43 protein-coding genes and 6 pseudogenes (2 of these 49 only partly in view) are annotated in these 57,671 nt (G+C 52.5%); 26 read left to right on the top strand and 23 right to left on the bottom strand.

Translation table 11 applies throughout. The features are described 5' to 3' along the window. Positions 1 to 323, top strand: partial view of a hypothetical protein gene (locus RGW60_RS07630; protein WP_322170324.1) — the 3' portion only. 52 nt of this gene lie to the left of the window's left edge; the window shows 323 of its 375 coding nt (coding positions 53-375); the start codon falls outside the window, past its left edge; the stop codon is at positions 321 to 323. Between the two features lie 276 nt (positions 324 to 599). Continuing rightward, positions 600 to 1,019 (top strand): hypothetical protein, encoded by a 420-nt coding sequence (locus RGW60_RS07635; protein WP_322170321.1) that lies wholly within the window; start codon positions 600 to 602, stop codon positions 1,017 to 1,019. A gap of 889 nt (positions 1,020 to 1,908) precedes the next feature. Here the strand turns inward: RGW60_RS07635 and RGW60_RS07640 are convergent. Both RGW60_RS07640 and RGW60_RS07645 read right to left on the bottom strand, forming a co-directional pair. Continuing rightward, positions 1,909 to 2,898 (bottom strand): hypothetical protein, encoded by a 990-nt coding sequence (locus RGW60_RS07640; protein ID WP_322170318.1) that lies wholly within the window; start codon positions 2,896 to 2,898, stop codon positions 1,909 to 1,911. An 85-nt stretch (positions 2,899 to 2,983) separates the two neighbouring features. After that, a complete protein-coding gene (locus RGW60_RS07645) occupies positions 2,984 to 3,199 on the bottom strand; it encodes a transposase (RefSeq protein WP_322203547.1) in 216 nt (71 codons plus the stop codon). A 743-nt stretch (positions 3,200 to 3,942) separates the two neighbouring features. Between RGW60_RS07645 and RGW60_RS07650 the strand changes: the two genes are divergently transcribed. Then, the gene (locus tag RGW60_RS07650; RefSeq protein ID WP_322170316.1) at positions 3,943 to 4,218 is read left to right on the top strand and encodes a hypothetical protein; all 276 of its coding nucleotides are present in this window, start codon (positions 3,943 to 3,945) and stop codon (positions 4,216 to 4,218) included. Between the two features lie 130 nt (positions 4,219 to 4,348). Here RGW60_RS07650 and RGW60_RS07655 read toward each other — a convergent pair whose 3' ends face one another. Continuing rightward, positions 4,349 to 4,654: a helix-turn-helix transcriptional regulator gene (locus tag RGW60_RS07655; protein ID WP_322170314.1), complete on the bottom strand. Its 306-nt coding sequence runs from the start codon at positions 4,652 to 4,654 to the stop codon at positions 4,349 to 4,351. Positions 4,655 to 4,776: 122 nt separating this feature from the next. Between RGW60_RS07655 and RGW60_RS07660 the strand changes: the two genes are divergently transcribed. Continuing rightward, positions 4,777 to 5,265, top strand: coding sequence for a hypothetical protein (locus tag RGW60_RS07660; RefSeq protein WP_322170311.1), 489 nt, complete (start codon positions 4,777 to 4,779; stop codon positions 5,263 to 5,265). A 320-nt stretch (positions 5,266 to 5,585) separates the two neighbouring features. Here the strand turns inward: RGW60_RS07660 and RGW60_RS07665 are convergent, their stop codons facing one another. Beyond that, on the bottom strand, positions 5,586 to 6,047 hold the full coding sequence (locus tag RGW60_RS07665; RefSeq protein ID WP_322170308.1) for a helix-turn-helix domain-containing protein: 462 nt from the start codon (positions 6,045 to 6,047) through the stop codon (positions 5,586 to 5,588). Positions 6,048 to 6,346: 299 nt separating this feature from the next. Between RGW60_RS07665 and RGW60_RS07670 the strand changes: the two genes are divergently transcribed. From RGW60_RS07670 to RGW60_RS07685, 4 genes are all read left to right on the top strand, one after another. After that, positions 6,347 to 7,078, top strand: a complete 732-nt coding sequence (locus tag RGW60_RS07670; RefSeq protein ID WP_322170306.1) for a metallophosphoesterase — start codon at positions 6,347 to 6,349, stop codon at positions 7,076 to 7,078. A 974-nt stretch (positions 7,079 to 8,052) separates the two neighbouring features. Beyond that, positions 8,053 to 8,457 (top strand): DUF6957 family protein, encoded by a 405-nt coding sequence (locus RGW60_RS07675; RefSeq protein WP_322170304.1) that lies wholly within the window; start codon positions 8,053 to 8,055, stop codon positions 8,455 to 8,457. Continuing rightward, positions 8,454 to 8,933, top strand: coding sequence for a DUF6957 family protein (locus RGW60_RS07680; RefSeq protein WP_322170301.1), 480 nt, complete (start codon positions 8,454 to 8,456; stop codon positions 8,931 to 8,933). Before RGW60_RS07675 ends, RGW60_RS07680 begins: the two co-directional genes overlap by 4 nt. Beyond that, a complete protein-coding gene (locus RGW60_RS07685) occupies positions 8,926 to 9,330 on the top strand; it encodes a hypothetical protein (RefSeq protein ID WP_322170299.1) in 405 nt (134 codons plus the stop codon). The genes RGW60_RS07680 and RGW60_RS07685 overlap by 8 nt, the downstream gene beginning before the upstream one ends. A 284-nt stretch (positions 9,331 to 9,614) precedes the next feature. On the opposite strand, the gene RGW60_RS07690 is transcribed toward RGW60_RS07685, so the two are convergent. Then, positions 9,615 to 10,274, bottom strand: coding sequence for a hypothetical protein (locus tag RGW60_RS07690; protein WP_322207006.1), 660 nt, complete (start codon positions 10,272 to 10,274; stop codon positions 9,615 to 9,617). Positions 10,275 to 10,602: 328 nt separating this feature from the next. Between RGW60_RS07690 and pyp the strand changes: the two genes are divergently transcribed. From pyp to RGW60_RS07735, 9 genes and pseudogenes are all read left to right on the top strand, one after another. Then, positions 10,603 to 10,980 (top strand): photoactive yellow protein, encoded by a 378-nt coding sequence (gene pyp / locus RGW60_RS07700; RefSeq protein WP_322170296.1) that lies wholly within the window; start codon positions 10,603 to 10,605, stop codon positions 10,978 to 10,980. A gap of 264 nt (positions 10,981 to 11,244) precedes the next feature. Continuing rightward, the gene (locus RGW60_RS07705; RefSeq protein ID WP_322203551.1) at positions 11,245 to 12,309 is read left to right on the top strand and encodes an AMP-binding protein; all 1,065 of its coding nucleotides are present in this window, start codon (positions 11,245 to 11,247) and stop codon (positions 12,307 to 12,309) included. Between the two features lie 690 nt (positions 12,310 to 12,999). Then, positions 13,000 to 13,599 (top strand): PAS domain-containing protein, encoded by a 600-nt coding sequence (locus RGW60_RS23745; RefSeq protein WP_416194844.1) that lies wholly within the window; start codon positions 13,000 to 13,002, stop codon positions 13,597 to 13,599. A gap of 147 nt (positions 13,600 to 13,746) precedes the next feature. Continuing rightward, on the top strand, positions 13,747 to 14,460 hold the full coding sequence (locus tag RGW60_RS23750; protein WP_407074082.1) for a methyl-accepting chemotaxis protein: 714 nt from the start codon (positions 13,747 to 13,749) through the stop codon (positions 14,458 to 14,460). Positions 14,461 to 14,612: 152 nt separating this feature from the next. Then, on the top strand, positions 14,613 to 16,235 hold the full coding sequence (locus tag RGW60_RS07715) for a methyl-accepting chemotaxis protein (protein WP_322183870.1): 1,623 nt from the start codon (positions 14,613 to 14,615) through the stop codon (positions 16,233 to 16,235). Between the two features lie 213 nt (positions 16,236 to 16,448). Continuing rightward, entirely contained in the window at positions 16,449 to 19,916 is a 3,468-nt protein-coding gene (locus RGW60_RS07720) for a PAS domain S-box protein (protein WP_322203553.1), read from the top strand. After that, a complete protein-coding gene (locus RGW60_RS07725; RefSeq protein WP_322183874.1) occupies positions 19,913 to 20,971 on the top strand; it encodes an HD domain-containing phosphohydrolase in 1,059 nt (352 codons plus the stop codon). The genes RGW60_RS07720 and RGW60_RS07725 overlap by 4 nt, the downstream gene beginning before the upstream one ends. 341 nt (positions 20,972 to 21,312) lie before the next feature. Then, a pseudogene (locus RGW60_RS07730) lies at positions 21,313 to 21,602 on the top strand (IS21 family transposase); the annotation flags it as partial. A gap of 15 nt (positions 21,603 to 21,617) precedes the next feature. After that, positions 21,618 to 22,052: pseudogene (locus tag RGW60_RS07735) on the top strand (ATP-binding protein); the annotation flags it as partial. 321 nt (positions 22,053 to 22,373) lie between these two features. Here RGW60_RS07735 and RGW60_RS07740 read toward each other — a convergent pair. The 5 genes and pseudogenes from RGW60_RS07740 to RGW60_RS23765 all read right to left on the bottom strand — a co-directional run bounded on the left by RGW60_RS07740 (position 22,374) and on the right by RGW60_RS23765 (position 28,400). Then, positions 22,374 to 24,947, bottom strand: a complete 2,574-nt coding sequence (locus RGW60_RS07740; protein WP_322203555.1) for an EAL domain-containing protein — start codon at positions 24,945 to 24,947, stop codon at positions 22,374 to 22,376. Positions 24,948 to 25,322: 375 nt separating this feature from the next. After that, entirely contained in the window at positions 25,323 to 26,102 is a 780-nt protein-coding gene (locus tag RGW60_RS07745; protein WP_322170271.1) for an EAL domain-containing protein, read from the bottom strand. Positions 26,103 to 26,222: 120 nt separating this feature from the next. Then, complete coding sequence (locus RGW60_RS23755) at positions 26,223 to 26,927, bottom strand: methyl-accepting chemotaxis protein (RefSeq protein ID WP_416194845.1); 705 nt, start codon at positions 26,925 to 26,927, stop codon at positions 26,223 to 26,225. A gap of 153 nt (positions 26,928 to 27,080) precedes the next feature. Beyond that, positions 27,081 to 27,821: pseudogene (locus RGW60_RS23760) on the bottom strand (HAMP domain-containing protein); the annotation flags it as partial. A gap of 456 nt (positions 27,822 to 28,277) precedes the next feature. Further along, positions 28,278 to 28,400 carry an antitoxin Xre/MbcA/ParS toxin-binding domain-containing protein gene (locus tag RGW60_RS23765; RefSeq protein WP_322170265.1) on the bottom strand — a complete coding sequence of 41 codons (123 nt, stop codon included), beginning with the start codon at positions 28,398 to 28,400 and terminating at the stop codon, positions 28,278 to 28,280. Positions 28,401 to 28,807: 407 nt separating this feature from the next. Between RGW60_RS23765 and RGW60_RS07760 the strand changes: the two genes are divergently transcribed. Beyond that, on the top strand, positions 28,808 to 29,383 hold the full coding sequence (locus RGW60_RS07760) for a hypothetical protein (protein ID WP_322170262.1): 576 nt from the start codon (positions 28,808 to 28,810) through the stop codon (positions 29,381 to 29,383). Between the two features lie 375 nt (positions 29,384 to 29,758). Then, a pseudogene (locus tag RGW60_RS07765) lies at positions 29,759 to 29,968 on the top strand (IS66 family transposase); the annotation flags it as partial. A gap of 591 nt (positions 29,969 to 30,559) precedes the next feature. Here RGW60_RS07765 and RGW60_RS07770 read toward each other — a convergent pair. The 7 genes from RGW60_RS07770 to RGW60_RS07800 all read right to left on the bottom strand — a co-directional run bounded on the left by RGW60_RS07770 (position 30,560) and on the right by RGW60_RS07800 (position 42,924). Continuing rightward, positions 30,560 to 32,599: a hypothetical protein gene (locus RGW60_RS07770; RefSeq protein ID WP_322170259.1), complete on the bottom strand. Its 2,040-nt coding sequence runs from the start codon at positions 32,597 to 32,599 to the stop codon at positions 30,560 to 30,562. Positions 32,600 to 32,609: 10 nt separating this feature from the next. Further along, positions 32,610 to 36,170, bottom strand: coding sequence for a DEAD/DEAH box helicase family protein (locus RGW60_RS07775; RefSeq protein ID WP_322203558.1), 3,561 nt, complete (start codon positions 36,168 to 36,170; stop codon positions 32,610 to 32,612). Between the two features lie 9 nt (positions 36,171 to 36,179). Then, positions 36,180 to 37,340, bottom strand: a complete 1,161-nt coding sequence (locus RGW60_RS07780; protein WP_322203560.1) for a hypothetical protein — start codon at positions 37,338 to 37,340, stop codon at positions 36,180 to 36,182. A gap of 87 nt (positions 37,341 to 37,427) precedes the next feature. Next, positions 37,428 to 38,957 (bottom strand): hypothetical protein, encoded by a 1,530-nt coding sequence (locus RGW60_RS07785; RefSeq protein ID WP_322203562.1) that lies wholly within the window; start codon positions 38,955 to 38,957, stop codon positions 37,428 to 37,430. An 8-nt stretch (positions 38,958 to 38,965) separates the two neighbouring features. Continuing rightward, the gene (locus tag RGW60_RS07790; protein WP_322203564.1) at positions 38,966 to 39,238 is read right to left on the bottom strand and encodes a hypothetical protein; all 273 of its coding nucleotides are present in this window, start codon (positions 39,236 to 39,238) and stop codon (positions 38,966 to 38,968) included. Continuing rightward, positions 39,178 to 41,757, bottom strand: a complete 2,580-nt coding sequence (locus tag RGW60_RS07795; RefSeq protein WP_322203566.1) for a hypothetical protein — start codon at positions 41,755 to 41,757, stop codon at positions 39,178 to 39,180. The genes RGW60_RS07790 and RGW60_RS07795 overlap by 61 nt, the downstream gene beginning before the upstream one ends. Before the next feature lie 156 nt (positions 41,758 to 41,913). Further along, a complete protein-coding gene (locus RGW60_RS07800) occupies positions 41,914 to 42,924 on the bottom strand; it encodes a site-specific integrase (RefSeq protein WP_322170245.1) in 1,011 nt (336 codons plus the stop codon). 190 nt (positions 42,925 to 43,114) lie between these two features. On the opposite strand from RGW60_RS07800, the gene RGW60_RS07805 reads away from it, so the two are divergent. From RGW60_RS07805 to RGW60_RS07830, 6 genes and pseudogenes are all read left to right on the top strand, one after another. After that, complete coding sequence (locus RGW60_RS07805) at positions 43,115 to 44,167, top strand: DNA-binding protein (protein ID WP_322170242.1); 1,053 nt, start codon at positions 43,115 to 43,117, stop codon at positions 44,165 to 44,167. Positions 44,168 to 44,423: 256 nt separating this feature from the next. Next, positions 44,424 to 45,081, top strand: a pseudogene (locus tag RGW60_RS07810) (HAD-IB family phosphatase). A gap of 795 nt (positions 45,082 to 45,876) precedes the next feature. After that, the gene (locus RGW60_RS07815; RefSeq protein ID WP_322170239.1) at positions 45,877 to 47,517 is read left to right on the top strand and encodes an Nramp family divalent metal transporter; all 1,641 of its coding nucleotides are present in this window, start codon (positions 45,877 to 45,879) and stop codon (positions 47,515 to 47,517) included. A 291-nt stretch (positions 47,518 to 47,808) separates the two neighbouring features. Continuing rightward, positions 47,809 to 48,498: an SOS response-associated peptidase family protein gene (locus RGW60_RS07820; protein WP_322170236.1), complete on the top strand. Its 690-nt coding sequence runs from the start codon at positions 47,809 to 47,811 to the stop codon at positions 48,496 to 48,498. A 152-nt stretch (positions 48,499 to 48,650) separates the two neighbouring features. Continuing rightward, positions 48,651 to 48,812, top strand: coding sequence for a YkvA family protein (locus RGW60_RS23770; protein WP_407074096.1), 162 nt, complete (start codon positions 48,651 to 48,653; stop codon positions 48,810 to 48,812). A 102-nt stretch (positions 48,813 to 48,914) separates the two neighbouring features. Next, complete coding sequence (locus tag RGW60_RS07830; RefSeq protein WP_322170234.1) at positions 48,915 to 49,109, top strand: hypothetical protein; 195 nt, start codon at positions 48,915 to 48,917, stop codon at positions 49,107 to 49,109. A 34-nt stretch (positions 49,110 to 49,143) separates the two neighbouring features. Here the strand turns inward: RGW60_RS07830 and tnpC are convergent, their stop codons facing one another. Together tnpC and RGW60_RS07840 are read right to left on the bottom strand one after the other, a co-directional pair. Then, positions 49,144 to 49,500, bottom strand: coding sequence for a Tn3 family transposase post-transcriptional regulator TnpC (gene tnpC / locus RGW60_RS07835; RefSeq protein ID WP_407074095.1), 357 nt, complete (start codon positions 49,498 to 49,500; stop codon positions 49,144 to 49,146). Next, positions 49,500 to 52,517: a Tn3 family transposase gene (locus tag RGW60_RS07840; protein WP_322183882.1), complete on the bottom strand. Its 3,018-nt coding sequence runs from the start codon at positions 52,515 to 52,517 to the stop codon at positions 49,500 to 49,502. The genes tnpC and RGW60_RS07840 overlap by 1 nt, the downstream gene beginning before the upstream one ends. A 390-nt stretch (positions 52,518 to 52,907) precedes the next feature. Here RGW60_RS07840 and RGW60_RS07845 point away from each other — a divergent pair. Beyond that, positions 52,908 to 53,419 (top strand): annotated as a pseudogene (locus RGW60_RS07845) (AAA family ATPase). 69 nt (positions 53,420 to 53,488) lie between these two features. Here the strand turns inward: RGW60_RS07845 and RGW60_RS07850 are convergent. The 4 genes from RGW60_RS07850 to RGW60_RS07865 form a co-directional block, all read right to left on the bottom strand. Then, positions 53,489 to 54,214 (bottom strand): DUF2971 domain-containing protein, encoded by a 726-nt coding sequence (locus RGW60_RS07850; RefSeq protein WP_322183884.1) that lies wholly within the window; start codon positions 54,212 to 54,214, stop codon positions 53,489 to 53,491. Next, positions 54,214 to 54,960, bottom strand: a complete 747-nt coding sequence (locus RGW60_RS07855) for a hypothetical protein (protein ID WP_322203570.1) — start codon at positions 54,958 to 54,960, stop codon at positions 54,214 to 54,216. Before RGW60_RS07855 ends, RGW60_RS07850 begins: the two co-directional genes overlap by 1 nt. Before the next feature lie 240 nt (positions 54,961 to 55,200). Further along, positions 55,201 to 56,466, bottom strand: a complete 1,266-nt coding sequence (locus RGW60_RS07860) for an ImmA/IrrE family metallo-endopeptidase (protein ID WP_322170228.1) — start codon at positions 56,464 to 56,466, stop codon at positions 55,201 to 55,203. Positions 56,467 to 56,633: 167 nt separating this feature from the next. Next, on the bottom strand, positions 56,634 to 57,671 hold the 3' portion of the coding sequence (locus RGW60_RS07865; RefSeq protein ID WP_322183886.1) for a hypothetical protein. 159 nt of this gene lie beyond the right edge of the window; only the last 1,038 of its 1,197 coding nucleotides appear in the window; its start codon lies off the right edge, out of view; its stop codon occupies positions 56,634 to 56,636.

The following is a 57,671-nucleotide window of genomic DNA, read 5'->3' on the forward strand; positions in this document are numbered from 1 at the left end:
CTATCGTGCATTTGAAGAACGAGGAGGATTTCTTCGACAACCGAATCTTCAAGTTCGTGGAAGTGCTCAACGGTGTCGGTGCTTTGGAGGCTGGCTTCTATAAGCGGATCAAATACGGTACCGACGATGATCTCAGGATCAAGCCGATTCGGGACGGCTTCAGCCGTGGCCTGGCCGACCTCATGCTCGCAGATTATGCAGAAATGGTCTGGATCGGATCGGATGGCGAAGTCCACGTCGACTCGCGCATCGTCAGAAAAATGGTGAGAGACGAAGTCAGCGATCTGATGATCTTTGAGGCGAAAATGAGCTTCCGGGTTTGATCGTAAACGCCTGGAATTAACAACGTGGCTCTGGTGGTGGCGAGCTATCTGGGCTTTGCTCAAGCTGGCCACCGACCGACCGACCGATCGACCGACCGCCTGGCTTGACTGTATGTGAGTGACCCAGTCCTCCCCAGACAGCTAGACCATGATCATAAGGCTGGTGCGGGGTGACCGAAGCCCCATCTTGACCAAGACACGTCCTGGATCCGCCGGCAGTGGTAGCCTAAGGCTTCAATTGAGTTGGCGTAGGGTAGGGTAGGGTAGGGTAGGTCAGTGAAAGCAGAGATCAAAAACAAGCTCGCGATCGGCAAGCGGAACGAATTTGCCATCTGGGGATACTTGCTCGGGGAAGTATTTGACGTGTTCCCATCGCTGGTTGACGACAAGGGCATCGATGGGATCGTCGGGCATGAAGGTCGCTATTTCGAAGTCCAAATCAAGAGTGGGGAAAACTGGAATAATCAGCGAGGGCTTAGTCGTGCTGCCGTCAGCGTGAATCCTGATCGTATTTTCTTGATCTATAACACTCTCGAGGACGAGGTTCGATATTTCACAGGCCGGCAGATTCTAGATGAGGCTGAATGGCAAAAGTCCATTGACTACAGCATTTCCCAAATCAAGCTTCCCAAGCGGATGCTGGAAAAGTATCAGGCCCATGACTGGGCCGGATTCTTCGCGTACCTGAGGTCTTAGCATCGGGGATGATCTGCTCTCAGGTAGCTACATCTTCAAAAACTGGCTCATGTCCAGAAAGGCCTTTGGGCGATCGCTTCATAAGCCGGGTAAATCAGCGAACTGGTTCGGTACATCTGCTCTCTGACCGAGCTGCATTTTCCATACAGGAGGTCGTTTTGGTTGACGCTGTGATGATTGAGCGAATTCTCTGTGTGGTCGACAGGTGCCTGAGAGGCCAGTTTCCTGACGACTACCATAAGCGGTGCATGTACGCGTCTTTCGGGATTCACAGGCTTCTCAAGGCGTTGGGGCACAGTCCTGCCGTCGTGGGCGGAAACTTCGGAGCCTTTCTTGTATCGCGAGACGAACGTAGCGCCTCGATCCAAGGGTACGCATCCGACGCTGGAGAGCATTCCCACTATTGGGTTGAGCTCAACGGCTTCATCATTGACCTTGGCCCTTACTACTTGCCTGTGGAGTCGAGCTTTCCTGCTTCGGAGGTTCCAGCAGTGTTCTGGGATACCGGTTATGAACTGCCTAGAGGGTTGGTATATCGCGCAGTAGCTCGTTATGAATCGACAGAAACGGCTCATCTTGAGCCGCATATTGTTGAGAAAATGGAGCCCTTTCTTGCCGCATGCCACGCCCGGATGTCCAAGCCACTGGTTAAGCCCAAGATTGGGAAGTGGCTTGTTACCACGCCTTCGTCCATTCAAAGGGCAGCGGGTAAGGGCGACCAGTGGGCGAGGGCCGCAATTCGCTATGAGTCTATGCCTCCCGGGCGCCTTCCCTTTTGAGTCATATCTTCCTTGTGAATCAAAAGCCCCGAGCCTCTTCGATCCCGGACAACTTGCGTTATCAGGTAGGCTTTCAGCGCGATGTCAGCCTTGGGAGATCAGATATGCCGTCAGAAGGGGATCGGGTCATCGAACACCGGGTCGTATGATGCTCTGGGCATTTGAGGGGCGGGTAATGGCGACACCACGAAGAGGTTGACGATGTCTTCTCTGTCCATGAAAAGAATCTGGCTCCGCTTGGATTGATCGAGCTTGTTACCGATCCAGTTGCGAGCCGCTTTGGTGATTTCACCCCCGGCAACGATGAAGGCGTGATCGACGAGGACTCGTCTACTGAGCTCCGAGTCGAAGATCTCATGGCCCAGCATCATGAGTACTTGGTTGTGTATTTCAGCGACGTTGGCCTGGCTGCCCTTGGTCACACTTGAAGAGTCCAGCTTCCCTTTTTTTACCTGAATTCCGAAGTACAGGACATGTTGGGTAGGCAGGACGAATTTCATCCAGATGTCTTTCCCGTATTCCAGGGCTTTGTCCTTGTGCCCGGCTGAGGTTATCCGGGCAAAGCCAAGCTGACGGAAGAGGGGAAGCAGGACGTGCTCGATAAGGTCGTCTTCGGAGCATTGGTCGAGGTACTCGATTAGCCGGTTCTTCTTCTCCGTTTCTGCCGCCGTGAGAGGCCGGTGGGGGCTTGCCGATTCGCTCGCTACCGTGCCGCTTCCGACATGTCGGACATAGCATTGGTCATCGTCACCGTAGAAGGCTTCAAACCCTTCACGCTTGATCGCGCCGTTGAGTGCCTTGAGAGCCAGCAGGCGGGGTGGCTTCTCGTTGTGGGCATCCTCGGCGTCCATCAGCAGGCGGATTACACGCAACATGGCATCCGGCGGCATCTGGGCGTTTGTTGAAGGGAAGTCGAGGAGTTTTTCCAGGGCGTTGGCCACCCAGAATCGACGAGTTCCGCCATCATGGACGAGGTCGGTGTCCGCATCCTTGAAGAAGCGTGTCAGGTTGGGGCCGCTGAGGTACTGAAAATAGCTTTCAGTGTTGTCGCCGCAGATCATCACTGCGATCTGCTCCAAAGTTTTGGTCTTCCATTTCATCCTTCGTCCCACCCGTTGACCAATCAAACGACTTTGCGAACAATGTGGCCAGCCGGCGTATCCCTCGGGCCGGGCTAACCGGCTTCTAGAGCCATACTGCGCATCCTCTGAGGATCATACGTGAAAGGTACGGAGGTCGGATGGGTGTATAGGGCAACTGATCCACCCACCGACGCAGTGCGGTCAGGCCGATATTCATGTTGGCGCAGACATCTTGGACAGACTTATTCTCGTCCAACACCAAGGCGGCAGCCTTGAGCTTGACCTCGGTGGAGCAGGAAACCCGCATGGCTTTAGTCAATTTACACCTCTGATTTGGGCGCCATCATAGCGCCCGATGAAGGTGTCCAGAATCATTAGGCCAGTTCAGGATCCTTCCTGCAAAAGTGACCGCGGGAGATTTGCATCCGAACAAGCGTGCTTCCTTGGGGGCGGTCATCGGAGGCAATCACCGGTTCAGGTATGACGATAAAGGTAACAGTACTACTCGTTTCGCAGATACGCCCCGCGAGGTTTTACCCTACCTGAGCGGCGAAGCACCTGACCACTGGGCCAAAAGCTCTCTCCCGGATATCAGGCTCTCGTAAGCGCTCCATCGCAACCGGGAGGCCGTCTTGCTCACGCTATCGTCCAAAGACGAAGGCACATCTGTAGTGAATTTTGTGCTCGTTATTTTCAAGTATAGAGCCTGAAGGGTGCCATCAAGACCGTAAGCGAGTGGGGGAACTTAAGAATGAGGGGCGCATCAGCCTCTATCGTCAGCATAAGTCTTTTTGTTCGAACATGAGGCGAAGTTCGTCAGCGTTTTACTCAGTTTTTTCATGCCCAAGCACAGCCTTCTCAGATCCCATCGGGTTCAAAACTGTTTTGCATCTATGCCCAGACAACCCCACATCTATTTCTAACTGTAGGGGGGGCGGAGTCAGCAACTTTCGGAGCGTCAGTGAATTTTAAAGGCCTAGTTTGGTTAGGCGCCTAACCCGCTCGATGCCATGATAAAACCTCCAGCTACCACCACCAGCGAAATACAACAGGATGGACGTAATGCATCAACTTAAACGACTGCTAGAACAGGCAAAGCTGCGTGTAGAATCGCCATTGGCACGTAAAATAGCCGCGTGGGTACTTCTGCCGTTGGTCATGGTCGGGATTGCCAATTCTTCGCGGCAAGTTTGCCTTGCCACTCTCGATTTATTGCGTGAGCAAGGATGGAAAGCTTGGCCTTTTGCGTTCGGATGTTTAACTGTGGTTGTTGTTACTCGTTTTGCCCGAAGAGTAATACGAAATTTGAAGCAGCAGTATCCACTGATCCGTCTTTAACTGCCGTGCGGCAAGATCTCGGCGATGCTTCGCCGAGGTCGTCACGCAACGCGAAGCCAATTACCAGAGGCTGTTTGTTGCTTTGGTATTACCCAACATCACCCCCAAAGCAGTCCGGTCTCGTCTGAAGTCAGCCATCAATTAATTTCTTGGCCGCAGCCAACACTTCCCCCCGCTGCCCCTTCTTCAATTTATGAAATAAGGCAACCAGCTCAGCCTCATCATCCTGCTCGCAGTAAAAGAAAGCCACTGGGTAACCACAGGCCTCAGCGATCTGTTTGACCGTCCCCACGCCAGGCTCGTGAACACCTTTCTCATATTGGTTCATCCTTGCGCTGGCAGAAGCCTCTTCGATCCCTGCGAGAATCCCCAGCCTTTCCTGAAAGAGACCCACCGCCTTCCTGGCCTGATTAAGACGCTTACCAAAAATCGTCATTTCTCTTTTGCCCAAAAGCTAAGAGATTCTTAGATTTGAATTTACGTCGTGCTAAGACTTACTTAGGATTTCGCCGTAATGGCGTTTTGATGTCAAAAAATTAATGGCCAAGGATGCGTGTGATGTCAGAAGTAACAGTTGTCAGCGGAAAGCTGGAAGTGGTTGGGCCATCTCAGGACAAACCAGACGGTAGTGAATACACCTACCTTCGCATTGCCCAGAACGACGGAAGCACGAAACTTGTGAAAAAGGTAGGGGTAGGGCAGCTCGTTCAGTCCTACGTGCGGCCAGGCATCGAAGGTGAATTTTACTTCGTGAAGCTGGGGCGACTTGGCTACATTTTGTTTGCAATCAAAAAGTCTGACGGCCAGAAAATCTATGAAGAAAATGGATTCAAGACGTGGATCAGCAAGATGCGATTGAGCGCCGGCGTGCTTGCGTTGCTTTTCATTCCGCTCAGCTTCGTTGGACTGTTGATGGGCGGATGGATGGGATTGGTCGTACCGATCGGCTTTATCTACGTGATGTGGAAGCTGGCGTTCTCATTTCCGAAAGTGTTGAAAGAAAGCTTTCTGAAAGGGCAGTTGAATCAGCTTGGATTTGCTAACTGAATATCCGAAACAAAGACTCGCTTTGACAGCGCCAGCCCGGATCGGGAGCTCTGGCTGAAGTGCTGACTCAATTCTTATCGTTCCTAACTATTTCACAGGCGCGGCGGTGCTGATTTACCCAAAACGCAGCTACTGCCGCCAAAACGAAAGCGCTTGTCGACCTTCTGCTAGAACACATGCCGATGCGCTATAAGGTTTAACACGTATACGCGAGTGAAGGGGCCGCGCCGAAAACGTTGCCAACAGAACTCGCTTCCTGTCTGCCAAATATCATCAAAAGGCTCAGCCAATGGCACCTATAAAGTTGATTCCATTTGGTGTCAGTTGTCTTCTTTCTTCTGCAAGCGCCGGGTAACTGTCGACTTAGCCACACCAAGGATCCGGGCGACCTGCGCCTGAGAATTCCCTTCCTCCAAAAGCTTGACGATTTTTTGCTTCAAATCAGCTGACTCAACTACTCGCGGATGATCCGTCTTGCTCGGCTGCGCCGGGATTTCTGAATCCAACAAGCCAAACGATTCGAGGTCATCGTGAGCACGCTGGAGAACAGAACGCGGCGACTCCCTATTCTCAGACGCATACACAAGCGCTAAGAAAGAGAGAGGCTCCAGATTCAGTGCTTGGGCGAGCTCTTTGCTTTTCTCAAGAGAAACAGATCTTTGTGCTGACTCTAATCTGCTCACGTGGGATGGGTCGGTCTGCTTGGAGATGTCCAGTTGAGATAATCGCTGGTGGGCCCGCAGGAATTGCAGCGCTGCTGCAAAGGCGTTGCGAAGCGACATTTTAGACGTTCCTGTAAAACAAAACGGTATGCCGCGATTGCATCGTTGCGCACAAATGCTTATAGTCATTCGACGACAACGATTGCGTCGTCGAGCGAGTTGCTCGGTAGCCCGCGACGGCGAACATCGATGGATTGGCCGAATCCATGAGGCTCGCCATTGGTTGCCCGTTAAGGAATTAGATATCTATCAATATATATGTAAATCGAGAAATCGCCGGGTTTAGTCGATCTATTTCGGCTCTCCGGTTCCCCTTACAAAACTGTCCTATATCCCGCTAAATCGAGTTGCGTGACGTAATGAAAATCCAGATCTACTCAGACCTTCATCTTGAATTTTGCGAGTTTCAACCGCCCAACGTAAATGCAGATGCTGTCATTTTGGCGGGTGACATCGACGTCCTTGCCCGAGGCGTGACCTGGGCCAACGAGACGTTTTCGTGCCCCGTGATTTATGTTTGCGGTAACCATGAATATTACAAAGGTCACATCGACAAAACGCTGAAAAAAATGAAAGACGCAGCCGCGCCCCATGTCCACGTACTCGAAAACGAAGTATTTGTTTGGCAGCAAATTCGTTTTCTTGGAACAACAGCCTGGACTGATTTTTCATCGACCGGCGATGCAGTCGCAGCCAGCAATTTGGCGTGGGAGTGGATGAATGATTTCAGATTGATTCGGGCAGATTCTACCTTTCGACGCTTGCACCCGGATGACCTTGTCACCCGAAACAAAAAGTCTCGCGCCTGGCTAACTCAAGAACTGGAAAAACCATTTTCTGGCCCGACTGTTGTCGTGACTCACCACTCTCCAACGCCTGCGGTTGTCGGCGACAAGCATGATGGACATTTGACTGCCGCGTACACAAACCACTGGCCTGAGTTAATTGAAAAGGCGGATGTGTGGGTGTTCGGACACACGCATCAAGCTGTTGATATTGAGCTTGTGGGCTGCCGGATCATCTCGAATCCACGAGGTTACCCAGGAGAGAGCACTGGGTTTAAAGAGGGCTTGGAGGTGCATATTCAATGACCTTTATTTTGCAGGATCGGAATGACCCAAGGTATAGCCGGTACCGGATCAAAACTTTTGGAGCGACCATGGCTGACTTCAGGTTTTCGCGTCTGCCTACCGTCGTTCAAAGAGCTCGGGAGGCAATTCCTGATTATGACGTTGTTGGATTTTTGGCTTGTGCACTTGAGCGGCCGCCGAGGATGACTGGGCTGATGTTTTGTGATCATTGCAATCGATTTCCCGAAGGACTGCCTGTGCATACACCTCCGATTGAAAAAAGATCGCACCGCGACGGATACATGGTCGTCCAAGTGGAGGGAGGAGGGCTATATGTGGTCGCACATTGGTGGTTTGAGAATGGTGCTCTCGGGCCGTTTCACTCAGTCCAATGAATATGAAGACAAGAAAAGAGGCTCTTGCCTCTCGGATACTCACCCAGGCCGACGCGCCAGTAGTACCACGCGTAGTCGCAGCAGCCATGAGGATCAATTTCGGCGAGCCTATTACGGCATACCTTTGCCATGCCCGACTTCACGGATATTGCGCGGTAGGCCTGGTTTTTGGAGATCGCTTTGGAAGGTTTGCCGACGGCAACGCTATCCATACTTCAAGCGTCTTGAGCAGAACCATGATCAGCGGCTATAGCGTCATTGAAACATTCAATAGTCGTTACGTCATTTGCACTTGGGCCACCGAGGAATTTGGGCCACGGTTCTTGGGGGCTACGCACTGACGTACCCCTTGGAGACGGAAGAGTCGATCTCACTCCATGAGCTTCTTGATCCATTTTGCTACTTAGATCCCGCTGTCGATTGCTCAAATAATTGACAACGATCAGGCGGGTGCCAACGACTCAGCGAATGGATCGGATGAGGTTGGATCGCAGTGTCGGGCACTTGCTGCTCAAAGCCTTGCAGCTAAACAAGCAAGCAGAAATGAGTTACAGCCGAGCGGGCGAATAACCTAAACGTATTAATTTTGAGAGTTACTTAATGTCTGACTCACTGAATGCCGTTGCCGGATTTCTTCATGGCAACGGCGAGCCACTTCTTGGCTTTGAGGGGGATGATGCCCAGGCTGAAGCCGAAGCGATTTTGAATTGTTCAGGCCGCCAGTATTGTGTGGTGCGTGAGTGGATAATCGCGCACGTTGAAGTGCCTGACGACTATCGTGCTTCGCTCTCTGCCGATGGTTTGGAACCGAATGTCATCTATGCTTTTAATGTTGTACTTCATAGTGCTGGCAAGCGGCGCGGGGGCGATTGGGTGCGCAGTACTTTTCAGCGTTCTAATAGCGAAGTGCACTTGTTTAAAACCAAGAATACGACCTACGTTTTGCTCGGCCCGGGGGTCAGGAAAAACGTCAGCGCCAAGACTATCCTGGCGATCCTCGAATGAACCCAGCCGCCGACGATAAGAAACAACTGCAATCTAAAATGCCGGTTTCGGATGATGAGTTACTGGGGGAGCTGCTCTTTGGGCCTGCATTGATGCGGCACGGTTCAGAGCTCAACGATGCAGAGCTCGCGCGCATTACATCTGAGACTTTTCCCGCACGGTCTTTTTGTATTGTAAGAATCTGGATGCTCATCGATGTTGAATTCACTCCACGCCTCGTCCGTCTGCTTGAAAAAGATGATTTGAGCCCAACAGTGCTTTATGCCAATTCGACTACCTACGCGGCCGATGCGCAGAGCGATACATCACATGGGGTTCTCTCGGGTTTTCAGAGAAAATACCAAGATTGTTTTTTCGAGACAGAAGACATGATTTATGTACTCGCGGGACGTGGGGCGCGGAAAAGCGCCGGCGTTCCCACTGTTTTTGCCTTGGCAGAAAAATGCGGTCGTGACTTCCGGAGGAACCATGACTAGCGATCTTCTGCCGATTCTGCGCGAACGCTATCCCTCGCTGCTGGGCGATCCAAATCTCTGTGAAATTGGATGTTTCCCAGGCTGGCTGACGCTTTTGGATGACCTGTGCGCAAAACTCAAAATTTATCTAGATGCGCATTCCGAAGTTCCAGCAATTACCGTAGTGCGGATCAAAGAAAAATGGGGCGAGCTGCGATTCATTTACCATGGCGGTGACGAGGTCTGCCGAGAAATGGTGAGGAGGGCGGTAGAGGCGTCGTTGACTGTCTGCGAGGTATGCAGTGCCACAGGAGAGTTGATTGGCGATCGTTGGTTTGGGGTTCGCTGTGCTGTCCATATCTCATGTTCACCTGTCCCTACCGCAGCGGAAACCAAGGAGGGCAGAGATGACGAATGATCGCACAGACGTGAGTGCGAACAGTCAATGTTGAACAGCGACATGCCGTGACGCAGGAGATGGAAGTGTTGACCCCATTGTCGATCTACCGCTAGAGGTTATGGTTGCTGCTAGTCTTAGTATCGGTGTGTTCGCATTCGACTTGACCAGCACACCGGAGTTAAGACCGGCAGAAAGCGACCCATAGCTGCCGATCAGATGAGGCAGAATTCGGGTCATTAGCAGACATCCTTTGCGAATGGCAATTCGATCACACCTACCACCTTACCAAACCCGTCGATCTTCTACAGACCGTAACATTCAAGTGTCGAGATTTTTCCTGGCGCACGTTTCGGATAGATGATGTCAAGCCAGCGAATAGCGGTGTCTGGGTCAAGCTGAACCTCCCTCATGTAAGGTAGTCGCGGGAAATCTACTGCGGCGGCGGCCAATGCTTCCTTCGCATATTGGAATTGACCTGCTACTCGGTACCGCTCTACCAGCGCGAGGGCCATACAAGCTTCGACCTGCAGTGGCACCTTGATTCCTGTGGGCTTGAAGCATTGACCGTAGTAGCCGTTCAGGTGCTTTAGGTGTTCAGAAGGTGGCCACTCTGTATCGGAACCCGCTATGGCCTGAGCAATCAGCGACTCCAGGCTAGGCTGGTTGAGAAGCTCGACATCACCCTTCTTCAGTGACGACTCACCTTGTTCGCAACCGAGGTAGTAATGCTTCAGGTAGATGAATGCCAAGAGAGCAATCTTCGGAGATTTTTTCAGTCCATGCTTGATTCTAATGCCAGCCTCTAATACCGGGCGCAAATTCTTCAATGGTTGATTGGGAAAGTCCGCCAAGGCTTGGCTAAGGAGTGTCACCAACCCTTCGAGGAATCGTGAGCAAGTTTCCGCCGCCAGGCCTGTGGGGGCATAGATCCACATAGAGGGATGCCATGTGATACCCAGCACGCTTGGATTCTGCACTGAACGCGGCGGCGGCGTCTTTCACAAGTGTGACGTGACAACCCATTTCCATGCCGTAGCGTCCAGTGGACTCAATGCAGGTAAGCGACCTAGCATTTCCCTCTCGCTGAGGCGACTCAGCCCCCCAATAATCTGATGATTGAAACCGCGCCGAGCACGACCAGTCTTGGCCGGGGACGCTAATCCTGAGCACATTCACAAATGACCAACTGCTTAAAACCGGAGTTGTACAACCCCTGTACATAAGATATTGTTTGTACAGATTTGTACGATTTTGAACAATGTCGCTGCAGTTAAGCAGCAGGAGTTACCCATGCAATTGATAAGCTTTGGATCTAATGACATCGAGAATACTCTCGCCAAGATGTCGGCTGGACAGCTCGACAAGGTTGCATTTGGCGCTATTCAGCTCGACGCATCCGGTAAAATCTTGCAGTACAACGCTGCGGAAGGGGACATTACCGGCCGCAAGCCGGGCGAAGTAATAGGTAAAAACTTTTTCCGTGATGTAGCACCTTGCACCAATCGACCCGAGTTCCAAGGCCGCTTTGCCGACGGCGTCAAGAATGGCAACCTCAATACGATGTTCGAATATGTCTTCGACTATCAAATGAAGCCCACCAAAGTAAAAGTGCACATGAAGAAGGCCTTAACCGGCGAAACCTATTGGGTTTTCGTCAAGCGTCTCTGACCCTTCTTTTACGTTAATCAGCCAGCAGGGATCATCTTGAACCGACTTGAACTGGATAAAGCCAGCATCCTGGCTGTCATAATCTCGCTACTGGCTGACGAGCTCAAAGCCCTGCGTCACCTATCTTCACACCAGACGGGTAGCGAGCGCTGGAGCGCGTCGACCCTGATAGGTGAAATGCAGGAAACATCCCCGCTCGACCAAGACGAGATAGCAATCGGCGCCGACTCACTGGAGCTCCTGAGTCTAGCGACGTGTGTCGCAATGTTCTTCAACATCTATGAGAGTGGTCTTGAAGACTATCTGCTGCGCTTTAAGACCCTAGGGGAGTGGGCAGATTTGGTTGCAACTGCCCGCCGTCGAGGAACTGAGAACGTTACGTTTGCTACGTCCGGAAGCACGGGTACACCTAAGCAATGCTTGCAGCAGTGGGATGCCCTAGTCACGGAGACATCTTTTTTTGCTGAGTACTTTGGCTCCAGCTCTAACCTGCCGACGCAACGAATCATCGCACTCAGTCCATGCCACCATATTTATGGCTTTATTTTCAGCATACTGTTGCCGCTACAGCTGCAATTACCAGCCGTAATACGCGCGCCGAAAGCACTCGCGATGATCCACCAGCGCAAACTGCGGGCAGGCGACTTGATGATTGGTTTTCCGTTTATCTGGCGACAACTAAGTCGTCAGGGCACCAGCTTTCCGGCGGGGACTAAAGCCATCACCTCTACTGGCCCATGCGACCCTACGATAATTCGCGAGTTGCAAAATCAAGGCATTGATTGCATGGTCGAGGTATATGGCTCAAGTGAGACAGCTGGAATTGGTGTTCGAAGCAATCCCGACTCACCCTTCCAATTACTTCCTCGATGGCAACGCGGTAATAATGCCACCACCTTGGCAGAGTGTGAAACTGGCACTGAATATGAATTGGACGATGAACTGAAGTGGCTGGGTCAGACACATTTTCTGCCTGAAGGTCGCCGCGATGAGTGTGTACAGGTGGGTGGGATCAATGTGTTTCCGTCCCGCATTACCGAGCGTTTGCAGAGTCTCCCCGAGGTTGCGGCTGCGGCTGTTCGGCTTATGTCTGCGCTCGAAGGTGAACGCCTGAAAGCCTTCATCGTGCCTGTCGAAGGTTATGTTGACCATGAGGCTCTAGAGGCGTTCCTACATGCCTGGTGCATACGTAATCTCATGGCAGTTGAACGCCCTAAAGCGTTCACTTTTGGCCTGACGCTGCCACATAACCTAATGGGTAAACAAAGCGACTGGCCGATAAAGGCGGGTATTTCGGCTGAAGCTTTACTCATGGAAATGATAGAGTGAAAAGCTATTTTTGAATTATTAACAGAACTTGTAGAGGCAACTGAAGACAGTTTACCTTTAGACAAGTGGCCGCTTTGTGCAGTCTTGATTTATGTTGATAAAAATCTGAATACTTTTAAAAGCGGTCTGAGCAACATGCCGACTGCAATGGTCACTCTAGTCCGGCCAAGAAAACCGGTTGGCCTATTACCTGAAGTTGAAGCTCATTGTATTTAGGCTCGTACTTGTTAGTGACCTACGGATTGCGCGGCGCCGACTTCTTCGGCATGAAGGCTTTCTGTTTTCTTTCGCAATACTATTTCAAAATTCACTCGGATGAATGGTATCTATATACATATATACTCCTAAGAGCATTGCGCAGAGTTTTATTCCTATGACATTATCCGAATCAGAAAATAGAGGTATTTAGGATATGATTCTAGTTCGGCAGTGTTCTTAATAGACAAGGGAGTAATATTGGCGTCAGTTTAAGGGCGCCAATTCTAGACTTATTTAAGGTCGGAAACTCACTTATCCAAATGGAGACATAGTTAATTGGTCTTATATCGTGGTGCCACCCGTTGTGAACTCTAATATTTACAGGACTATTTATGCGCCAAAACCTCCCTGTGACGGGACGTAATCTGGAACTGTCCCGGGACGACCGATCCTGAAGGCCATATCTCATACGTTAACCATGACTTCATCAATATCAGTGGTTTCACCGAAGCGGAGCTATTGGGACAATCACATAACATCGTAAGACACCCGGACATGCCCCCTGCCGCTTTTACGCACATGTGGGCTACGCTGAAAGCAGGTCGCTCATGGATGGGTTTAGTGAAAAACCGTTGCAAAAACGGTGACCATTACTGGGTCAGCGCCTTTGTCACACCTATCAGCAAGAATGGTAAAGTTGTTGAATGCCAGTCCATAAGAACCAAGCCAAAACCTGCGCAGATTCTGGCTGCGAAAAAGTTATACGCGCATTTGAGAGAGGGTAAATCACTACCAGGAAAGTGGTCGCCGGGTCTTGGGATTAAATTGGCTTTGCTTGTTTGGATGGGCAATCTGGTCAGCGTGGCAGTGGCAAATTTTATGATGCCTATGACTTTCAGCGGCACGATGCTTGCGATGCTCTTAGCTGGCGGCTTGAGCTCAGTCGCTATCGTGGCCTTGTTGTCTCCTCTGAATCGCCTCACTCTAAGGGCCCTGGCTATTGCAGATAATCCCCTTAGCCAGTTGCTCTACACAGGACGTAGCGATGAGTTCGGCCAAATAGACTTCGCCTTACAGATGATGGAGTCTTAAACAGGATCTATTATTGGACGCATTGGCGATGCGTCCAATCGACTGGGGGAGCACGCCAACCGGCTTCTTAGTGAGATCGAGATAAGCAACTTATTGACCGCCGAGCAACACGCAGAGACAGACCAAATTGCGACGGCTGTTAATCAGATGGCTGCTAGTATTCAGGAAGTGGCCGCCAACGCTCAACATGCTGCCGATAGAGCGGGAAGGGCTTACAGCGAAACCTCGTCGGGACAACGCTTGGTTGCTCATACCAGTCAGTCTATTACCGAACTGGAAGGTGAGATTCAGCAGGCCGCACAAGTTATTCATGAGCTTGAGGGTCAAAGCAATGAAATCTCGAAGGTGTTGGACGTAATTCGCAGTATTGCCGATCAGACCAACTTACTAGCCCTGAATGCTGCGATTGAGGCTGCTCGCGCCGGAGAGCAGGGGCGAGGGTTTGCCGTGGTGGCGGATGAAGTACGCAACCTTGCGGCCCGTACTCAGCAGTCAACGACAGATATCCAAGGCATGATCAGCGCTTTGCAAGAAAGGGCCCGCGCTGCCGTGACTGTGATGGAGCAGAGCAGCCAGCAAGCACACTCCAGTGTCAGTCATGCCCAAGACGCCGCCACCGCACTTAACGGTATCGGGAAGCGAGTAAATGAAATCACCGATATGAATGCGCAGATAGCGGCAGCTGTCGAGCAGCAAGGCGGGGTTAGTGAGGACATTAACCGCAGTATCAACAGCATTCGAGATACCGCTAATGCTAACGTCCAGACAGTACTGAGCAATTTCGAAAGCGCAGCAGCTGTTGCACAGTTATCTTCGACAATGAGCGAACTGGCCAAACAGTTTTGGGAGAAACGTCATTGATTCTATTCAGTCAATATCGCTGCGGTCGTCGATAACGTTAGCTCGAGGAGGGAAGGTCTAAATCCGCAGGTGCTAATCTAATCAATACATACTGACCAACTATGGCACATTGAGCGCCATTCACCGCAGTGTAATGTTTCGAGAATTATGATATGAAAATACGTAACGTAAGACTAGCCGCGAGAGCCCTTCTCAGTTTCGGCGTTATTTGTTCTATCTTGATCGCACTGGCCGTAACTGTTCTCTCTAAGCTTAACGACGTGCACAAGTCTGCGTCCCAGCTGCAGACCGATTGGCTTCCCAGTGTTTTACAGGCTGGAAAAATAGAAACGGCAGCACTGCTTTACCGCGTGGATAGTAGGCGCTACGTGATGGACGATGACAGATTGAGCGAAGGCTCTCTGCAAAAAATTGATCTCACGAAGCGCGCATTAACCCAAACGGCTGAAGCGTATACACATTTGGTTTCTAGTGTTGCCGAACAAGAATTATTCAATCAAGTGAAGGTAAATGTAGTCGCGTATCAAGCCAAGGTCGACGAACTTGTACAACTAAGCAAAATAGCGTCATATCCAGAGATGGCAGCTTTTGTCAAAAATACTACCAAACCTCAAGCTGTCGCATTGCAAGCCTCTATTGAGGAATTGATTGCTCTCAATGAGAAAGGTGCTGAGCAGTCAGGCAAAATTGCTGACGACAGCTTCAAAAGTGGATTGATGATTACCATTGTCCTGAGCGTCCTCGCTATTTTTTTCACCATCGTAGTTGCGGTCGTGTTTACTCGAAGTATCAGCCAACCGATCTTGGCACTGCTGCTCAGCACTCGCAAAATAGCTAACGGCGACTTGCGCACTCCCGTGGAGGTTGATGGTGCCGACGAGATAACTGACCTACAAAACGCAACCGCAGCGATGCGTTTAAGTCTCAAGAATACGATCCAACATATCTCTGAATCCTCCAGCCAATTGGCTTCAGCCGCCGAACAGATGAGCGCGATTACCAACGAGTCGAACGTTGGAATACAACGCCAAAGCCTGGAAACCGACCAGGCTGCTACAGCGGTCAATGAGATGACTGCTGCCGTCGAGGAAGTCGCACGCAACGCTGTCTCGGCCTCCAAATCCACCCAAGCCTCCGAACGTTCTGCCCATACTGGCCAGGAGCGTGTCGGCCGGACGATTGCTTCGCTTCAAAAGCTAAGTAGCACCGTTGGGCAGACCGGCGTGGAAGTCGAAGGTTTGGCAAATCAAACACAGAACATCGCTAAGGTTCTTGATGTGATTCGCTCAATTGCCGAGCAGACTAACCTCTTGGCTTTGAACGCTGCCATCGAAGCGGCACGTGCGGGAGAGCAGGGACGTGGATTCGCAGTGGTCGCCGATGAAGTCAGGGCGCTGGCGCACCGTACCCAGTCATCGACCCAAGAAATAGAGCAGATGATCCAAAGTATCCAGAAAGATTCCTCTACGGCCGTACAGTCAATGAAGCAAAGCAGCGAAGAAGCTGAGTCGACCCTGCTGATCGCCCGTGAGGCGGGGGTTGCGATTGAGCAAATAGCGGTCGCTATCTCCGAAATCAATGATCGAAATCTGATGATTGCTGCTGCTTCTGAGCAGCAAGCGCAGGTCGCTCGATCCGTAGATGAGAACCTTATCAGTATTCGAGACTTATCCATACAAAGCTCGTCTGCCGCCAGTCAAACATCAGCGGCCAGCTATGAACTTTCCTTACTTGCCGTTGACCTGAATCGATTGGTGGCAAGTTTTTCGGTGTAGACCTGGTTACGAGGGCCTACCACTGATTGTTCTGATTCGAACTTGGGCACCGCGATGTCTATTTCCAGATTGACCAACGCGGCATGCAGGCTTTTGAAATCACGAGAAACTCGGCATTGAAGCCGTGATTTTGCACTCCGTCTGAACGAAAAATCAAGAGAGCCGACTGGCTCACGATAATTTAAGACTGTTATTACCATGACGGATTTCAGCATGAAGAAGGGTAATCAGCCACCATTGTTGGGCGTCTATACATTAGGCACGTTTTTACTGAGTTTGGCGCCCCTCGCTGAGGAATTAAACGCTCAAGGCTCCACGCTCATAACCTGCACTGATGTTGAGTGCCTACCCTTATTGAGAAATAGCGATTGCCTGCTGTCCGAGCTGACTTGGCTTGAATCACTTGAAGATTTGCAACACACATTGCTATTGGACAAAACGCGTAACTGTAATGAGTGGATCGTGATCACCGATGATCACAGCACCGTAGTGCAACAACGCTATTGGATTGGCATGGGCGCCCACCATTTAATACATCAGCGTAGTTCGCTTGAGCAATTGATCGGCCGCCTCAACCTCAATCAGCCAGAAAAATCTGCACTGCCAAAGATATTACTTCTATCTGATGATGTGCATGCTGATCTGCTCGTCGATGCATTAAATGAAGAGGGTCTAGAGATCATTTTAAATCGCGAGGTAGATCATGCGCTGCAAACCCTAGGGCAGGTGCGACCGGACGTTCTTATTATTGATCTGACCGATGCATGCTCCCATGTGTTGGAGATAGCGGAGATCGCAAAACAATGGCCGGAAACTGATGACTTACCGGTAATTGCGTTGTTCAGTGAGGACTGCATATTCCAACTTCGTCAGGCCAAAGCGCTCGTTCTACTCGACTGGCATGCTAAGCAGATTGCCCCCGGACTGCTAGCCGACATTGCCAAACAACGCGCAGGGGCAGCGCAAAATCGTAGGAGGAGTCATCAAACATGTGTTAAGGACGCCGAGAGGGCCCGAGCGCGCTTGAAAAACTTTCGCCACGCGATCGACCAACACTCGACTGTCAGTTTGGCTGACACCCAAGGGCGCATTCTTCATGTAAGCCATAGTTTTTGTGAAATAAGCGGTTATAGCCGCGCAGAACTTATTGGGAAAACTCATCGCATTGTAAAGTCGGGTATACACCCTCACGAGTTTTACCAGGATATGTGGATGACTATTCGCTGCGGTAAAATCTGGCATGGCGAAGTCTGTAACCGACGTAAGGACGGGCAACTGTATTGGGTTGAGACCACCATCGTACCGTTCCTCAACGAGCAGGGGAAACCCATACAGTACATTTCCATACGCACTGACATGACTCAGCACAAAGCGAATGAGACGGCCCTCCGAGTCAGCCATGAATGTCTTCAGCGCAGCCAGATTGCGGGTCGAGTCGGCACATGGGAGTTTGACATGAGGTCGCGCGCCTTCCAGCTATCCTCTTCGATGATAGGTCTGTTTGGGCGCACAGAGGAATTTGCAGAAGTCAGCTACGAAACATTTTTGAGCCTTATTCATACGGATGATCTTCCGCATGTACTCAACAGTATTAATCGCATGCTTTCGAATATCGACACATACGAAGTCGAGCATCGAGCGATTTGGCCTGATGGGTCGTGGCACTGGTTACTTCAGCGTGGAGAGGCGGAGTTCGATGTCAATGGGCGAGCAATTCGGCTTTTTGGCGTCACTCAGGATATACATGCATTAAAAATCGTAGAGCAGACCCTTCAGGAGAGCGAATTGCGCTTTCGCAGCGCCTTCGACTCCTCTGGCATAGGCATGGCATTGATCGGTTTGGATGGCCGCTGGTTGCAGTTAAATCAAACGCTCTGTGCGATGTTTGATTTTAGCAACGATGAGTTGTTGAAAAGCTTCCCTCAAGCAATTATCCACCCTGATGATTTAAACCATTATCAAGAGGTTCTTAATCGTTTTATTTGTAATGACTGTGTGCCTCAACAATTTGAGAATCGGTACTTCACCAAGGGCGGACGGACGGTCATCGCCGAGCTTAATATTTCTTTGGTTCGCAATGCCGATCAGCAGCCGCTGCATTTTGTTTGCCAAGTTCAAGACATTACCCAGCGCAAAGCAGCAGAGCACCGACTTACCCTATTCGGGCAGATTTTTGAGTCTAGCGAGCAGTGCATCGGCATTTTCGATGATAGGTGTCATATGTTCTATCAAAACCGAGCGCTACGTATCGAGTTAGGATACGAAGATGTTGATCTCCTTGGGCAAAATTTCAAGAATTTCATCGTCGACAAAGAGTCGCCGTCGTCAAAAAAATTGCTGAGAAGCATTTCAGAAGGACGCAATTGGCAAGGACAGTTACCTCTTAGACGAAAAAATGGTTCTGAATTCATCTCTAATAGTTGTGTAGGTCTTGTTAAGGATGAACAAGGTCAGTTCCAGTACGGATTTAATATTTTTACTGACTTTAGCGAAGAAATTGCACGCCATAGAGAACTTGGCCAAGCCAAGGTGGCTGCCAATGCAGCTAATCAGGCTAAAACTGATTTTCTATCGAGCATGAGTCATGAATTGCGTACGCCGATGAATGCTATTCTCGGCTTCGCCCAAATGCTTGAGTGCGACGATAGTCTGGGTGCCGATCAACTTGATAGCGTCCGGGAGATTCTCAACGGCGGTGATCATCTGTTGGCGTTGATCAATGAAATTTTAGACTTAGCCAAAATTGAATCCAGCAGCCTCACCCTGTCTATAGAGCCTGTAGCACTTCACTGTATTGTGGCTGAGTGTTGGAGCCTTATTCAGCCTTTAGCAGATGCTCGCGACCTATCGACCCATTTTTTCATTTCCGAGGAAATCATTGTAAAAGCTGATCGCATGCGCTTGAAACAAGTGCTACTGAACTTGCTCTCAAATGCAGTGAAATACAATCGAGTTGGTGGTCAGATAACGCTAAAAGCGACCCCTTGCGATGTGGGCATGTTGCGTATTGAAGTCTCTGACACTGGGATGGGGATTCCCGCAACTCGTATCGATGAGTTATTTCAGCCATTCAGTCGACTTGATGCGGAATACAGCGAAATAGAAGGGACTGGCATTGGCTTGAGCATTGCCAAACGTCTGGTGAAACTCATGGGGGGTAGCATTGGCGTCAATAGCATTGAAGGTCAGGGCAGTACGTTCTGGCTTGAACTATATGCTGACGAAGCACTCACTCAAAGCACCACCATTGAGCCTGACTGCATCCGCATTCGGCAGGCTGGCAACAACTTTGCAGCTCAGCGCGTGCTGTGCGTGGACGACAATCCGATCAATCTGAAACTGATCAGCACGTATTTTAAAAAGCACCCTCATATTCAAGTCCTCACTGCTAGCTCCCCGGCGCAGGGACTCGAAATTGCCCTCACCCAGACACCCGATCTGATTTTGCTCGACATCAACATGCCGGAAATGGACGGCTACCAATTACTAGCCATTCTTCAGTCAGATCCCCGCACTCGCGTAGTGCCAGTCATTGCCGTCACGGCCAATGCCATGCCATCTGATGTTGAGCGAGCACAGCAAGCCGGATTCGATAGTTATCTAACCAAGCCGATAAACTTTCATCAGTTACTTGAAATATTGAACCGGCACCTTAATCTGGGCGTCGAGGAGTTGGCATGAGTCACCCACCTGTTATGCAGGCCCGTATATTTGCCGTAGACGACGAACCCAGTAATCTTAAGCTACTGGAAAAAATGCTCGTCCGTCAGGGCTATCCAGCCCCTGTCCTAATCCAAGACTCCCGGCAGGTTATTGCGCATTACCTAGAGGCACGTCCAGACCTCATTTTGCTTGATATCAACATGCCGTATCTTGACGGGTACAAGGTGTTGGAGCAGTTACAGGCACTGGATGACCCACTGCTGCCTCCTGTGATCATCCTGACCGCACAGAATGGTAAGGATGAGCTGTTGAAAGCGCTTGCTGCGGGCGCCCGCGACTTCGTCAGCAAACCATTCTCCCGTGTAGAGTTCTTGATGCGGGTGCGAAATTTGCTAGATGCGCAAATAGCTCATCGGCTTTTGCACGACAACCACACGCTATTAGAGCAATTGGTTCAGACGCGGACGCAGGAACTCAATAATGCTCGAATTCAGGCTGTGCAGTGTTTGGGACGTGCTGCCGAGTATAGAGACAACGAAACAGGTTTTCATATTCTGCGCATGAGTCAGTACAGCGCCTTGCTAGCTAAATATTTAGGCTGTTCTGACAAACAATGCGAGCTTTTGCAATACGCTAGCCAGATGCACGATATTGGAAAAATTGGTATTCCTGACCGAATTTTGCTCAAACCTGGAAATTTCAATGACGATGAATGGGAGATTATGAAAACCCATTCGCGTATCGGCGCGAAAATTCTTGAGCAAGGCGACGCTCCACTCATTTGTATGGCTCGCAGCATTGCGCTGACACATCATGAGAAGTGGGATGGCAGTGGCTATCCACAGGGGTTGTCGAGAGCCGCAATACCTCTGGAGGGGCGTATTGTTGCGGTTGCGGATGTATTCGATGCGCTGACTTCAAACCGCCCCTATAAAGTGGCCTGGTCAATCGATGATGCTGTCCAACATATAAATGACGGGGCTGGCGTACACTTTGACCCTGCTGTTGTGGCCATTTTCTTGGAGCATCTGGACGAAATACTTAAAATTCGTGATCGATATATGGAGTTATAAATCGACGTGTCGGCGTTTTTCAAAATACCTTGCTTAGCGTCCAACCGGGCCTTTTGTCCTTTTGCCGCCAGCACGACTCGGTAAGCTTGGGGACGTCCGGCTCTAGTTTTTTAAAGATACGCAAATCGCAGGTTTTTATCGTCCACGTTGCGGAAATTCGGTTTCCCTTTTCGCACAAGATTGGCGTGGATGCGGTGGCCCACGCGACGCTTGCGATAGACGCGCGGGGAGGGGATTCCACGGCCATTTGGCCACCCCTAAGGCAGGCAGCGAAGCAGGATTAATCCACTACTATCGACCTCTTTTATCGAAGCAAAGAGGTCGTCGTGGAAAGCTTATCCATGCGTAAGATTAGAGAAGTATTACGTCTCAAATTCGAGGTCGGCCTGTCTGCTCGCCAGATCGCCGTCAGCTTGCAAGTGAGTCGAGCCAGCGTCGGTGACTATCTCAATCGCTTTGCTGCCAGCGGGCTGATTTGGCCCTCGGCTGTGACCGATACCGAGCTGCAACGACGTCTTTTCCCACCACCGCCTGCGGTTCCCAGGGATCAACGTCCGATACCAAGGCTCACGCTGAACTGCGCCACCCCGGTGTCATGCTGGCTCTGCTCTGGCAAGAGTACCGCCTCAGCCATGAGTAGTCGTCTAAAGCGGCCCGACTGCGTCATAACGCTTGCCTAGAGGACATCGATTACCGCAGTCCCCGTGGCCCGGACAGTCACTGATCCTGCAACTGGGCAGCGGCCCCTGGTTACGGCCGGATACGCCAAGACAGATCTGCTGATCCTGGATGACTGGGGCTTGGCTCCGTTTACCGCTGCGCAACGGCGCAACATGCTGGAACTGCTGGACGACCTTTACGGCCATCGCTCAACACTGGTGACCAGCCAGATGCCGGTGGACAAATGGCACGAGCTGATCGGCAGCCGACCTTGGCCGACGCGATCCTCGACCGGGTAGTACACAACGCTTACCGCCTCGAACTGAAGGGCGAATCGATGCGCAGGCGCTCAACGAAATTGACGACAGCGGGTAAACAATGCAAATCTGCGTCGCTGCGCTCCGACTGCCCGGCCGGATAAGCGTGGAACAGGTGGCCCGATGTTAGTGGAATGAGTGGCCGAATGGCGTGGAATCCGTAGGCTAACTGACAACGCCCAGAAAAACTTGCTGACAGTAACCGGATGAGGCTCGATTTCGGTCATGCCTTTCTCCAAGCCTGTTTTGTAGCCCGTAAAACCATCGAAAACCACCTTGCCGTTCAAGTTGCGCGCATGCTCACCCGCGCGCCTCAGGCTGAGTTATACGGGGGGTAACTGGTGCGGCAATGGTTGGCGAACCGTCACCTATTACCTTTCCCACAGTGATAGGTGTTCGCGAGACAAACAACTAGAGTGTTAAATCTAACCCACCGGTATCTTCGCCATTAGTAAGGAGTCGAAAGCATCGCTCTCTAAAGGTCGGCTCAAGAAATACCCTTGGCCCTCATCGCAACAGACTGCTTTGAGTAAATCAAGATGCTCGATGGTTTCAATACCTTCCGCAGTTACAGTCAAAGACAATGCGCGGCCCAGGCCTACAATGGCTTGAATGATCGATCTATCGTCTTCGCTTTCACCCAGTCGGCTGACGAAACTGCGGTCTATTTTGAGCCCGTCGAACGGAAACGAACGTAGGTAGCTGAGGGATGAGTAGCCGGTTCCAAAGTCATCCATGGATATGCGCACGCCTAAATCTTTCAGAACTCGCATCACTTCAAGAGCTCCAGAAGCGTCTTCAAGCATAACGCTTTCGGTTACCTCTAACTCCAAGCGCTTCGCTTCGAGTCCAGTGTCCTCGATTGCTTTGCCGATTCGCTCAACCAAATTACCGCGTTGGAATTCGGTGGAAGATAAGTTAACCGACACAAAGAGGTTTTCTGGCCAGCGAGCTGCGGTTGCGCAGGCCGTTGTTAGCACCCAGTTGCTAAGTGGGAGGATGAGTCCGGTTTCTTCAGCGATAGGTATAAATGTATCCGGCGAAATCAGGCCTCGCTTGGGGTGCTGCCAGCGCACTAAAGCTTCCGCTCCAACCAGTTCTCCATTATTAATGCGGAAGCGGGGTTGGAAATGCAGGCGCAACTCTCCATGTTTTATCCCGTAACGAAGGTCGTTTTCGAGCTGGCGGCGTTCGATGATTTTTGTATTCATGTCGCTGGCATAGAATCGCCATGTATTGCGCCCTCCGGCTTTAGCCTCATACAACGCAATGTCGGCATACCGCAGCAGCTCCGCTGCCTGAATAGCGTCGTGGGGGGCCATGGCAATGCCAACGCTCGCACTCACAAAAACCTCCTGATCCTCAATCGCTATTGGCTGTTCAATAGAATCGATCAAGCGCCGACACGCCGCCTCCACCTCGTCTGGGGAGCTGACATCATTAAGAATCAATACAAACTCATCACCACCAATTCTCGCAACCAGGTCACCGCTGCGGACGCAGTCGCCCAACCGACGAGAGACTTCGTTAAGAACTTGATCACCGGCGGCATGGCCGAGCAGATCATTTACAGGCTTAAAGCGGTCAAGGTCGAGACTGAGCATCACCAAAGGCTGTTCTTGGGAGGGCGCAGACTTAAGTTTCCCGTCGAGGAACTCTTGTAGCCGAGTCCTGTTTGGCAGTCCGGTCAGAGCGTCGTGTTGCGACAGGTATTCAATACGCCGACGCGCTTCAACTTCGTCGGTTACGTCCGTTGCGGTGCCTCGAAATCCCTCACGGATTAATCCGCGTGCCGATAGTCGAGTAATTCGGGCGTTGTCTCTAATGTCAACGTAGCTACATTGCACGCTGATGTTGTGTCGACGGTTTGGGATGCTTAGCCATTGAGATATCGCGCCGAGGTCGGTATGGAGCAGGTCATCAATGGTTGCACCGATCCAATCGTCTCTGCGCAGCCCTGTCACACTTTCAAACCGCTCGGAAAGGTAAGTAAATCGCCAGTCTCTGTCGATTTCCCATATCCAGTCCGAGCTAGCCCCAACGACATCGCGAAAACGTGCTTCGCTGGTTGCAAGCGCCGCCTGACTTTGCTTCAGGGACTCAAAGCTCAAGTCCAAGGCGAGGGCAGCAACTGTTGTTCGGCGAAGTATCGCCCACGTCATGAGCCAAGCTAGAAAGGCGGCAACGGCGACAAGCGGCAGCATGAAACTAAGCAGGTGGCGGCCAGGCTTCGCAGGGTTCCAGTGAAGTCGGCCAGCGGCCCCGTCCTTACCCAGAGGCAGAATAGACGCCCCCTCAATCTCATCGGACGTGGACAAGTGCAACTCTTCAACCCCGTACTCTTTGCCTATCGTCTCCAATCTACTGCTATCCAGCGTTTCAACGAAGAACAAAACCGAGGCTGGCCCATCATCCCTCTCAACAGTCGGATCAGCCCCTGGCGTTAAAGCGGCCGCCACAACCAAAGCAGGCACACCACCAACATCGACAAATGTTGCCACCGGGGTCTCACTTCTCGCGCCTGCCCTAGCCCGATCAAGAAGGGCTCCGACGGGCTGTCCAAGCCAATCGGCAGCCTTGGTTGCAACTAGCTTTCCTCTTACCACCGAATAGACGGTGCGATCCAACGCGTTCACAACGAACACGCCTTGGACGCCAAAGTCAGAGTAGAGCGTCGATCCAAGGTTTTGCCTGCGGAAGGCCCAGTCGGTGTCTATGGCTGTATGCAAATGTTTGTAGGCATCGCCCCAAAAAGCGTAATCCTTGACAGTCATTACTAGGTTTTTCTGGAGAGTTTGCACCGCTTTCTTAGCGTAAAACGCGCTTTCTTGTTCTTCTGTGCTGTCGAGATTTTGCGCTACGTAGATAAGCAGACAGCTTGCAAGAACAAAAACAAAAGCCAACAGCCTCGCGAAATTGACCAGAGATCTTCTGACAAGCGCCACGCTTGTAAGAGTCGGGCTCCTATGGGATCCCTTGGGAAAGTTAGGCTGTGACATATCGTACCAAGCAATGAAAGGGGAGGCGTGCCTCTATCATCGATGTATCGGCAGTGGTTATAATTTTTTGAGCGACTGGTCAGACGTTCTCTACAGGCCCGCCGTGTGTTGGCTATCAGATGTTGTGGCTAAGTACGACGCTGGCAGTCGAAGTGCCGGGCGGTCGTACTCCTGGGTGACCTGAATTTTGAAGGATTTGGCGTAAGGGCGAAGTCGCGATTGCATGAGAGTGTACACGCCATCCGCTGACTTGCCATCGCTGACCGACAAGCACTATTCGGCCTGCTGTAACAGCTGCCCCTCAAGCCGTTGCACAGTGGACTTGAGGGGCAAGGTCAGGCATCTGCGCTATGTGGGGCCAGGGACACGAGATGTCTATGGGCAGACCAGCTCCAGCGGCATCGATTGCAGCGCCCCAATCACTGGCCTGGCGAATAAATAACCCTGCATGAGTTCAACTCCCAACTCCAGTAGGGCATCGCGCTCCTCGCTAGTCTCAATTCCCTCAGCAACAACGGTGATGTTCAGCCGGTTTGAAAGCAAAGCGATGCTTTCGACTATGGCGCGCCGCGCTCGGTCTTTGTCGATTCCGCGCGTGAGCGCCATATCGATCTTTATGACTTGCGGCTGGAACATCGCCAGAAAGTTGAGGCCAGAATAGCCAGATCCGAAGTCGTCGATAGCCGTGGTGAAGCCTTGGCGCTCGTACTCTTGGAAAATGGATTTCAAATGATCCGGATCATCCACGCGTTCGCCCTCTGTCACCTCAAACATAAGGCGATTGACCGGAAAGTCGAATATGCGAGCTGCTTCCAGGGTTGCGCGGATGCACGTCTCAGCCCTGTACACGGCATTGGGTAGAAAATTGATACTTAGCTTGCATTCGGGGATGGCAGGCAGGCCAAGGCGGGCGGCGAGTTCAATTGCCCTAACTCTGCAGGCCTGATCAAACCGATAGCGATTGGTGTCATTCACCAAGCCGAGGATGTGTGCGGCTGATTCACCATTGACACCACGTACTAATGCTTCGTAGGCGTAAGGTGCCCCTGTGCGGACATTGTAGATGGGTTGAAAAGCCATGGTGAATTCGAAGCCCAGACCTTCAAGATTTCGACATTCCGCGCATCCGACAGCCAGAGGTATAAGTTGCGTCATTGCTAGTCCCTTGATAAATCGACACTCGATATAATCGTTCTCGAATGGTTGGTATCTGCGTGGGTTGATACACGCGTGGCGAGCATTTATGGTGGGGCGTCGGAGATTATGAAGCGCTACTCAATGCTGAAACAGACTCACAATATGCCCAAGACGTTGCGCATCTTCTCCTGCCGCGCGACCACGTGCCAAGGTGCTTTCCGACAGCTTGGCGGTGTGTCCAGCAACGTTGGCTACATTGGTTATCCGCTGGTTGATTTCGTCACTTACCGTCGATTGCTCGCGGGCAGCTTCCGCAATGTGCAGGCTCATTTTCGATATGGAAGCCACTAACACGCTAATATTGATAAGGGCCTGACCTGCTGTTTCAACTCTAGCTACGCCATTTTCGGCGTGCTCACGGCTTTCCTGCATCACTTTTACAGCGTGTTGCGAGACACTTTGTAGTCGCTCAATCATGCTTTGGATTTCTTGTGTTGAGGCTTGCGTGCGGCTGGCCAGTGTCCGCACCTCATCGGCCACCACAGCGAATCCGCGCCCCTGTTCACCCGCACGCGCGGCTTCGATGGCAGCATTGAGTGCAAGTAGATTTGTCTGGTCAGCAATGTTGCGAATAACTTCAAGTACACCGCCGATGGACTGCGAATGCGTCTGCAGTGCTTGAATAACCTCGGCGGCTTCACGCATTTCTTCGGCCAAAGTGCGTATATCATCAATTGTTTGATTAACCACACCGATTGCGGTTTTCGCCTCACGATCAGCATCTTCTGTTTGAGCTGCGCTAGCTCGGGCATTGGAGGCGACACCTTGAACGGTGGCGGCCATTTGGTTGATGGCGGTGGCGACCTGTTCAATTTCGACCCGCAGTACTTCGGCGCTTTGCTCAGCCGCCAATGCATCCGAGACCAGATAGCCGGACGATTGCCCCAAGGTATTACCCACTTCGGCAACTGTTGCGATTTGCCCACGTAGCCCAGCGATGAACTGATTAAAATCGGCGACCACCACACCAATTTCATCATCATTCTCCTGATGCAAGACGACGCGTAGGTCACCGCTGCCAGCACTCAACTTTCGCAATGAACCCGACAAGTGATTTAGCGGCGGCAACACTCTTCGGTTGATCAGCCACAGCGTGATGAGCATGAATACCAGTACAAGCCCCCACGCCAGCAAATTATTAAGTTTGAGAGACTTACGTACTGCTGCTGTGACGTCCTGGTTCGCCTGATATTTTTTGACCAAAGGCTCATGAAGGGCAGAGAAATTTTCTATTACCTCTTCCGAGCGCTTGTCAAAATCCTCCATCACCTTATCGCCAGCGGCTTTGCCTGAGGCGCTGTAGGCCTGAAACATGCGGTCGCCGATGCGATCAAGCGCCTCTATAGGCCCACGAGAAATTTCCAGCTCACGGCCCAGTTCGGGTATCAACGTTTTTAGCTCATTCAGTTTTTCAACTGCCTGTAGAGAATTTTGATGACCTTGAACAACAGAGTCTCGCTCACTGGTCAAACTGGCATCCGTGTAGAACTGCTGGACTTGTGCAGCGTGATAACGAAGCTCTTGAACGACTTCGCGCGCCTCGCTGATTTTCTCTGATTGATAGCCAAGCTCATCCATCCTCTCAACCTGCGAAGACGTCCATAAAGAAAGACCTAACGCCACAAGAACCATTGTGGTCGCGCTGCCAAACATTAGGCGTGCAATATTGAGGTTCATTAATCGTCCTTCAGAGCGGTTTGGAGGTGGCCTTAAACTGTGAGCCCAAGAGCGCTAGAACCATGCCAGCACGAGGCCATGACTGATGATACGAACTTGCACATACTTGTACAATAGCTATGCATGGGTATCACTTGTGCATAGGGATCAGAAGCGTGGTTTCCCTCACCGTCGACTCTATCTGTTTGTAACCGCTCCATTATCTCGATGATTCCCTCAGGCGTGTTGAGCTTTACCAGCGCTTGGCACCTGCCGCCCTGCATGCTGCGATTGACTTCAGATGATGAGCCTCGGCAAGGTGAGGCCGCGAGCTCAGGAGATCCTAATGTTTCCAACGTATTGGATGTTCTCCACCGGGTCGAACTTCAGGCGATAGCATCCGGGATCCCCAGTCATAAATGAATCAACATATTAAAGCAGGGAATTTGCATCATTTTGATTGAATCCGAGCGGCCGCTAAGCGAAGAACCCGTGGGTCATTCGCTCAAGCTCATCCCTGACCAGTAGGTATCCTTCAGCCTCGCGTGCAAGCTCCAGAGGCGCTCGGTCACCGAAAGCTTTTTGGGCTGATTGAGCCAAGCATCTGCCTTTTCTTTGTTGCCAAAAGTCTGTTCGGCTTGGTGCTTTATCTGCTCTAGATAATTCATCTCTGACTTCCGTGGGATGGGCGCTTATTGGTAGGCGCGAGGTTCGCAGACGATTAAGCGATTGCTCAAGCAGCTTCGATTTTGATGATGGGGCGTTTATGTCACTTTACTCTCTCCCTGGCAGCCGCCGATCACAAGGCCGTACCGACTACTGCAGGCTGGGCAGTCAATGCGCGTGCGTCGGCAGAGTATCTCTAGAAGCATTTTACCAAGGCGGTAAAGGATGTCGGGAATTTGGCTTGCTACCTGGGTACCGACCCAGACTATACTGAGGTACATAATAGAGCTGATCGGAGATGTGTCAGTTTTTTTATATATGGAATTTAAGAGAATTAGCAATTGATTAATGATCTTCCGACGTCAGATGAGTTTTTTTCCGCAGGTAAAGAGTTGCTGGACTTTGCTTGGGGTACACTTTTTGATCTTTTCACTGATTTAGATCAAGCGGAGTATTTTGGCTATGATCAGGCGGAGATGTCTGAGCCGTATTGGATTGCAGCTAAACGCCGACTGAGCACCTCTCTTGCTGTTGCCCAGCAGGGTGTTGAACAATTGTTGAAGGGAAAAATATGCGAAATTTCCCCATTCCTTTTAATCAGTGAACCCCCTGCAAAATGGCCATCACCTTACGGAGGGAAGTCTATAAGCTTCAATACCTTCAGGATGCCTGATGCTCAAGACTTGCCCAGAATATATGATACTTTCTCCAGTTCTCCCTTATCTAAGAAGTTCGCGGAAGCTTTCCGCTCGCAACGTGAACAACGTAACGCTATTATGCATTCGACGGGTAAAGACTTTCGCATCCAGGCTACTGAAATCGTTGAGGTGATCCTGTTTTCTTACTCTGAACTTTGCCCGAACGAATCCTGGTTAGGTATTCGTAGAGATTTTTTGAAAACGGGGCCAGCATCTTAGCTTGGTAGCGGCGAATTTGCGACTAACCGAGTTTGTTGGGAAGCAAAGATCGCGATCGACAAACTTCCTCCGGCTTCGGTGTCTCGGTATTTTGGCATCGATAAGAAGCAACATCGCTTTTTTTGCCCACAGTGTATACAAGACGCTAGTTCCGACGATAGTTTTGAATACCCTTTGGCAGTGTTGAATCCTAAGGGGGCTAAGACAAGAAAATTGTATTGCCCTGTATGTGATTCCGAGCACAAAGTGAGGCGGAAGCCGTGCCCTGCTAATTGTGGCGCGAACGTTTTGGATGATGAGGGTACTTGCCTGCTTTGCAAGCAGTCGTGACTAACAGGGTTGATTATCGCTCTATTCGCCCGCGTCTGACTATCCGACAACCAAGGTCGGCCGTGGGCTCTGGGTCGTAAATACTGGTTATTTACTGTTTCACTACGTAGCGGAAAACGGGCGGCTGCGATTATGAATTTGATCCAATCGGGAAGGTTGAACGGGTATGATACATACTCCTATGTGATGGACGTTTTCACGCGTCCGCCAGCGCAGCGTGCAAGTGTTATTTCTGAATCGGTGCCGCACAGGTGGCGACCGGTAGTTATGAAAGTCGGATACCCAGGAACTTACCGTTTTTTTGGCAATGCTAACTTAGGGCAGGCTGGAGTACGCTTCTCTGCTCTGATATTTTCAGTGGCTAAGGCACTAGTCTGCCGCCTAAATACGCATGCGCTAGAGCGATGCCGAGGTATAGATAGAGCTGAAAAACATCAAAGACGGGAGAACAAGTGAGAAAGGAGTTTTTGAAGTCTGCAGAATCCGAGTGGAGGATAAAATCAGTATTGATATCGGAAGTTTTGGTATCTGCCTATCGTATATAGTACCCGCTCAGGTGGCATGCTGAGTATTTGTCAATCCGGATGGTCACTCACTTAATTTTGGCTCAAAGTGAAAATACCCGAACAATCCTTTGATATTCCAATGGTCTGTCCGGCTGCAGGGCGGGCGGTAGTAGAGAGGCATGGGTGCAGACGTCTTCGAGGAGATGCTTTTGCTAGTGAATTTGTAAACCTGCGCCCTTATACTTTAACAAAGACGCAAATTAAGCAACACCACCCGGCGAAAAACTAACGCCCTAGGAGCGAAGACAGTTCAATCAACGTCCCTAGGCCAGCGTTTGCTCTATGAGCCGCTCCAGAACCCCTTCCGAATCGTCAGCGACGCTTCCCTGTTTGCTGGCCCTCCATGAATGTATGCACGGGACAACCCTTGATTAAAGGTTTCGCATCCGATCTCAACCTGCACGCAGCCGCTGCAGGAGCTCCCCATGTCCGTGCACACCGGGTCGAAAGCACAGCTGAAGGCAAACATACTGGCATCGTCGAACCAACGCTTCAGGTAATGCTGAAAAAGAGTCAGCAGACCCCCTGCGGTATAGTTCTGGACTGATGAGACGTACAAGATCACTGACAAATCCATCGGCAGCAGGTATTCCTGAATACTCTTGGAGTCGTACCCCGTGTGGCGGCGCGCCGTGAGCATCAGGGAATGGCTGATTGAGTGCAACAGATGAAAAGGAGCACCTTTCTCCGGATGGGCCTGAGGGATCGCTTTCGCAACCATGCCCGGATGCAGCGACAGCGTCGGGTAATGGCTCAGGATATAGGCATGGCTCTTAGACCTGTCTACAAGTACATCATCGCCTGGTGTTTCCAGGTGCGCAGAGTCGATACACCATCGCAACACCCTGCAAGGATCTAGCCGGATCCAGAGCGCTTCAGTTTTTGCTGACATGGCATACACCGACGTTTTGCCTCTCATGGCCTCGTCTATCCGATCAGCAAACGCGTTGAGTACGACTGGCGGCACTCCTTCAGTGCCGGATGGGCTGCTTTTTTCACGTGTATACCCAAGTGTAGCCAAAACAACTCGCAAGTCCGGAATGTGAGAGATCGATTCAATTGCGTAACGCGCTTGTACGCTGCTCCATTGCTCGCTAAGGGCCGCGCGCTCCAACGGGTCAGTAGTCGCTGCGATTTGTTGCTCAACCGATATGCCGGTAACGTCATGCTGAAGGAAAACGGCCTCAAGTGATCGGCGGTGCTGCATCAATCCAATCAGCGTGCTCTCGTCTGGAACGAGGGAGCGCACCTCCTTAAAGCAACCTGATGAGCTAGCAAGCTTGGCGTCAATTTCCGCAATTTCTTTATTGGTGGACTTCAGCATCTCGGCCATGAACTCATCGGCTTTGGCCAGTTGGGTGAACCTGAGGACGCTTTCGTATTTTTTGGCTCTAATGGCCCGAAGCGCCTCTTGTTCGGCCTCATCTGCAACACTGGAGGACAACAGTTGTGAAAGTTTTTGTTCCAGCTCGCGTCCGGTGATTTTGCGTAGCAGGGCGAGCGCTACACCCTGCGCAATGTCTTGCGCGGGCCCGGTTCCTGCGGGCTGCTCGTCATGCAGACACTGCAGCAATTTCGCAATGAGCTTGCCTCGATCCTCGCTCAGTGCGATGTATTGGGTGCTTTGGGCGTAAAACGATTCTCCGCTCGTGAGCGGGGTGCCCCGCTTGTTGATTTCTTGTTGGTAGCGGTCGTTGCAGGCAGGGCAGTTGTCTTGAAGCGAACCTGCCAGCTTGTCGTTAGTTTCGACGTCAAAAAAAGAGGAGTGAATGAACGAGCCAGCATCTCGATACCCAATATTCCTGTTGCGCCGCGCCGAATGATGTATGTAGATCGGGCTGCCGTAGCCGCATCGATGTACTGCCAGATACGGAATCTGGATCATCTCTCCGGAGCATCCAGCGCGCTTGCAGGATATATAGCTTCGCCCGGCTCGATTCTTGATCCGAGATTCCATCTTAGAGAGCGCCTGGTCTTCGGTTAACCAAGAGTCGTGAAAGTCGATGACCTTGCATTTTTTGCAAGTAAGCATCAACGGCGCGGGAGTGACCGAGATTTCCGAAGGCGACTGAATTTCAAGTCGCTTCTTTTCAGCCGCTGTCATGAAAGTAGGGTCTACAACGCCGCCTAATCTAACCCAGTCGTTCACGAAGTTGAGCACGGCTTCACGCAGTTGCTCTTTGTCTACACCATCCAACGAGGAACCACTGCTAAGCACTCCAACCACACGGCCATAAGCTTGGTTTCGTAGTCGCGTGTAGGCACCAGGGAGAAAGGACTCTCTGAAGAGACGGCTGCGGCTCACATATTCCTTATCCATATTCGTATCCTTACCTGGCTAGGGCCATAAGAACCTGGTCAGCAGCGCTGTTGACCGGTTTGATCAAAATCTGGTTCTCAATATCGCGAAACGAACGGAAGGGCGCATAGCCAAATATGTCACCTAGCGCTTCGCTTATCGTTTGAGCATTTTTACTCCCGGGCCAGTTTTCCAGTTCAAAAAACGCATTGTCTACGCGCTCCTTGAGGGCGGTATTGAATCCGGATATGACGCGCTGATCGAACTTTCCCTGCAGCGATGCGGGGATACGTAGGGAATTGATGACCACGGTTTTGATTTGCTCAGCGATCGCTTTGCCACTGCTGCCGCGTAATAAAGAGACCAGTGGGCTTACATAGTTTGAGATATCTGATCCCCACGGTTGTTGCCGTGCCCAGTTCAGGATGATTGATGAGAGGATTCCCGGCAGTGTACGGTCGATGATATTGGGTGCAAACCGGTTGATCGGAACCGAGTCGACGAGGCGATCAAGGAAGGTGTGGTAGTCCCCAAAGTTCATGAATACGCCGGACTCGAAAAGTTGGTGCGAAGAAAGCACGCAAAATACGATTCCCGGATGTACGCGCCCACTCCGTGCAGATGCCTGGATATATTCAGCTGTGGATTTTGGCCATCCGGCCATGATCATAAAATTCAGTTCAGCGATATCCACCCTGTGTGATACCACGCTGGTGGCAATAATGTGCCGGCAGTTATCGTCCGGGGCTTTCGTTTCGACATGGCGGATGGCATCGAGGATCATGTCCAAACGGGTCTCACCGCCTAACAAGCGGGCGTTACGCTCTACCCCTGTTTTGTTGTTGACCTCTTCCATGTAGCGCATGATTTCCGTGATATTGCGCTTGCTGTTCGCATACACCAGATCAGTGTTGAGATTTTTCTCAATGTAGCGCAATGCGTCACCAGCTTGTGCCGCGGTGAGTTCCAACTGCGTGAGTAGGGAGGGATCGCCGGCGGCGAGGCGGATCCGCCATTGATCCACCTGATCCAGAAACCGAGAGCTGACTTCAGCCACCGCCTGCATCGCAATTCTTCCTCGGCCAATAGGAAGAATGCCAGCAAACCACCGACGAATCAGTGGTACTTCGGTTTCAGTATCCTGAACTTTACGCGCATAGAAAGACTCACCCTGATGTACCCCAGGGGCTGGGAATCTTACCGCCTTTCGCAGGTACAAATGATGGATATGGTCTTCGAAATCCTTGATCGTAGCCGTGGCCGCCAGCACTTTGGGGGCCCGACCATGGTGGCTGATCTGGAGGGTGCTCAACAGCGTTTCATAGTGCGCGTCGAAATTTCCCAGCGACTCGCGCAACAAGTGCAATTCGTCCTGCACGAGCAGGGCAAACCCAGGGTCTTTCATTGGCGGTACGGCGACCACTTTCAGTTCGCTTGTCCTGGTGTTATTGCCGCACTGGACACCTTCCCAAGCGTCGTTTTTCTTTACGATCCGACGATGCTCGCATTTGGATGCCTGCGTAAATCCATGCTCGGGACAAAAATAGCGCGCGCCGCCGAAATAATTCGCGAACCTTTTGTTGTGGCCAATCACCGCGAGCTTATCCACGGTGCCAACCAGAACCGAGGGCAGATATCGGTAGCATTCTTCATCTGATACGTAGATGCCGATTTCACCCCTGATCCCCTCGCCGTGGATCCCGGCGTCCGCTTCGGTGTTTGACCAACATCCCTCGTTGGTACACACATGCTTGATGCGTGCGCGAACCAGATCTTTCTCGATGCTTACAGAGCCCGATGAACCGCAGTAGGGACAGTCACTGATGAATTGATAGGCCTTCAGCCGTTCTTCGCTAATAGCAGGTAAAAAGCCTTTTTGTACGTCGTCCCCAAATGTGCTGCTAATGCGACTGGGCGTTCCGTCACCGGTGTAGTAGCCAATCGTCAGCGGCCAGCCGCCGAGGTTTTCACGCTGGCGGATCTTATTGGTTTGGGCTAGCACGAAGGAAAGTCGTTGGAATTGTTGCACCGACAACATGCGTAAAGGGAACCGTATCCATGCGGTGGTACCGTGATCCCGGCCTCTCATCCGTGCGAATAGCATCGCCATGCTGATGATGCCCAAGTACGCCTCTGTCTTACCGCCGCCGGTGGCAAACCATAGAACGTCTGCGGTTTCCATGCTGCCCCGAAGTTCTGTTACAGGAGCATGGCGTTCGTAGATCGAGCGTATTTGGGTCAGGATGAAGCCGAGCTGAAACAGATGCCAGCCGGCAAACTTCTTACCCTGCATTTTGATGGCCCGGGCCATGGCCTCGTTCATCCACTGGAAGCACTGGCGCAGATCGTCATGCTCTCGCAACAGGTCTACACCGTCTCGGATCCTGCTGATTTCAAATTGGAAGGAGTCCCGGTCTGCAATGGCTATATCACGATCTGCCATGAGCCCTGCTGACTCCAGAGAATGAATTCTAGAGGCCCACAGCCCCAAGTATTGTTCCTGGGCGTTGAGGAAACTTTCACAGACGACCAAAGGGTCGTGCGCGAGTCGTTTATAATCAGGAGCGTGCGTCATGCCCACATCGCCTGGCCGGGGTGCGTCAACCCGGGCCTGGGCTGAAGTGGGCATGCCATCGGTCATGAACTTATTGTCGTCGAGCTGAATAACACCGCAACTGACCCCATAACCCGGCAGACCGTCATCATCCCTGTACCGATAGTCCTCGGGCTGCAGGCGGTGAGGAACTTTGTGGCTTGTCCCGGCAGCCAGCTGTGCCACCAGGCGAGCATCGAGGAGGTATGGAAACTCGATACCGAAAGCACGGGCATTTGCGGTGGTGGTCTGGTTCTCCAAAAACAGCTCAAGCAAAAAGCGGCCTTCCATGTTCGCCCCAAAGGCAGTTGGCGCAGGGCGCAAACGACCGCGGAGGTTGATCTCATAGCTGAGAATCTCATTGGGGTCAGAGATAATTTGTTCATATACGGCGTAGTTCAGCCCTCGCTGATCAGCTAACGCAGCTTCACTCCATTCGAAACTGAGTCTGGCCCCCCCGTTGGGGTTCAGGCGGCAGCGGCGCATGATTCGGGGGTCGTCCAACCACCGATTTTTCTCTATGTTGAGGGTAGCGGTGACCACCGACTTGGCGGACATCCACTCGTTTGGCTTAGCTGGATCAAACGCGAGTGTGATTTCCGAAAAACAGACCGTGTATCGTTTGAACGTTACCGAAATGGTTTGGCTTCTGCGCGGCGTTGCACCGTCGAGAATGACGTCTCGCGCCATGCTGCGGATGTCCGGTATGTATCTGTGCACCAGATCAAATTGCCCGCTTAGTTCGCACTGGATTAGCCCTTCAGCGTCCGGCGAGACCAGCAGCACAATTCCCACCGAGTTAGGGGGCTGCGGCCCGGTGTAGTCAATGTCCGGTGCGGGGCCAATGCAGCCCACCAAGCTAAGCCGATTAGGCTCAGTGCCGTCATACAATTTGCCTTCAGGAGGCAGTACGTCCGCATCCTTGTCACTGAGTCGCAGGCGCATCTCACTGAGAAATGCGGCTGTCAGTCCCATTTCCTCTCGATAATTGAGCGTCATGGAGCTTCCTTAAGTCTGTGTGGTTTCCAGGTGTTTGCCAGCTTGATGAATGACGAGCAGCTGATCGTCCTCATCCCAGTCGAAATGGATGCGTAACGTGCGTGAAGGATCGCGTGCGTTGCCCAGACAAAAGTGCCTGTTGATATCGGCTGGCTTGCCTTTATATTTTCGGTTGTCGGAGTGCTGCCCCATCGTCACGGTGGACATCTTGGGTTGAAAGTCGATGCTTTCCTGTGTGAAGTTTTCGAGGACGTCGTGAAGACGCTCGGTTTTATTCCGATAGTGCTCGTAAAGCTTGGTGGCCATGAGCAATAGACATGCCCGAAACTTGGCGGTATCACGATAGACCGAATCACGCATCGATTTCAGGGCTGGGATCGTCAAATGGATGCGTTCCGGGTGCATCGCCAGGATGCTGTTCACTACATCCGACAGACCTTCATCCTTTACGGCGACAGCCTGAGTAACCGGCAGCCGGATTGATCTCACGGTGGCAATTTCAATCATGTCATCAAACGCATGCCCATCTAATGTGAGGGTGCCGATGGTGATGGTAGTGGCACCCTTGCTTCGATCAAGGAGGGCTTTTCTAAGCTGTTTACCCACCTGCTGATGAGCGCAACGTACTTGCTCGATAGCATTTGAAACGTAGACTGCAGCATTTTCCGGCTGCTTGACGCCTGCAAGACGCGCAAATACCAGCACAGCGGTACGATCTCGTGGGCCATACACGTTATGCCTGTACCAGTTCGAAACAGTTGCATCGCTGACGCTTACATTTTCCTTCTTCAAGTGAACTTGCACCTGAGATGGCTTGAAACGGGCTGAGACGGCGTCGACCATTAATTTCCATCGATCGGCCGCCCGAATCATTTGCTGCATGCCTTCCGAAAGGGCCACCATCTCGAAGAGTTTTTCCTGAGTTGCCAAGCGCTCATTGGTGTACTTGAGCAGGATGATCTGATCACCGGCCTCCAGTTGTTCCGCCGGAGTAGGGTGAATGTCCTCGTTTTGGAGAACCAACACTGGGCGTGTCTTACTCCACGGCAGGGGGGTAGGCGATTCATCAATCGTAATCCAGACAAGCTCCGGGCTTAAAACATCACCATCCTGGACTTCAGTCACGGGCTCAGCCGGCTGCTCCAGTAACAGCTCCAGCCAGTTATCCATTTCCATTTCGAGCGGGATTACCGCGTGATGTTTGCGTGGCGGATATTCGCTGTGATCAGATTCAGTGACAACGGTGAGTGCCAGAGATTAGGGCATTGTTTCACCGTCCTTGCAGCGAATGCCACCCCAATCTAGCTGCCAATGTCTTAACTTGTCGCCTCGGTCTGCGCTAGCCGTACCATGTTCCAACCACCAGCGCTGCAGCACGCGCACTATCTGGTCTGCCTCATAGGCATACACGGGTATTATCATTTTTTTGCACGGGATAGCGACCCAGTGTTGCCGCGTCGGCCACAGCATGCCGGTAATGATGACTTCATCGAGCATGCCGTGGTATTGCCGATAAGCTTTCACACCATCCATAGCCGTTAGCTGTATTATTTCGATCCACTCAGCATCGAGTATGTCATCCAGCCAATTGCCTAAGGCCAAAGCCTCGTGTGGGCTGCCACATAAGACGAGCGTTTTCACCTTGCCAGCCCGGGCTCTGATGAGGTGCTGCTTTAGCCACCCGGCCTTGCCTGAGACGGATTGCATCAGCAAGCCATGTAACTCAGAAATTTGCCTGATCAAATAGCGCGATGCCATTTCGGTCTCGCCATAGTGACATGTTCCTTTCTCCGCCATTTCCAGCCAGCGATACAGCGATCGCACAGGAAACAGGCCAGGGCGCGTCGCTGCCTGAAGGACTGCTTCAAGGCGCGCCAGAGGGACAATCAGCTCGTTTAGTCCGCGAAACAGCTTTCCGATAATGGCCAGCCGATCTTTGAGGGCAGGATCTTTGGAGCGTTCAAGTTCGCGTCGCAGCTGGAAAAAACGGGTAGCGATATCTGCGAGAGCTGCATTTGCGATGTCGTCGCTGATGGACGCCTGCTGGAAATCCAGCTGGGGAGGCGTCACGGAGTCTAGCGATGCCTTATCTGAAAGACGCATGATCCACAGATGGGTGCGAGTTCGATTCGTTCGCATTTTGGCGATTGCGTCGCTGTCGCCCAAGGATAGCAATACTATTCGGGGAGTCTGTGGGAAACACTCGTCAAGCGCACTGTCTACCGCCCAAGCGTTGTCATTACCGCCGCGCGTACCATCGACCACGATGACAAAAGGGCGAGAGCCTCGACTGATAAGGTCAGTGAGCTCCATCAGATCAGCGGATCCATCCACCACCAACGTCTGAGATGTGTGCGAGGTTTTGTGTTCCTTTAGGTTTGCGGGGCGAAGAACGCGAGTATGCAAGGCAGCAACTCGTGAAAGATCTTGGGCCCCAAGACGAGGCCTAGATATAAATACTATGTCTGGATACTGTTCCACGTTTCCGGGATTGAGCCATGGAGCCCGAATCCCGCCTTGAAGCGCATCCATCCGAATGCGATGCAAATACACCATTAGCCGTGTAATGCCTTCGCCACTCAATACGGGCAATGCGATGGCGATCGATTGCCCATACTTCAGCGCGCGCCCGGCCACGGCGAAGCTTGCTGCTTCCGCAGAGTCGGATGGCAACAAGCCTAAGGTGCCCCACGCGGTGGAGGAGGGGTTCAGCAAGTCGCCAGCGGGTACAGCGCCCCAAGACTCCCGCATTTGCGTAAGCCACTGAGCAGGGACTGCGATTTCCATGGCCATGATTAGGCCTTGGCTTCTTGGGTAGATTTAGACAGCAGCGCCGCCTTGATGCTTTCCGGTACTTTGTAGAAGTTTTTCTTGCTCTTCACGGGTGCGATCAACCGCAGACGAGACAACCAGCGAAGCGCGTCTTGCGGATTCACATCGGGGTAGACGTCCATGAGCTGAAGTGCGATGTCGTCTTCATCAAACTTTTCCTCTTCGCATACCGCGCTCAGCACAGATGTCGCCCAAGGAACAGCGGAAACGCCGGCCTTGACGAGAAATTCATCCATGCTCTTCGGCTTCGTTGCAGTAGCGACTGGTAGTTTTGCCCGAAGGCGCTGACGCGCACTACGTCAGGCTTTTTCTTTTTGGCCTCAAACAGCCTATCCAACGAGAAGTACCAGCCCTGACTGAATTTTTCGAGGGTGGTGACGGACGTTGAGGTGTTCTCCAGTTCCAGCTTGTTGAGGAGATGAGCGAGTGCGGTTGTTTTCCAAACGTCCAGCGCCACGAACGGCTGCATGGATTCACGTCCTGCCGTAAGCTCGGTATGACTTTCCCACTGCCACAGCGCCTTCGGTGTCATGAGGAAGATGACCCGCACGCGGTTGCGCTTAGCGTTGATGTTAAGTCGTGCTTCGTGGGCGATATCAAGCAAGTCCAGCGTTTTGCTAATAGGTTGATCACCGGTCAGTTCCACGAACAGCATGATATGTTTTTTAAGTGCTTGGACACCCAGAACGCTTTCGTTGAGAAGCTTTTTGAAGTCGCCCGCCGAGCCAAGGTCTGTGTCTTTTTTGTGAGCGGATTGATAGCGACCAAATGGATTGCCGTTGAGAACCGGTTCTTCTTCTCCGATCGCAAGAAGAGACTCCACCATCCAGAGGGGATTCAAACCGAGTGCCTCTGACCCGGTGATGACACCGACCGAGTAGTTGGACGATCTAGCCTCTACCGTGCTTTCTTGAGTTTTTTCGTTTTTTTCTTCGCTGATGAGGAGCTTTTCGTCCCGTAAGGTGAGAGGTGACGGGCGAACCGCTTTTTCAGGGAAGGCGTGTGCGGAAAGTGGATCATTTTCGTTAATCGCATCAATGGCTTCGAGGAGTTTGTCCTCGACTTTTTTCTGCGGGCCGCCGACCAGGTTCATGATGTTGGCGTTGCGCAGGGAGTATTCTTTGCCACCTTCGTTGCGCCGCGTGCATTGCAGCACCCCTAACCCGCACAACTCATCCAGAAATGCTTCAAACAGTGCGACGGTCATTGGTTCAAAAATATCGGGAGCCCACTCTTCGACAATCGCCTTGGCTCGGCTTGGCGAGAAGGTTCGTTTGCTCTGCGCGATCAGGCTGTAGGCGATCAGCTTGTAGCGCAGGTCAAGGTTGAGCGTGATGTCGAACCGATCACAAATCAGCTGGTTAATGTTGTGGTCACGCCGGATCTGCTCAATGTCATCCGTTGTGATGACGAGGCTGCCAACTTTGTTTTGATGGCGAGCACTCAAGGTCTGGATAAGTTCATGGCAAACGATATGAATCAGACCTGGGTGGCGGTTGGTCTCTACCAGGATACGGTTCATGAGAAGCGGTGTTTCGAACTCGTAGCCCAGATGACCCAAAGGCTCGCGAATTAACTGAAGAGCTTCGGTAGGAGTCATAATGGACACCTGGATCGCGCTCCCGAGCTGATGTAGCGGATAGTTTGGGGCGTCAGCGAAGCGACGTACGTTTTCCAAGCCTGCGATGACTACCTTGAAGCGCCCGTTACTATTGTTAACCAGACCGCTTAGTTCGCGGAAGATCCGGAAACCGTTAGCAGCGTCCAAACCAAGGATCGGATCGATTTCGTCGAGACACACCATGAACGCATCCGGGTTCTCTCGGCGGAAATAGTCCTGCAAAGCCGCAACCTGACCGGCTGTATCGATCCCATAGGTTTCATTGATCAGTTTGCTGGTCACGGCATAGTTATAAATAGTCTTCCAGACGAAAGCGCGATGCTTATCGAGTTCGTTACCCGACAGGTTGGCTCGGTCAAGATTGCCATCCATCTGGTGCAGGAAGGCGTGGGATCGTTGCTCAGGATTATGAAAGCGACGCTGTGTCTCATTGAGTAGTGTCGTCTTACCCAATTGCCGGCCGCCAAAGATCATCGCTGCGCCATTGCGCATCGTTGTCAGCATTTTGATGTCGTTCTCTCGACCGTAGCGCATCTCAGGGGGCGCCGGCTGCATCTGGTTACCCGTGTACGGATTAAAGAACGTCCACGGTAGACTCAGCTGCAAAAAGGTCTTAAGGCGCGAGGTTTCCTGGACGTTCAAACCTGCAAGGACGGTGAGCAAAATCGGGTCGACATGCAATAGCGTATGTCGTTCTCGTTTGGAGAAGCTTGCGAGGTCGTTACGCTCGTCGTTTGACAGATCTCGTCCTGAAATCAGGATCATTCGATCGTGTAAAAACTGGGTTTGTTCATTCAGAACTGTACGGAGTTCAGCAACCGTCCATTCCCCGGTCGCGACCAATACGTTTATAGCCTGCTCTTCAGATTTCTGGTTGAAGAAGACGATGCCTCGCCCAGTCTCTCGTCGCCGCACAGACATAGTGAGTCGGCAAAACTTGTTATGTGCGGTGAACCCTGTCTTATGGGGCATGGTGGTGTCGAACACCGGATAAACAGCCTCCAACCCTAGCGTATGGAGCACATGCACAAGCTGATCATAGGACAATTTATCCAGGGATTTTAGGCGTCCACGTAAGCCCACCAGGTCTTCAATTGCGCGTTTAAAATAGGAGGGGAGTGGGTCGAGCAACAACCCCTCAATTTCCTGAGCTGCGAGATATCGAGGGGTTGTGCCGAGATAAAGGAAATTTAGGACATTCGTTCTGTAACTGACTGTAATTACGTTGTTTTTTATTTATTCTCGTTGTGGCTTAAGCCAATACCCAAGAGGCTGTCATCCCGTATCTAGCTATGGCTTGCGCCGCAGTAAAGAGCCCGCAGCGTTCTCCTCGAAGGCTCTAGCCTCTTCGATATAACCGTGTACGGTGCCGTCATGCCGCCAGCCACCCTGACGTTTGATCTCGAGAAAGCCCGCCCCAGCCCGATGGGCGCTTGTGGCCAGTCCACGGCGTAGACTATGGCTGCTCATCTCGGGCACATACGACAGCCCTGCTGCTTCGGCACGTGCCGACAGGATGGCATTAACGCTACCTTCGTGCAGTCCAACCTCGCCGAGTACTCCCCAGCGACTGATGCGCCGGAACAGTGGACCTTGCTCGATCTGCGCCGTATCCAACCAGCCCCGTAGTGCCTTCGCTGGGCAGCATATGCTGTCGCCGAACGGGATCGCTTTGTCCAGTCCCTCGCCCTCCTGATCGGTCTTGGAGCGAGGCAGTGTGATCCGCAGTCCTTCCCGCTCCCACTGTAAATATTGCACTTCCAACATGACTAGCTCGCTGCGTCGGAACGCCCCGAAGTACCCCACTTGTAACAATGCGCTGTCACGAAGCGCGGTGAGCCCTTCAAGCGTGTCCAGGTGCGCCACGATGCGTTCTAGATCCTCCAGCAGCAGGGCCTTGGCTTTTTGTCGAGGGCGTCCGTGCACTCGCTCAATCCCACGCAAGGTTTTGCGTACGGTGGCGCTGGCGCCTGGGTCGGGAAAGCCCTGATAGCGATGCCATTGCGACAGCGCGGTCAGGCGCAGGGCCAAAGTGCGTGGGTTCAGCACTTCCGCGAAGGCCAGCAGGTAGCGAATCAGCGCGGCTTCATCGCACGGCAGCACGCCGCCCCAGGCGAGAAAGTGGCGAATGGCCGAGCGGTAGGTGCGCCGGGTGTTGTCGGCGGTGGCCGCCGCCAGAAAACGTTGGTGTTGCTCGGCCAACTGCGCGGGCGTGGCCAGCGTACCGGGGGTACGCGGGGGCACCGCGGGTGTGTCGAGCCACCTGGCGGGGAGATTTTCGTCGTGATGGCTGGCTGTCATCCCAAAACGCCTGTTTAGGCCGTGTGTACTGCGGATTATAGAAGCGCATGCCAAACCTGTGCACCTAACTCACGATAACCAAGCTTATCGTGGGTTAATTGGCGCTCTCGACGAGCTTAACTATTCTTTACTTAAATCGATGTATTACGTTTCCCATAATACGGTACGAAAAAATCTGAGGTGTTCGTTCATGGCCCGTTCCGGCGTCCTTTATGTGCATGTCGCCCATGCGGCGGCCCAGCTCGTCGCAGACGGCCGCAATCCGACGATTGACAGCATCCGCGCCGCCCTAGGCGAGACGGGCAGCAAAAGCACGATTGCCCCGTTGTTAAAACGTTGGAAAGCCGCGCATCCCGGCACGCTGGCGCAGGCCGAACTGGGGTTGCCCGCGGAGCTCGTCCTGGCGCTGAAGGGACTGTACGAAAAAGTTCAGGCGGAGGCGGCCATTCAACTCCAGCAGGCCGTAGAGGCTCACCAGTCAGAGACCGCCGCGTTGCAGGAGCAGTTGCAGCAAGCGTTTGTCGAGCGCGACGCGTCACTCAACGTTCAGAAGCAGCAGACCCATGCACTGGCCGCAGCCACTACCCGCAGCCAAGAGCTGGCTGACACCGTGCAGCGTCAGGAGATCGTCTTGGCCGGTCTAGGCAGTGAAAAGCTCGGGCTCGAACAGCGCCTGGCTGACCGCGCCGCCGAAGTCGCCTCGCTGACCCAGCAATTGCAACACTCGCGGGTGCAGTTCGAGCACTACCAGGCATCGGTCGCGCAACAACGCGCCGACGAGCGCCAGAGCGCTGAACAACGCCACCATCGCCTGGAACAGGAGCTGACAGAACTCCGCCAGCTCCGGCTCGCGCAGCAAACCCGCCTGGGTGAGCTGCAGGCACAGGAACAACGCCGGGCGCAGGACAATGATCTGCTCAAGGACGCCCTGCTCACGGCCGAGGAGGCGCTCACTCAGAGCCGCAGTGCGCAGGAGCACCTGACATATCAACTCACCGAACTGAAACAGGGCCATATGACTCTGCAACAGCACCATGCCCAGGGCGAGCAGTGTTTGGTCGAGACACTGACGCGCCTGGCCGTGATCGAGAGAGAACGGAGCTTTGTGGCGGAACGTTTAACTCAGGCCGAAACGCAATTGACTGAGCTGGCCACAGAAAAGCAGCTACTCCTGCAAGAAAAAGCAGTGCTATCCAGTCAGCTCGCGGAGTTCAGGAGGATGGAACCGACCCCGTCATCCTAACGCCCCAAGATCCGGGTGATGCATTCATCGATATAACAGAAAGCGCGCGCCGCACATGTGAACCGTGCGCGTTCAAGCGCTATCCACCGTTCGCAATCCGGAAACTCAAGTGGACGCTGGTTCTCTCTCCGTGCTGCTCAGACTGACCTGTAATGTTAGAGAATCTAAATCTGGTGACCGCCTCCTGTCTGAATCCTGCGCATGAACCCCAGTCTGAGGGCTGTGAAAAACCGTTTCACATGGTCGAGGCCAGCCGGTGAGCCAGCGGATACTCGAATCCGATCGGCCGGGAGTCAAGGTGCTGTCGGTCTTTGACTTTGGGCACCTGACCAGGCACAACAGCTTTTTCCATTCCTGAGGTTTGCTTTTGGGAGGCGAGAGTTCAGCCGGAGAATGCAAGACTGGCGGTGCCTAGCCTGCGATTCCTCACACGTCGGCTCAACCGTGATGAACTCAAGGCTCATCTGATCAGCACATTCCTGAAGGGGGAAAGGAATGGGTCAAGCAGAAAGCTGAGGATTCCAGGAGGGTGTTTTGGACTAGGCTGATGCGATAAGCAGGTTTACGATCAGTCGCGACCGAAGTCGAGTCCGGGGCGGTAGTAACGCTCTGTTCTGCTTTTCCAACCTTGGTGTTGCAACCTTTCGCCGATGGCCTCGGCATCAAGCTGATTGGCACCGAACTGGAGGTCATCGAAGGATTGCTGATAGGACATATCACCGGCAACAACTGTCGGTGCGAGAATAAAGTTCTTCGCCTTGAGGCTGTCTATGGTCCTCTGAGTCAGTCCGACTCAGAGCTTGGGGCGATACCCGGGTGATCGAGAACTGCTGGCCGCCCCGCAAGACGCCCATTGGCGGAATTTTCATCCGGCACGGCGCCGTGGACAACTGCACCTGCCGGCCATCAGATAGCCGGCTGGCGGCGGAATGAGCTGAGCTGCGTTGACTTTCGTAACGCGGCACGCTTAGAATTCACATATTGTAACAATTGAGGTCGTATTGTATTGGACAGTCATTGTCGTCACTCGGAGAAATTCTCCGCACAAGCTTGGCACGACCTCAGCTAGATTCCCTTAGCCAACGTCTTGCCAAGTGCAGGCGTTGCGCGCATCAGTATCAAACTCCTTCGCGTAACTAAAACATCAAGCCTGAGCGAGCAGATTTTTCTGTACTCGCCCTGATCGTCGCTTGCGTCTTGCGCTCGCTACGATCGCAGGTTTGTGCACCCATCGTCTGCCTCCGTTTGTGCAGCAGCGATTGTTTTAACGTGTTCGTACCACCGGGTACGTAAAGGAGGGCGTCATGCCACCCGAAAATAATCCAAGGCCATCTCAATATTTGAAGCTGTGCCTCCACGAAAAACATGAAGGAGAGACCTCTTATGGACCCCAGTAGTAGTAGTAGTAGTAGTAGTCCGGTCACTCTGATTGAAAGGGCGGCGTCTAGCGGGTAGCAGTACAACCATCACTGGCTGATCTCCTCCCTGTACTTCCCCCCGCATTTCTCTCCGCGTGACCTCTTCACGACCCTGACCACTTTTGGTCGACGGTTTAGTGCCCGTTTATTTCGCGCCCCTCAGCGCCAGGATGGCTGATTTTCCACTCTGATCCAGCTTTAGGCTTTGGTTTGCAGAGGGAAAGCACCTGCGCACCTGTCCGGCGGGAATCGAAAGCGGCATCCAGCGTTACGCTTTGGAGAGATTTCGTTATGTCCAACTTGAAGATTGAAATTGCTGTTCTTGACAGTGCCCACGTCGGAGACATCCGAGGAGCATTCGGCACCATCCGTCATGACGACATCGCCCCGCGCAATAGTTGGTGGCAACGCTTCAAAACACTGATGGCCATCCTCGGCCCCGGGTTGATCGTGATGGTCGGCGATAATGACGCCGGCGCATTCAGCACCTACGGCCAGGCCGGCCAGAACTACGGAACCATGCTGCTGTGGACCATGGCACTGTTGATCCCGGTGCTGTATGTCAACCAGGAAATGGTGCTGCGTCTGGGTGCTGTGACGGGTGTCGGCCACGCCCGGCTGATCATCGAACGCTTCGGCAAGTTCTGGGGTGCGTTTAGTGCGATCGACCTGTTCATCCTCAACGCGCTGACCATCGTCACCGAGTTCATCGGCATCAGCCTCGGGATGGAGTTTCTCGGTGTGCCCAAGGTGGCCGGTGTGTGCGTGGCAGCGGTGTTCATCATGCTCGCAGCCTGTACCGGCGACTTCCGGCGCTTCGAACGCTTCGCATTGATCCTGGTGATTGGCAGCCTGCTCTTGGTACCCATTTTCGTGATGATCCATCCACCGATGGCACAAGTCGCTCACGATTTTTTCATCCCGCAACTGCCGACTGATGGCAAATTGTCGGAGGTGTTGCTGCTGATCATCGGCATCGTGGGTACCACCGTCGCACCATGGCAGCTGTTCTTCCAGCAAAGCTACGTGATCGACAAACGTATCACCCCGCGCTTCATCAAGTACGAACGCGCCGATCTATGGCTGGGCATTGCGATGGTGGTGATTGGTGCAGTGGCCATGATCGCCTTCACCGCGCAAGTGTTTGTCGGTCACCCTGAGTTCGGCCAGTTCACCGATGCCGGCGCCATCGCCACAGGTATCGCCAAATATCACGGGCGCCTGCCGGGCGTATTGTTTGCCATCGCATTGATCGACGCCAGCATCATCGGTGCAATGGCGGTGTCGCTGTCGACCGCCTACGCACTGGGCGATGTACTGAACCTGAAACACTCGCTGCATCGTAAACCAAGCGATGCCAAGGGCTTTTACCTGATGTACTGCGGCTTGATCGCCCTCGCTGCGGCGCTGGTGTTGATTCCGGGTGTGCCGCTCGGTCTGCTGACCAACGCAGTACAGACGCTGGCGGGTGTACTGCTGCCAAGCGCCACCGTGTTCCTGTTGCTGCTGTGCAACGACAAGGAAGTGCTGGGCCCATGGACGAACAAGCGCTTCACCAACCTCATTACTGCGGTCATTGTCGCGGTACTCGTACTGCTGTCGATCGTCTTGACAGCTGCGGTGGCCTTCCCGGATATGTCCGGTGAAACCATCACCAACATCCTCATCGGTGGCGGCTTGGTGGGACTCGTCATCGCCATTGCGGTAAATGTGCTGCACGCTCGCAAAGAAGTCGACAACGGGGCGCTGCCTGAGAACACCGTTACCTTCACCCAACAAATGATGCACGCCTGGCGGATGCCTCCACTGGCACAACTGAAGCCGATGGTACTGTCGCAACGTAACCGTATCTGGATGGGCGTGCTGCGCGGCTATCTGGTGGTGGCAATGGTCATGGTGATTTACAAGGTCATTCAGCTGGCACTCGCTTAAATGTAAGCGTCGGTAAAGCCCGGACATGGTGTCCAACTAAATTGATTTGCCCCCCGAAAGCGATGCCCAACCTTCGGGGTCAGATCACACATTAGGTGGACACCATCACCCCAAGCGCTGAGATCATGAAGGTGTGTTGGCAGGACGGTTACAATGAAACAGCGCTTCGACAGAGCGTCCTTCTCCAGTAATTACAACTTCACCCGGATGTCACTCCTCGCGTAATCCAGCAGCGCGTTCGGGTTTCTTCGGCCAGTTATGCTTAGAACTCTCCTTTTGGAGGATGTCCTGATGTGTGGAAGACTGTCCCAGTACCACGGTATTCACGATTTCGTCGCCGCGCTGAGCATGCCAAACCCCGTGGTCAACTCAGTCGGAGAAGCACCGCTGGAACGGTACAACGTGGCGCCATCGACTCAAGTTGCCCTGCTTCATCTTGAAGATGAAACACTTCGTGCCGACCTGGTACGCTGGGGGTGGCACCCTCATTGGGCTACCGATCGTCTGCCGCCGATCAATGCCCGCGCCGAGAAAGTCGCACATGGCCTCTTCTTCCGGGCGATCTGGCCTCACCGCGCCATCGTGCCGATCGACAACTGGTTCGAATGGGTTGTTGAGAACGGAATAAAAAAACAACCCTATCTCATCCGGCACCGAGACAGATCGCCCATCCTGTGTGCGACCATCGGCCAGTTCCCTGACACAAATGAAGGCCCAGGGGAGCATGATGGATTTGTGATCATCACCGCCGACAGCGCCGGTGGCATGATCGACATTCACGACCGGCGCCCGGTGGTTCTGGAGCCAAAGTTAGCTCGGGAATGGCTGGACCCGACCACGTCAAAGGAGCGCGCAGAGCAGATGGTGCTGCGCCATGGCGATCCGACCGAGGCCTTTGAGTGGTTTAGGGTCAACCCCGGTGTTGGCAACGTGCGAAATCAGGGCGCAGGCTTGATCAAGCCTTTGACCAGCCTGTCATAAGCCGCCTCGCTGGCCTGTCCAGCTATTTGGGCTTTCAATGTAGAAATGAAAGGTCTTCTTGAGCATCTGCGGCGTTGGGCAAAAAACCTGAAACGGCAGACCATGATTCTATGGTTTTGCTACCACCACCCTCAAACGCCTTGGCTACCAAAATGGATTTCGGTTTCGTGATGACCTATGCGCTAAGTCCCATCGACCTCATTCCTGATTTCATCCCGAAGTTGGGGTATCTGGACGATGTAATCATTCTGCCACTCGGTATTCTGCTGGCGATTCGATTTATGCCCCCTTGGTTCTCGAGGAGTGCCAGCTAAAAGCGAGTGCGTGGGAACAAGATCAGGTGAAGCGCCGAGAGCGAGTTAGAGCCGGGTTAGAAAAAGTCGATATACTGTGTGAGAAACCTCGTGAGCACTACTATGACACTCACTGACGCTACTCTCGTGTTGCTCTTGGCGGCGCGCATTCATGGGACAGATGAGGCTGTCAGGGCCTCTGCGAAGAGCTGTGTAAAGAAGTTGCCGCGCGGCAAACGTGATCTCATTTACACGGTGATTAATAGCCGAAGCCCGCTCGAGCTAGTGGACTTTCTAGCGCAGAACCTCGATACGTGAGTTCTCTTACCGTGACCATCGTTGAGGTCCAGTCCTAAAAGTCAGGAGCAAGTGCTGCCAAAGGAGCCAGATGTTTAGAGCCTGTTTGCAAGCAAGAACACAGGGTAGAAATATCCTCTTGAAGGACCACCGCCTGTTCCCAAATACTGTCAACATCAGTGATAGCTACGGCGAGAGGAGAATCTTCCAATATCGTCATGGCCATGGCATGCAGACGTAAGAAGTTGTCCCGAATGCCGCCGATCCCACCAATTTCAGCAAGACAGGCATCTAGCCGGTCCACCAAATTAAGCAATTGAGAGGTGTCGTAGCTCACGCGTAGGGAATCGAGTGCCTTGGCATCAACTTCCCCATAGGGTGTCACTCGAAACGAAGCGGGTGGGATGTGCATCAGTTCGTCTCCTCAACTTTGCTATGGGACATCTGTTGCCCACGAATCGAACCCGCAGCCTGCTGGAAAATGGAGTCTTTGATCCAGGGCTCAGGGGGGCGCTTGAGGCTGAGATTGAATTCTCCAAAGCGTTTGACGTTGCTGGTCAGGTAGGGGCTGAGAAACGATACATCTTCATCGGTAAACTGCCAGCCGTCACGGGCGAGCTTCTGCAGGATGCGCATCATGTCAACGGTGTTCTGCAAGATCACTGAGGAAGCAATCATGTCGTTGTAACGCAAGCGCTTCTGTTGCTCATCTGGATCGTTCTCGGCGATGACATCGCCGCCGAAGGACAGCCACTTCGAGAAACCGTTGTAGGACTCGATCTTGTTGGTATTGGCGGTTACTTCTTGGCGCAACTCACGGTTGCCAATCCATTTGAGTAGGAAAATGGTCCGGATCACACATCCCAACTCCTGCGCTGCATGGTAGAGCTTGTTGCGCCTACTGTAAGAACCGAGTTTACGCAGCAGCATTGGCGAGGATATTTTGCCGGCCTGAATCGACAGCGCCACCTGCATCAGATCCTGCCAATGGGTTTCTATCTGGCTCCAGTTGACGGTATCAGTAAAGAGGCTGTTGATATGCTTGTACTTGACCGAGCGATCGGGCCGATACATTACTAGGTTGCGCCAGTTGCGAATGCGAGGCATTAGATTGATGCCCAGCAAATGGGTGAATGCAAACACTGTTGCGGACTGGCCTTGAGTGTCTGAATAAACCGTATTGACTTCAACGCTATGATCCGCTTTCAGCAGGCCCTCAATGACATAGATAGCCTCCCAGATGCCTGGAGGGATGAAGTGCTGAAAGACTGCGATGTAGTTATTTGCCACATGTCGGTAGGCGACCGCGCCCATCTTGCGATATCGGAAATGGTAGCCTGCGAGCAAGTTTTCATCGTAAAAGTCAAATTGTGTCCCGTCGGCCGCTACCGCCTTACCGTCGCCCCAGAGCTTGGGCAGATCAAGCTGGAGATAAAGCTCGACCAACTCCCGGTTAGCCTTATCCAGCTTGTCGAGTGGCAGGTGCCGACGATTGGTGTAAGACAGCATGTGTGGGGTCACGTTACCCGCCAGATGGCGAGCAGCCTGGTTCGGCCCTAGGTTGCAGCCCATGGCGAAGATCGTCATCAGGTAGCGCTCGGCCGGCTCCTTCAGTTTGGGATCGCTGCCGGACATCGGCCCGAAATGACGGGTGAACTGAATCCAGTGTTCGATGTTGGCCATGATGTCGAGCACATGCCTGGCAGGCATACGCTGTGTGATAGCCGTTTGTAACGAGATTGCTGAAGGCGGGATGTCACGGGCGACCACTCGGCGCAACACAGGATCACCGGCCTCATTAATCGACACATCACCGCGGCAACTGGGAAACTTGTCATCCAACTGCTGAGCAGTACTCTCAAGTTGCTCCTTCAAGCTGGCGACAAACTCTGTGGCCGTACTCGGCAGGCCGACCTTTTCGCAGTACTCCGGCAGACGAGCCAGACACTCATCCCAAGGCAGTAACTGTTTGCGGTAGTCAGCAAACGACTCCGAGCCAAGCACACAGATATCGCCAGAGCGAAGCTCATTGGCCAGATGGGAAAAAACGCAGACTTCCAGGAAGCGCCGATTGGTCGGTGGCCCTTCGCTGGGGGCACGACGGACAACTTTGATCCAGCGATCCGAGGCGAATGACAGGTCCACATGCTCGTCGATCCATTCCCTATGCAGGATCTCGTTGGCCTGGACCAAGTGCAGAGCCTCGATCAGCGAGCGATCCTGGGTTGTTGGCTCCAGTTGCAGCAGATGACTCAGGCGGAACAGCAATGATCGATGGGATTTGAAGTGCTTCCAGAGTAGCGGGAGATAGTTACTGCCGCCTGTGGCCTGGACTTCGGCGCAGGCCTCGCGAAGGTGATCAAGATTCCCTTCGGGGGACAGATACTCGCGAATCAAACTGCCAGCTTCCTGATCGCTTGGTTCTTGGCTGAGAATCTGAATCACACCATCCAAAGTGGCCACGAGCAGCTCTAGTTTTTTGCGCTGACGCTGCTGGATTTGCTCCAACTCATCCTTGGCTCGCTTGTGAATAGTCGCGATACGCTTGATGAACATCTCAGCAAGGTGATCCCGTGCTCGTACACGCATGAGGTAGATCAGAGCCAGCATCAAAGTGTAGCGCTTTGGAAGCGAACAATCCTTAAGTTCAGAAACATCCGCTTTCTCCGCTTGATTCGCAAAAAACCAAATCTTAGTATCAACGATCCCTTCAAAGATGGAGTCGAGATCACCGAATCCCTCCAACCAACTTAAGTGATCGATCAGTATCTCCAAGTGTTTGCGAGAGGGCTTTTTGGGGACATGCTTCAGGGCATTGAAGTCGCTTTGGCGACGACCGAAATCGGTGTCAAGAAGCTCTCTGAGACGGTAGATCACATCTATCGGAGCTCTATCGACGACTCGATTGAAAATCTTTTCCTGGAGAACAACTTGGGCGTCTTCAGCCGCGTCATTGAGCGTCGAGTAGGCCGGGAGTTCGTAGCCTCGCTCAAGCAGCTCGCCAATCAGGACATTGATGACGTCAACACGCTGATCAAGGATCACTACCGCTTCGTGGGCAGCTTCCTGCGCAATTTTTAGGGCATCGGTCCCATAAAATGGAGTGATCTGTAGGTATTGGCGGATAGCTGTTTGATGACGATACAGGGTTCGGGGGGTTGCATAACGAGGAACTATGCGCGCCCCGTAACTCAGGCAAGACCTGACATGGTTGACGATTTCAGCTGGAATTTCCTCGAAAACAGGGAAGTAATGAAGCTGTTGGAATGCTTTAAGCAGAACGGCTAACCCAATGGTAAGAGCAGGGCTTTTAGCCGTTCTAGAGAGCCATTCGAGCTCCGATTCTGAGAGCGAATAGCTCTGATGAAGTTCTTTCGACGACAGATTCGTCGGCAGCTTCGGATAGGCTGTCCGCTCCAGAGAGGCCATGGAGTTCTTCCCTCAAGAAAAAGCAAAAGCTTCAGCATAGACGGCTAAACTCGGGACGAGGAAAAGCAACACAGTAAAAAATTTAATATATATATATATATATATATCATACGGTTACATTAAGAGTGTCCTAATTTTCCTTTATCTCGGCATGACCCCGAGTTGATGCGGATCATCTTAAGATGCCTCACAAAAAGCGGTGGGTGCCGCACGCCCGCTTGAAAATCCCTGGACAGCATCGTCATGGGGAATCGGATAGTTGACTTCGCCGGACGCTTCGGATGTTCTAACGCGCGCTGCCGATGCAGCGGGCTAGTGAACTCGATTAGTTGCTGCCGCATAACTGGCAGCTACCTAAACTGGGTTAACTCACTAACCTAAGGGGATAGAATGCTCATTGTCTTCAGCGGACTTCCAGGTACCGGAAAAACGACTATCGCAAGTGACCTTGCTAGCAGAACGAGTGCCGTGTATCTGCGGGTCGATACGATTGAACAGGCTATTCGTGACTCCGGTGCTCCTGCAAAAGACGTAGGGCGGAGCGGTTACATGGTCGCCAATGAGCTTGCTCTGAGCAATCTTCGTTTTGGCAGCACTGTTATAGTTGACTGTGTTAACCCAGTAATCGAAAGCCGAAAGACGTGGAGTGATATCGCCACACGCTCTGGTGCTCCATTAGTGAACATCCAAGTGATCTGCTCTGATAAATATGAACACCAGCGCCGGGTAGAAACCAGAAAGATTGATATTCCTGGACTGACTCCACCAACCTGGCAGTCTGTACTGGATCATGAATACGAGGCGTGGGAAGCGCTCCGTTTAAGATAGACACAGCCCTGACGTCTCCGGCGCAGGCGGTGGCGGTGGCGATGATCACCGAACGATTTTTATCCAAGGAGTAGCGCCAGCTAAAAGCCAGGGTCGCAAGGTGTGATTAGCAGACGCTTACAGTGTTCATAGGTACTGCAACGTTAAAAAACTTCGCGGTCTGACGGCTCTTCGGACTCAGGATCAGCTTCATAGAGGGTGATCGGTAGCAATCCATGCTCGATGGATTTAGTCTGCGGATCGTAGTAAGCCTGATAGAAATTGAACGACTGAATGTCTTCCCGCTCGCAGTGGGCTCTGATGATTCGGATGCATTTCAGCTTGTCTTCCAGCGGAGTCTTGATGCCAAAAATCAGGCCATCCAGGCTTGTAAAACGGTACTTGAGGATCCGGTGCTTTTCGTCGGAAATATCGAGGTAGGAACTCAGCACCAGGCGATACTCTTTTTCTGATCCCCATTGAGGAAGCTTGGACGTCAGCGCGAAATCGACATTTTTGTGGTGCTCCATCCAAAGCTCATTCGAGTGGGATCTCAACCACTCGCTTTTGCTGCTGAGATTTCCTTGGGCATCGCTGTACCAGAAGCCACTCAGGGCTTCATTCGAAACGTTACCGAGGAATCTGAAGAAGTCCATCTCTGAAAATTCTCGATCATAAAACACCTCTTTAAAGCTCATGTTTTGGAAGCTGTGAGAGATACCGTTGTATCCTCTGCCGTCTGGCTTATTCATTTCCATTGTCATTGAGGGCGCGTCGCCGAGAACGCGATATCTCAAACAGATTCCCCTATGATTATCACCATAGCTACCCCAAATCGCCGAGTTATTGCACTCTTTCATGAAGCAGGCGACATACCATTGCGGGTGCATCAGTCGTTCGATCTGATCAGGTAGTGGGACACGAAAGCGGTGATTAATTCACGTGCCCCGATGTGACCACCTGGCATAACGTGCGCGGTTCTAATGGCGTATGTCGCATTGAGTAACGCCATTTTTTCATACGAGCCAGCGTCTCGAAGCGTGCCATCCTGAGCTTCGATGTTAGAGATGGCCTGAAGGTGTAGGTCGCGATCACCTAGCGGATCCTCGGACGTCTGGTCGGGGTACACACCAGACAGTCCGTGCTTGAAGTTGACGAGCAGCACGGTGGACAACAAGCGAGTGTGCAAGGTCGCAAGATAGAACGACAGCTCTGGCCTGTAGTGCCTCGCTTCATTCTTTGAAAGAGCGCGCACATAGCCTTGGATGACATCGCAGCCACCGATCAGCGCATCCATCTCTTGGTACCCGGCTTGGAAAGCTCCACGTAGGTTGGAGGGGTACTGCTCTATGGGAAGATTTTTTGGCAGGGGCGTTCCGAGTCGCACCGCTTCATCCAACTCCCAACTTCTGAGCGCCAGCACCAGGAGGTAGTGCCTGAAGAAGTTTCTCCATATGATCTCATCGCCTGCCCAGTAGATTTCTTTGTAGCCTTCTAGAGGATCATTGAGTTGTTCAGGTGGCGCAAAATAAATCTCAAGATTTTCTAGCTCGCCGGGGAGGCCTTTCTTGATGTCAGTAGCCTCATTCCCCAATAAGCGCTCCGCTGTCCGGAAGCGGTACAGGTGTCGTTCCATATAGGCTCGTCGATAGGTGGCTGGGAAAAATCGCTGGCATGTCTTGGTCTTTAACAGCGGGCCGGGCACTCGGGACTGTAGCCCACCAGATCGGCAGCCTGCCCATAAAAATGCCCGATGCTGCATCCTATCTGGGTTAGGGCGCTGCTGAAGAAGCGGGCTATGCAAGTCACTTTCGCCCGCGGAGATGGCTCCTCGTTCGCCACAAGCGTTCCGCGCCACTGAATAACCTACGCTGGATCAGGTTTCGACTAAGACTCCAAGACCACGCAAACGGATGGCCGCGGCGCTTTTAGAAACAGCAAAATATCGGCTCAGTGCGTCGAGCACCAGGTGGTAATTTCTGATGTTGTCCCGCTGGTCATCGAGAAAAAGGGCGCCATGTCCTCGGTTGCGAATATCGTGGTGCTCAACCAGAAGCGAGAAAGCTTCGAGAAAATGCCGTTCAGGCATCAGTAGGTAAGACGCAAATGTATTCGCTTGCCATTCGAGGCGTTCCAATTCGCTTTTGGGGACAGCGATGCGCTCAAGCTGATCAATGTCCTTCGAACGTAGGCTCTCCCGTGCAATGTAGCGGCCGTGATTGAGATAATAGTGCCCCAGCTCGTGAGCAAGCGTGAACCGGGTCATCGGGGCTGTTTTGTCGCGAGAATTGATTTTTATCTCCAAGGGGGCAAATGTGATCCTACCTAAAGCACCGTCTGGCTCATCTACGTAGCTAACGGTCAAGGCACTCGACGTGGTCGCACCAGCGACTACGGCTTCCAGATCTACTACCCCCCTTGTATAACCGGCAGATCGCAAAACCTGCTCTGACAGATTTTCAATTGCTCCCTTAGAGATATAGCCAATTCTGAGGACTGGCAGGTGAGGAGGCCGAATGATTTCCAATATGGCTGGATCGAAACTGCCAGCCAGATCAAGCCCTGTCCAGATCCCCCCCCAAGCATTAGTGTAGCCCCCAGGGGTAACAGCATAAGCTCCCGTGAGAGTCGGCCGGAAGCCAGGCTGGGTCAGAGCGTACTCAATTTCAGCACGCTTTCGCGACGACGCATTTCTCACTCCCGTGAGGAGGGCGCGAGCCAGCTCCCATTGGAAGCCTTCGTCCGGAAAATACCGAATAACACCGAAACCCTGATTCCTGGCGATGTTGATCGTGCCGGACTGGAAGGCGCTTGCCGATACGAATATCCCTTTTGCATTGAATCCTGTGACTTGGCGGATCTTGGTCCCAAACTCCTCGATATCTCCAACCGGAACGGTGCCCGCATAATTCTTACATTCGACAAGAACGATCATTGACGGCTTAGGTTGGCCAGGAAGGAAGATCTCTATGGCGATGTCAAAAACGATGTCGTCTTCTCGATCGCGAGAGTAATAGCGCCGCTTCCTGAAAATCCGGCAATGCTCAGGTCGGCAAAAAAACCGCCCCTCATCGATCTCGCGATTCAGGAATTGGAAAACCTGCTCCTCGAAGAGATCACCTTTGGCGAAAGTACTGAGCACTAGTGGTTCCATCTTGGTAATAGCGATCCTGATATTCTTGGATTAGCTGCGGCGCGAGCCCATGGACGCAGTTGACCCCTCGGCTTTATCGAACGCCCCGTGATCACCCTAGCTATGACTCCAGTTTACAGGCGAAGGGAAGGGGAGAACGTCCATTGGAGGCTCTCCTAGAAGCGCAGTTTTGGATATTCGCCGTTTTCGACAGCGAACCGAAATACGGCATGGCATGCAGAAAGGAAGGCTGCTTCAGTCTCGCACCGACGTGTTAGTACCTCCAGCTCGGGGTAGTCGAAGAACACCACAGGAACCTGATGTTTATCCATGAAAGCCAGAGCCCGCTCACTGTACTCCTCATACATGTCTGTGAAGAGCTCCTTCACGATCACTATGCCCACCATTGGCTTGTCAGAAAAATCGACTTGGATACTTTCACCGGATGGCAGTCTCAGTTGCTGAACCGGTGCCCGCAGAGCCGTCGAGAACGCGCCGCCAAGCTGGGATAACCCTCCAACGAGCTGGTTGAGCGATACCCGGCGTTTTCTGTCCATTGATCTATTGATCATCGCTTCCGTGTTGGGACTGTCCTTGGCCTGCAGGAAGAGATTTATTTCGCCGCCCAGAACGGCGACGTCGACAAGCTCTTCGTTGTCACTAGGCTTGATCGGGCCGTGAATGATTTCGTTGGCTGAGAACACCCGTTGCAAGAGAAACACGATATCCTGTTCCTGGTAACGGCCTGGCTCAGGGCGAACCAACGTGCTGGTCGAAAATCCGGATGATCCATGGAATGCGTGTTGATCTTCACGCAGATCGAAATATACGAAATCGCTAGGGAACAGCTCCTCACCAAGCAGAACGGGAAACGCTTCGCGGTCATCTGAATCAGTACGTATAGAGAACCATTGCTCCGCTTGATCAATCATCATGTGAGAATCGGGGTCACATAGCACCGGTAGGTCTCGAATTTTGGCCCGCAAATATGCGAGTGATGCGGATGCTCGACAGCTGAGCTGCTCCCTGTTGTGTTCATCGAGAAAGCAGACATCGAATTCGTCCGGTAGGTCAGCCAACGCTGAGCACAGGGAATCACTGGGCACTAACGGTGTAGTGATAGCGAGGGGATTGTCCAGATCGTCAAAAAATGCAGATATCAGAGCCAGGCCGTGCGTACCCTTCATCTCAACGGGAGCCAGGTACCACTTCAG

Source organism: Pseudomonas sp. AB6 (genome assembly GCF_034314105.1).
Classification (GTDB): domain Bacteria; phylum Pseudomonadota; class Gammaproteobacteria; order Pseudomonadales; family Pseudomonadaceae; genus Aquipseudomonas.

Bases quoted from the DNA above. Each gene is read 5' to 3' on its own strand.
- RGW60_RS07640 (WP_322170318.1), bottom strand. From the start codon at position 2,898: ATGAAATGGAAGACCAAAACTTTGGAGCAGATCGCAGTGATGATCTGC.
- RGW60_RS07650 (WP_322170316.1), top strand. From the start codon at position 3,943: ATGCATCAACTTAAACGACTGCTAGAACAGGCAAAGCTGCGTGTAGAA.
- RGW60_RS07655 (WP_322170314.1), bottom strand. From the start codon at position 4,654: ATGACGATTTTTGGTAAGCGTCTTAATCAGGCCAGGAAGGCGGTGGGT.
- RGW60_RS07660 (WP_322170311.1), top strand. From the start codon at position 4,777: ATGTCAGAAGTAACAGTTGTCAGCGGAAAGCTGGAAGTGGTTGGGCCA.
- RGW60_RS07665 (WP_322170308.1), bottom strand. From the start codon at position 6,047: ATGTCGCTTCGCAACGCCTTTGCAGCAGCGCTGCAATTCCTGCGGGCC.
- RGW60_RS07670 (WP_322170306.1), top strand. From the start codon at position 6,347: ATGAAAATCCAGATCTACTCAGACCTTCATCTTGAATTTTGCGAGTTT.
- RGW60_RS07675 (WP_322170304.1), top strand. From the start codon at position 8,053: ATGTCTGACTCACTGAATGCCGTTGCCGGATTTCTTCATGGCAACGGC.
- RGW60_RS07680 (WP_322170301.1), top strand. From the start codon at position 8,454: ATGAACCCAGCCGCCGACGATAAGAAACAACTGCAATCTAAAATGCCG.
- RGW60_RS07685 (WP_322170299.1), top strand. From the start codon at position 8,926: ATGACTAGCGATCTTCTGCCGATTCTGCGCGAACGCTATCCCTCGCTG.
- pyp (WP_322170296.1), top strand. From the start codon at position 10,603: ATGCAATTGATAAGCTTTGGATCTAATGACATCGAGAATACTCTCGCC.
- RGW60_RS07705 (WP_322203551.1), top strand. From the start codon at position 11,245: ATGTTCTTCAACATCTATGAGAGTGGTCTTGAAGACTATCTGCTGCGC.
- RGW60_RS23750 (WP_407074082.1), top strand. From the start codon at position 13,747: ATGGCTGCTAGTATTCAGGAAGTGGCCGCCAACGCTCAACATGCTGCC.
- RGW60_RS07715 (WP_322183870.1), top strand. From the start codon at position 14,613: ATGAAAATACGTAACGTAAGACTAGCCGCGAGAGCCCTTCTCAGTTTC.
- RGW60_RS07720 (WP_322203553.1), top strand. From the start codon at position 16,449: ATGAAGAAGGGTAATCAGCCACCATTGTTGGGCGTCTATACATTAGGC.
- RGW60_RS07725 (WP_322183874.1), top strand. From the start codon at position 19,913: ATGAGTCACCCACCTGTTATGCAGGCCCGTATATTTGCCGTAGACGAC.
- RGW60_RS07740 (WP_322203555.1), bottom strand. From the start codon at position 24,947: ATGTCACAGCCTAACTTTCCCAAGGGATCCCATAGGAGCCCGACTCTT.
- RGW60_RS07745 (WP_322170271.1), bottom strand. From the start codon at position 26,102: ATGACGCAACTTATACCTCTGGCTGTCGGATGCGCGGAATGTCGAAAT.
- RGW60_RS23755 (WP_416194845.1), bottom strand. From the start codon at position 26,927: ATGGCCGCCACCGTTCAAGGTGTCGCCTCCAATGCCCGAGCTAGCGCA.
- RGW60_RS07770 (WP_322170259.1), bottom strand. From the start codon at position 32,599: ATGGATAAGGAATATGTGAGCCGCAGCCGTCTCTTCAGAGAGTCCTTT.
- RGW60_RS07775 (WP_322203558.1), bottom strand. From the start codon at position 36,170: ATGACGCTCAATTATCGAGAGGAAATGGGACTGACAGCCGCATTTCTC.
- RGW60_RS07780 (WP_322203560.1), bottom strand. From the start codon at position 37,340: ATGGATAACTGGCTGGAGCTGTTACTGGAGCAGCCGGCTGAGCCCGTG.
- RGW60_RS07785 (WP_322203562.1), bottom strand. From the start codon at position 38,957: ATGGAAATCGCAGTCCCTGCTCAGTGGCTTACGCAAATGCGGGAGTCT.
- RGW60_RS07790 (WP_322203564.1), bottom strand. From the start codon at position 39,238: ATGGATGAATTTCTCGTCAAGGCCGGCGTTTCCGCTGTTCCTTGGGCG.
- RGW60_RS07800 (WP_322170245.1), bottom strand. From the start codon at position 42,924: ATGACAGCCAGCCATCACGACGAAAATCTCCCCGCCAGGTGGCTCGAC.
- RGW60_RS07805 (WP_322170242.1), top strand. From the start codon at position 43,115: ATGGCCCGTTCCGGCGTCCTTTATGTGCATGTCGCCCATGCGGCGGCC.
- RGW60_RS07815 (WP_322170239.1), top strand. From the start codon at position 45,877: ATGTCCAACTTGAAGATTGAAATTGCTGTTCTTGACAGTGCCCACGTC.
- RGW60_RS07820 (WP_322170236.1), top strand. From the start codon at position 47,809: ATGTGTGGAAGACTGTCCCAGTACCACGGTATTCACGATTTCGTCGCC.
- RGW60_RS23770 (WP_407074096.1), top strand. From the start codon at position 48,651: ATGGATTTCGGTTTCGTGATGACCTATGCGCTAAGTCCCATCGACCTC.
- RGW60_RS07830 (WP_322170234.1), top strand. From the start codon at position 48,915: ATGACACTCACTGACGCTACTCTCGTGTTGCTCTTGGCGGCGCGCATT.
- tnpC (WP_407074095.1), bottom strand. From the start codon at position 49,500: ATGCACATCCCACCCGCTTCGTTTCGAGTGACACCCTATGGGGAAGTT.
- RGW60_RS07840 (WP_322183882.1), bottom strand. From the start codon at position 52,517: ATGGCCTCTCTGGAGCGGACAGCCTATCCGAAGCTGCCGACGAATCTG.
- RGW60_RS07850 (WP_322183884.1), bottom strand. From the start codon at position 54,214: ATGCACCCGCAATGGTATGTCGCCTGCTTCATGAAAGAGTGCAATAAC.
- RGW60_RS07855 (WP_322203570.1), bottom strand. From the start codon at position 54,960: ATGGAACGACACCTGTACCGCTTCCGGACAGCGGAGCGCTTATTGGGG.